Origin of the sequence: Nocardia sp. NPDC019219 (assembly GCF_040632645.1) — a bacterium.
Lineage (GTDB): Bacteria > Actinomycetota > Actinomycetes > Mycobacteriales > Mycobacteriaceae > Nocardia > Nocardia sputorum.
Genome location: NZ_JBEYCG010000001.1, coordinates 169311 through 225948, shown reverse-complemented (window position 1 = coordinate 225948; position 56638 = coordinate 169311). Strand labels below are relative to the sequence as shown.

Genomic DNA, 56638 nt, shown 5'->3' with positions numbered 1-56638 from the left:
ATCACCAGCCGGATGTCGATCGCGGACGCCGTCGAAGCCGCACTGGTCGCCGGCGCGGACAATGCCCTGTGGATCACCACCGACGCGGTTCCGCAGGTGCTCGACCGGCTGGAGCAGGCGGTGTCGGCTGGACGACTGCCGATGGCGCAGGTGGATGCGTCGGTGTTGCGGGTGGCGGCTTACAAGGGTGCGTTGCCGCGCTGCTGAGGCGCGCCGCACGGCGGAGTCGGGCGACTGGTGAGCAAATCGGACCGCCGGAACTTACCTTGGAGTAATATATGAGATTAACCTGTGGTAGGAGTGTGGATGGCGGGCGGTACGAAGCGGCTTCCGCGGGCGGTACGCGAGCAGCAGATGCTCGACGCCGCCGTGGAGGTCTTCTCGCGTAAAGGCTTCCACGACACGTCGATGGACGCGATCGCCGCCGAGGCGAAGATCTCGAAGCCGATGCTGTATCTGTACTACGGTTCCAAGGACGAACTGTTCCGCGCCTGCATCCAGCGGGAGGGGATGCGCTTCATCGAATCCGTCGCACCCGCGGGGAACCCCTTGCTCACGCCGCACGAGCAGGTACGCACCGCGCTGGAGGGCTTCCTCGGCTTCGTCGATCGCAACCGCCGCTCCTGGCAGGTGCTCTACCGGCAGGCCATCGGCCAGCAGGCATTCGCCTCGGAGATCGAGAACGCGCGCGAACGCGTCATCGAGCTGACCGCCAAACTCCTGGAGTCCAGCGCGAAGCACGCCGAGCCGGGCACCAACTTCGACGTCGTCGCGGTCGCCGTGATCGGCGCGGGCGAGGCCATCGCCGACCGGCTGGCCAGCGGGCGGATCGAGGTCGCCGAGGCCGTCGATCTGCTCGACGATCTGGCCTGGCGCGGTCTCGCCGGACGGAAGAAGACCGAGTAGCCCGCCTATTGCCCGAACCGGTTGCTTCCGCGCCGCCCTCCTGCCACAGTGCGTGAGTTCGCACAGCGCGGACCGGCTCCTTCGGCGAGCCGGAGAGAAACGGGGCGGAAGTGTTCGGGTTGCTCAGGCCGTGTGCGCACGGCGCTCAGAAGTATGGAATCGATGCGGCCGAATGGCGGGCGCATCTGTGCGGTTTGTGTCTCGGGCTGCGGGACGGGCACGGTCAGTTCGCCCGCGCCACCACCAACAAGGACGCGCTGGTGCTGAGCATGCTCACCGAGGCGCAGTCCGGTGCTGTGGCCCGCACCACCGCGGCGCCGTGCGCGCTGCGCGGCATGCGCCGCGCGTCGGTGGTCACCGCCGACTCGCCCGGTGTGCAACTCGCCACCACGGCATCGTTGCTATTGGCGGCGGCCAAGATTCGCGATCACGTGGACGACGGTGACGTCTCCGCGCTCGCGCGCGGGCCGCTGGCGAAAGCCGCGACGCGCTGGCACGGCGAGGCTCGCGCCGGCGCGGCGCGGATCGGCCTGGACGTCGAGCCGCTCGTCGCCGCGCTCGACGCGCAGGTCGGCTTGGAGCGGGAGGCGAAAGAGCTTGCCGCCGTGGGGGGCTCGGGTCCGGTCGCGAGATCGGTGCCGGAAGCCCTTGCCGCGTCACCGTATTGGCACGCGGCGATGGCGGAGTCGTCCGATCCGCTGGACCGCTTGACCGCGCCCACTCAGCTGTGCGCGTCGGCGTTCTTCGCCCACACCGCCGTGCTGGCCGACCGTCCGGACAATATCGAGGCGTTGCGTGCGGCGGGGTGGCAGTTCGGCCGGATCGCGCATCTGGCCGACGCGGTCGCCGACTACGACGACGACGCGGCCCACGATCGCTTCAACCCGCTCGCCGCCACGGGCACGACCGTTCCCGAGGCTTACGATCTGCTGCGGCAGTCGAATTCGCGCCTGCGCGCGGCCGTCGCGGCGGCCGAACTCAGCAGCGTGCCCACCGTGCGCTGGATGCTGCTCGACCCACTGACCGCGGTGCTGCGGCGGCTCGGCGGCGGGCTGGGAACGCTTGCCGCGCACACGTGCTCGGTGTCGTCCGAAGGGGCTTCCCGCGCCGGGGTCGCCGTCCACGCGCGCACCGGGCACCGCCCGCCGACCCGGCGGCCGGGAGTGGGCGAATCCCTCGCGCTCATCGTGGGCGGTTACTGCACCGGCTACGCGTGCTGCGCCGACCACACGCAACCGTGCACTGGCGAACGCAAGGACGCGTGGATCAAGAACTGCGACTGCAGCGACTGCGGCGAATGTGATTGCGGCTGCTGCAATTGCGGGGACTGCAACTGCTGCGACTGCGGGTGCGACTGCTGATTCGAAGACGCGCGGCGGCGAGCCGGCCGCGCGGATGTGTGACGGAGGCGGCCCCAGCCGATCCCGCCAAGCACGAAGCCGCACCCGATTCGCGAATCGGGTGCGGCTCCGGTTCCGCTCAGCGCAGGGTCGCCGTCAGATGCGGGTATCCCTTCTTCGGGTGGCGCAGCGCCAGATCCCACCCGCCTTCGGCCTGATCGGCATACAGGTTGACGGTGGAGGGCAGCAGGATCGGCTTTCCGAACTTGACCGAGTAGGTGGTCTGCTCCGGAATGCGGCCCTCGACCGCGCCGAGAACGGTCGCCGCCGACCACATGCCGTGGGCGATCGACCGTGGGAAGCCGAATGCCTTGGCGCCCAGCGCCGACGTATGGATCGGGTTGTGGTCGCCCGACGCGGCCGCGTACCGGGTGATCGTCTTCTGATCCACCCGCAGCGTGCGCAGCGGCGGCGGCGGAACCTCGTCCGGCTTCGGCTCCTGCTTCGGCCCGCCCGACAGCGAGGTGCGCTGCTGGTGCAGGAACGTGGTCACCTGGTGCCAGACCTGCTCCCGGCCCACCTTGATGTCGCTGATCGCGTCCACGAGCAGACCCTTGGGGTGCTCACGCAGATTCTCGATGTGCGTGCGAATGTCCAACGGCTCGCTCACCGAGATCTCCCGGCTGCGCTCGATGACGTTCTGCGCGTGCACCGCGCCCACCGCGACGAACGGGAAGTCCCGCGCCACCACCAGCTGCATGGCCAGTGGGAAGGTGAGGATGAACGGATAGGTCAGCGGGAGCGCGTCGCCGAACCGCAGACCGGTCGCGCGGCAGTAGGCGGCCAGATGTTCCGGATCGACCCGCAGCCCCTCGAGCTGCACCGCCCGGTCCGGCAGCGTCGGCTTGCGCGCCGACAGCAGCGGCACGGCGCCGAGCGCGGCCTTGACGAACAGGCGGCTGTTCTTCGGCGGTTCGGTGAGGCTGATCACCTGGGTCTTCTCCTTGCCTGCCGGAGCCTGGGTCATCATGCTCCGATCAGGCTCTGCCCGCAGACCCGCACGACGTTGCCGGTCACCGCGTTCGACGCCGGGCTCGCGAAGTAGGCGATGGTCTCGGCGACGTCCACGGTCTGGCCGCCCTGCAGCAGCGAACTCATCAGCCGCCCGGCCTCGCGGGTGGCCAACGGGATGGCGGCGGTCATGGCGGTCTCGATGAAACCGGGCGCGACGGCGTTGATGGTGATGTTCTTCTCCGCCAGCTTCGGCGCCTCGGCGTTCACCATGCCGATGACGCCCGCCTTGGAAGCGCCGTAGTTGGTCTGCCCGCGGTTGCCCGCGATGCCCGCGATCGAGGACACGTCGATCACGCGGCCGCCCTCCTTCAGCGCGCCCCTGGCCACCAGGCCCTCGGTGATCCGGTGCGGCGCGGCGAGATTCACGTTGATGACCGCGTTCCACCGGCCCTCGTCCATGTTCGCCAGCAGCTTGTCGCGGGTGATGCCCGCGTTGTGCACGATGATGTCGATGCCGCCGAAACGCTCGGTGGCGAACTCGGCCAGCTTCTCCGCCGCGTCGGGCGCGGTCACGTCGAGCGCGAGCGCGGTGCCGCCCACCTTGTTCGCGGTCTGCGACAGCGCCTCGCCCGCGGCCGGGATGTCGGCGACGATCACCTGGGCGCCGTCCCGGGCGAACACCTCGGCGATGGTCGCGCCGATGCCGCGCGCCGCGCCGGTCACCACCGCGACCTTGCCGTCGAGCGGGCGGTCCCAGTCGGCGGGGGCGCTCGCGTCGTCCTTGCCGACCCGGATGACCTGGCCGTCGACGAACGCTGACTTGGCCGAGAGCAGGAAGCGCAGGGTCGACTCCAGGCCGGTCGCCGTGGCGGACGCCTCCGGGTGCAGGTAGACCAGCTGAGCGGTGGAGCCCCGCAGCAGTTCCTTTGCCACCGAGCGGGTGAAGCCCTCGAGCGCGCGCTGCGCGATCTGCTCGTCCACGCCGGAAGCCAGCTCCGGGGTGGTGCCGATGACCACGATCCGGCCGGACGGGGTGAGGCTGCGCAGGGCGGGCTGGAAGAACTCGAACAGCTGGGAGAGGTCTTCGATGGTGCCGATGCCGGTGGCGTCGAACACCAGGGCGCCGTACTTGGTGCCCTGGCTCAGCGCGTCGGCGAAGGTGTAGTCCGACAGCAGGGCGCGCACCGGCTCGGCGACCCGGCCCTTGCCGCCGATCAGCACCGGCCCGGACAGCGGCGGCTCGCCCTTGACGTAGCGGCGCAGCGTCTCCGGCTTCGGAAGGCCGAGCTTGCCGGCCAGGAACGCGCCAGGCGCGGAGTGTACGAACGATCCATAGAGGTTGGGAGCACCCTTGCTCTTGCTGGCTGCCACTATTCCTACCTTTTCTGAGTTCTGTCTCTCGGGTCTGGGGTATCGCCCCGGCGTGGTCTGCTCGCGCACTTTTGCGGGGGTACGTGTCGACATTAAACTTACTCCAGAGTAAGTTTAATGTAAACAACCGCGACGGGGCGCCGAGCAGCGCGGAATGTCCGCGCTCGACCGGGCCGCCGGGACACCCATCCACGAGACCTTGGAGACTCGAGTGACTAGCAAAGCCCGTTCGGCGAAGAACACCGCCAAGACCGGTAAGACCACCCGTCCGGTCGCGATCGTGGGCGGCAACCGGATTCCGTTCGCTCGCTCCGACAAGGCGTACGCGCACGCCTCCAACCAGGACATGTTCACCGCCGCGCTGGACGGGCTGGTCAGCCGTTTCGGCCTGCAGGGCGAGCGGCTCGGCATGGTCGCGGGCGGCGCGGTGCTCAAGCGGGTCGGCGAGCACGGCCTGATCCGGGAGAGCGTCCTCGGCAGCAAGCTCAGCCCCTACACCCCGGCGCACGACCTGCAGCTGGCCTGCGGCACCGGCCTGCAGGCGATCGTCACCGTCGGCGACGCGATCGCGGCGGGCCGGATCGAAGCGGGCGTGGGCGGCGGCACCGACACCACCTCCGACGCCCCGATCGGCGTGAGCGAGGGCATGCGCGAGTGGATGCTCGACGCCAACCGCGCCAAGACGAACAAGGACCGTCTCAAGCTGGTCGGCCAGCTGCGCCCGAGCATGCTCGGCATCGAGATCCCGCGCAACGCCGAGCCGCGCACCGGCTTGTCCATGGGCGAGCACGCCGCCATCACCGCCAAGGAATTCGGCATCCCGCGCGAAGCCCAGGACGAGCTGGCCTACCTGTCGCACAAGAACATGGCGGCCGCCTACGACCGCGGCTTCTTCGACGACCTGATCACGCCGTTCCTCGGCCTGACCCGCGACGACAACCTGCGGCCGAACTCCTCGATCGAGAAGCTGGCGACGCTGAAGCCGGTCTTCGGGGTCAAGGCGGGCGACGCGACCATGACCGCGGGCAACTCCACCCCGCTGACCGACGGCGCCTCCGCGGTGCTGCTGTCCAGCGAGGAGTGGGCGGCCGAGCGCAACCTGCCGGTGCTGGCCCACCTGGTCGACAGTGAGGTCGCGGCGGTCGACTACATCCACGGCCCCGACGGTCTGCTGATGGCGCCGACCTACGCGGTGCCGCGCCTGCTCGCCCGCAACGGCCTGACCTTGCAGGACTTCGACTACTACGAGATCCACGAGGCCTTCGCCTCGGTGGTGCTGGCCACCCTGGCCGCCTGGGAGTCCGACGCCTACTGCAAGGAGCGCCTGGGTCTCGACGGCGCGCTCGGCTCGATCGATCGCAGCAAGCTGAACGTCAACGGCTCGTCGCTGGCCGCGGGTCACCCGTTCGCCGCCACCGGCGGCCGCATCGTGGCCTCCACCGCGAAGCTGCTGGCGGAGAAGGGCTCCGGCCGCGCGCTGATCTCCATCTGCGCCGCGGGCGGCCAGGGCGTGGTCGCCATCCTCGAGCGCTGAGTCGCGCACGAGGGCGGTCCGGTCGGAATTCCGGCCGGACCACCCTTGTGTTTCCGCCGCCTATTTGCCGGGGAGCTCGATGTGCCCGCCGAAGGCTTTGCGCATCGCCGAGAGCACTTTGTCCGCGTACAGCGCTTCGCCCCGCGAGGAGAAGCGCGCGAACAAGGCGGACGACAACACGGGCACGGGCACACCGGTGTCGATGGCCGCGTCGATCGTCCAGCGGCCCTCGCCCGAGTCGGACACCCGGCCGCTGTAGGAATCCAGGTTCGGATCCGCGTGCAGGGCGGCCGCCGTCAGGTCGAGCAGCCAGGACGCGACCACCGACCCTCGACGCCATACTTCGGTGATCTCGGGCACATCCAGGTCGTACTGGTAGTACTCGGGATGCTCCAGCGGCGTCTCCTCCGCGGAGAATTCGCCGGTGTGCTCGGCCCCATAGTTGGCCCGCCGCAAGATGTTCAACCCTTCGGCGTAGGCGGCCATCGCCCCGTACTCGATGCCGTTGTGCACCATCTTCACGAAGTGGCCCGCCCCCACCGGCCCGCAGTGCAGATAACCCAGCTCGGCCGTGGACGGCTCGCCGGTGCGTCCCGGTGTCCGTTCCGCCGACTCGAGGCCCGGCGCGATGGATTTCAGCAGCGGGTCCAGGTGCTTCACCGGCTCGGACTCGCCGCCGATCATCAGGCAGAAACCGCGAGTCAGGCCGAACACCCCGCCCGAGGTGCCGATGTCGACGTAATGAATGCCCGCGGGCTTCAACCGTTCGGCGCGCGCGAGGTCCTCGTGGTAGCGGCTGTTGCCGCCGTCGATGACGATGTCGCCCGGTTCGAGCAGCTCGGCGACCTGGTCGATCACCGCCCCGGTCGCGCCGGCCGGGATCATCACCCACACCACGCGCGGCGTCTCGAGCATGCCGACGAATTCGGTGAGGTCGGTGCTCCCGCGGAAGCGGTCCCCGAGCTCCGCGCGCAATTCGTCGATGTGCGCGGAGTGACGCTCGTATCCGACGGCGGTGTGTCCGTCCCCGACGACGCGACGCACGATGTTCGCGCCCATCCGGCCGAGGCCGATCATTCCCAGCTGCATGCCATCCATCTCCCTCGTGTATGCGAAGTCTTGCGGCGGGGTCGTCTCGATTCTCCCGCGTGGGATCGGTCACGGTTCGGCGCGCGGATGTAACGCCGCTCGCGGAGACCCGATAAACAGGTCGGCTCCGCGCAGTTGCCAGACCCCCGACCCGGCAACTGCGCGGGCCTCTTTGTGTGGTGTACCCGGTTCCCCGCTCGGAATGTGCGTTATGCCCGAGCTGTGCCGATCGCTGTCGGCGGGGACCACTATGTTGGTGGGGACTCGCATCGGCGCGGGTCCACAATTCAATCGAACGGGGAGGACGGTTCGTGACGAGCCAGCCGAGCACCGGAGGACGCGGCCCACAGCCAGGGGGCGAAGTCGGATGGCGCCAGCTCCTCGGGGCCGAGCGCCCCCAAGGATCGGACCGGTCGGTCGCCTGGAGCGGCGACGAACAGCTCACTCAACCTCTGCAAACTACCCGGCGACGGCCCGCGCCGCCCGCACCCCGCCGTGCGCCCGCGCGTCGCCCGGTCTCCACTCCGCCGCCGAAGCGCTTGGACAGCGCGACCGTGCGCCGGGCGGGTATCGCGGTCGGCGCCGTGCTCGCGGTCGCGGGTCTCGGCTACGTGGTGGACTTGGTGATGTCCTCGGGCGAGGTGCCGCGCGGCACTGTCGTGGCGGGCGTCGAGGTGGGCGGCATGGACACCTCCGCCGCCGATGCGCGGCTGCGTGCCGAACTCGAGCCGAGGGCGGGGCGGGAGCTGCCGCTGCGCATCGGCGACGTGCAGACCCGCATCGTGCCGAGCGCTGCCGGACTGGGCGTGGACTGGGACGCCACCTGGTCGCGGATCGGCTCCCAGCCGCTGAATCCGTTCACCCGGCTCGCTTCCTTCGTCACCACCCGCGACGTGTCGATCGTCAGCGCGATCGACGAACCGGCGCTGGATCGTCAGCTCACCGAGTTGCGGGTGCACGACCGGGCTTCGGTCGACGGCACCGTCACCTTCGACAAGGCCAGACCTGTTGCCGTACCTCCCGTTCCGGGGCGGGTCCTCGACGTCGCCGCCGCGCGTACGGAATTGGCCGACCGGTGGGTCACCGGGACCACGGTGGACCTGCCCGTCGTCCCCGCGCCGTTGCAGGTGCGCCCGGAGGCCGTGGACAAAGCCCTGCGCGAGGTCGCCGAGCCCGCCGTGCGCGCGCCGATCTCGTTCGCGGGCAAGGGCGGCTCGGGCAAACTCGATCCCGAGCAGATCGCGTCCGTCCTCGCCTTCGGCCCGGACGGGCAGGGCGGTCTGGCCGTGTCGGTGAATCAGGACGCCGCGATCGGTCTGCTCGCGCCGCAGCTGGCCGGCACGGAGGTCGAGCCGAAGGACGCGACGTTCGCGGTGTCGGGCGGCAAGCCGTCGGTCGTGCCCGCCGTGGTCGGCGACAAGATCAACTGGCCGAAGACCTTCGAACAGTTCACCGGGCTGCTGGTCGCGCCGGGCGAGCGGACCGCCCAGGTGGTCTACGAGCGGATCGAACCGAAACTGACCACCGAGGCCGCGCAGGGGCTCGGCGTGATCGAGCCCGTCGGCTCGTTCACCACCGGCGGTTTCAGCGGTCCCTCCGGGGTCAACATCCGCACGGTGGCCAAGAAGGTCGACGGCGCGATCGTGAAGCCGGGAGAAACGTTCTCGCTCAACGAGTTCACCGGTCCCCGGGGCACCGCCGAGGGCTACGTCGAATCCGGCATCATCGACCACGGCCGCCCGAGCACGGCGGTCGGCGGCGGCATCAGCCAGTTCGCCACCACCCTCTACAACGCGGCCTATTTCGCCGGCCTCGAGGACGCGGGCCACACCGAGCACAGCTACTACATCTCCCGCTATCCCGCCGCCCGCGAAGCCACCGTGTTCGACGGCGCGATCGACCTGAAGTTCCGCAACAACACCCCCACCGGCATCTACATCGAAACCGTCGCGACCAGCACGGATATCACCGTCCGACTGTGGGGCACCAAGACGGTCGACGTCGAATCCATCACCGGCGAGAAGACCAAACCGACCGAGCCCAACACCATCACCCTGCCCAAGGGCAAGGACTGCATCGCTTCCGAGGGCGCCCCGGGCTTCACCATCTCCGACACCCGCGTCATCACCGACCGCAAAACGGGCCGCGAAGTCTCCCGCAAGACCCGCACGGTGAAGTACGACCCGATCCCGGTCGTGAAGTGCGAGTGAGGACGTAACCTCCGTGAGCGAGAGTCCGCCCTGTCACACGCCGGACGGGCGGACTCTCGCAATTCTCACAGCGGTGTCTTCATCAGCAGCACGTTGTACTGGGTGTGCTGCGTGACCAGGAAATACAGATCGCGGCCGGTCTGGTAGGGGTAGATCATGGGCGCGTACGCGGTGGGGAGGGCGCGGGCGTCGATCAGGACGCGGGGTTCGCTCCACGGCCCTTCCGGCGCGGGGGCGGTGCGCAGGACGACGCTGTTGGCCGGATCCGTGGTCAGCATGACGTACTGGCCGAGGTAGTCGTTCCACATCACCGAGAGCTCGGCGACGCCGCCGACGATCGGTGCCGCGGTCTTGGCGTCGGTGGGCTTCCACTCCTTGCCGTCCCAGTATTCGTAGGCGTCGATATTCGCGATATCGGATTCCTTAGCCCGAGAGACGAAGCCGGGGTTGTTGCGGCCCGCGGGGGTGCCGTAGCGGTAGACGTAGCCGCCCGCTTTCAGGAAGGCGTTCTGCTGGAAGTTCTCGTGGCCGTCGACGTTGGCCCGGCGGGTGTGGGTGAGTTGCGTCCAGGTGGTGCCGCCGTCACCGGAGGCGGCCAGGGTGGCGAAGTTGGTGTTCCACTTCCCGTGGTCGCCCCATTCGCGGACCGACATCAGGCTCATGTACTGCACACCGCCCACCGCGATGCCCGCGGTGGGGATCAGGCTGATCTCGATGCCCGGGATCTTGGGACTCGGCAGCGGGTTCGGGACCACGTCGTCGAAGAGGATGCCCTTGGCCGGGTCGTGCGAAGAACTGCGGAACAACACGTTGCTGGTCCAAGCCCAGATGCTGCCCGCGAGAAGATTGGGGACGCCCAGACCCGCGCTGTCGCCGAAGGCGGTGATCATCCGGCCGTTGCCGTCGTCCCACATGATGCCGAGGTCGGTGCCGAGCACGTTGACGCTCTGCGTGCGATTCGGGCTGTCCATGCCGGTCACCTGGAACACCGCTTCGGTCGGTCCGGGCAGTTGGGGCAGGCCGTGAATGCCGTTGAGGGCCGGGATCGGGATGACGTTGTTCGGGTCGGCTCCGGCGGGCGCGGCCGCGGCCACCGCGAGGACCGCGGCGAGCGCGCCGGTTCGGGCGAGGGCGGACAGCGATCGGCTCATGCTGGGTCATTCTGCCCGCTCGCCGTCGCGCTGTCGCCTACATCCGCGCCCGAGCCTCGGGCGTTCGGCCGATCGTCACCAGCCGGAAAAGCCACCACGGGCGTTCCGGGAGTTCGGGGCTGTAGACCCGCATGCTCATCGTGCGGACCCGGCCCGTGGCGAGCTCGCGCACCCGCAATCGGCGGCGCGGGATGTCCGCGGCGCTGACTTCGGTGGTCCACATGCGGTCCCAATCGGGGGAGCGGCGGCAACGTTCGGCGATCTGCTCGACGCGCTCGCGCGGCGCGAGGGGGGACAGGAAGCGGAAGGCGTCGACGAGCAGGTGCGCCTCCACGGCCCAGTCCACCATCACCCGCCGGGCCGCCGCGTCGAGGAACATCCACTCCAGCACGTTCCCTCGGGCGACCGCACCCGGGAACACGCGCTGATAGGCGGAATTGGCCTCCACCAGATCCTGCGTGGGCATCCGCTGATAGCAGGCCGGGTCGGGAAGGCTGTGCAGGTCGGCCTGGTCGTCCGGAGTCGGCACGTCGGGGCCGGGTCCGTAGGCCGCCGCGAAGAAGCTCGGCTGGGTCAGCGCGACGATGTGCTTGCGGTACCAGATCGGCACCTCGAGCGCGTCGAACAGACGCTGCAGCAGTGGGTGATTCGGCGCTACCGCCCCGGTTTCGATCTGGTCCAGCCCGGCCTCGGTGAGCCCCGCGCGCGCCGCGAGATGGGCGGCGGTCAGCCCCGCGGCGAGGCGTCGTTCGCGCAGATAAGCGCCGATGCCAGTTGCGATGCGCGTCACCTCGGGCACCTCTGCCGACATGTCAAGTGTCGAGCTGTGTGAAGCGGGAGGTTCCTGTTGCCCCCCGGGAGCACGCAATCTACCGGAGAGAATCGGCGCCGAGCGGTGATCGAACGTCACGAAACGACAAATCTAGACGACGACGGCCCGGAGAAGATCTCCGGGCCGTCGTGCCGTATGCGGCTGGCTCGCCGTCGCTCGGCCCGGCCGCTGTCTGCGGACGGACTACCGCGTCATCGAGGCGGGCGGGCGCGCGTCAGAACGCGGCTTCGTCCAGCTCCATGATGTCGTTGTCCAGGTTGGACAGCACCGCGCGGGTGGCGGTCAGCTCCGGCAGGATGTTGCGGGCGAAGAACTGGGCGACCGCGATCTTGCCGTGGTAGAACGCCTCGTCGGCGCCGGTCGCGCCGTTGTCCAGGGCCGCGATGGCGACCTCGGCCTGGCGCAGCAGCTGCCAGCCGATGAGCAGGTCACCGACGGAGAGCAGGAAGCGCACCGAACCCAGGCCGACCTTGTACAGCTCGCTCGGCTGCTCCTGGGCGCCCATCAGGTGGCCGGTGAGCGTGGCGGCCATGGCCTGCACGTCCTCCAGCGCCGTGGCCAGCAGCTTGCGCTCGCCCTTCAGGCGGCCGTTGCCTGCCTCGGCGTCGATGAACTTCTGCACCTGGCCGGCCACGTGGGCCAGCGCGACGCCGCGGTCACGGGCGATCTTGCGGAAGAAGAAGTCCTGCGCCTGGATGGCGGTGGTGCCCTCGTAGAGCGAGTCGATCTTCGCGTCGCGGATGTACTGCTCGATCGGGTAGTCCTGCAGGAAGCCGGAACCGCCCAGCGTCTGCAGCGACTCGGTCAGGTACTGGTAGGCCCGCTCGGATCCGACGCCCTTGACGATCGGCAGCAGCAGGTCGTTGACCCGCGCGGCCAGGTCCGCGTCCGCGCCCGAGACCAGCTGCGCCACATCGGCGTTCTGGTGGGCGGCGGTGTACAGGTACACCGCGCGCAGGCCCTCGGCGTACGCCTTCTGGGTGGCCAGCGAACGACGGACGTCCGGGTGGTGGGTGATGGTCACGCGGGGCGCGGCCTTGTCGGTCATCTTGGTCAGGTCGGCGCCCTGGACCCGCTCCTTGGCGTAGTCCCGCGCGTTCAGGTAACCGGTCGACAGGGTCGCGATGGCCTTGGTGCCCACCATCATGCGGGCGTGCTCGATGACCTCGAACATCTGCGCGATGCCGTTGTGCACCTCGCCGACCAGCCAGCCCTTGGCCGGGATGCCGTGGCCGCCGAAGGTGACCTCACAGGTGGCCGAGACCTTCAGGCCCATCTTGTGCTCGACGTTGGTGACGAAGACGCCGTTGCGCTCGCCCAGCTCACCGGTCTCGTGGTCGAAGTGGAACTTCGGCACGAAGAACAGCGACAGGCCCTTGGTGCCCGGCCCGGCGCCCTCGGGGCGGGCCAGCACCAGGTGCATGATGTTCGGGAACAGGTCGTCGGAGTCGGCGGAGGTGATGAACCGCTTGACGCCCTCGATGTGCCAGGAGCCGTCTTCCTGCTTGATCGCCTTGGTGCGGCCGGCGCCCACGTCGGAACCGGCGTCGGGCTCGGTCAGCACCATGGTGGCGCCCCAGCCCTGCTCGGCGGCGATCTGCGCCCACTTCTTCTGCTCGTCGGTGGCGTTGTTGTAAAAGATGTTCGCGAAGCCGGGGCCTGCGGCGTACATGAAGGCGGCCGGCTGCGCGCCCAGGATCAGCTCGGCGACGGCCCAGTAGGCCGCGCGCGGGATCGGCAGGCCGCCGAGCTCCTCGGCGATGCCCAGCTTGTCCCAGCCGCCGTCCTGCAGGGTGCGGTAGCTCTTCTTGAACGACTCCGGCAGTGTGACCGTGTGGTTCTCGGGGTCGAAGACCGGCGGGTTGCGGTCGGCGTCGGCGAACGACTCACCGAGCGGACCCTCGGCCAGGCGACGCACCTCGTTGAGCATCTCCTTCACGGTGTCCGTGTCGAGATCGCCGTAGGCGCCGCTGTCCAGGATCGACCCGAGGCCGAGAACCTCGAAGAGGTTGAACTCCAGGTCGCGGACGTTGCTCTTGTAGTGACCCATTGTCAGTACTCACTCTCCGTTGAGTTGGTGCGGTCGGTATGGTTGCCGTTCCCGCCCGTTGTTCGCTCCACCGGGGTAGTCGTGCCGGTTTTCCGCATGCTACTCGCGGGTAACTTATGCAACATATTACCGGCCGGTAATGACTGCGCAAAGAGCTGAGCAGGCAATGTGACGCGTTTTACAGTGTTTGATTTGCCGCGCCTTCGCGCGGCGTGTTCGCGGCCCCCTTATGACTCGCGTTCGAGCGACCGCCGCTTGCTCCTTCGTCGCTTACGCGGCGGCCACTCGAACGCGAGCCGGGCCGCGAACGGCGGATGCTCGGTCTCGCTTCGCTCGGAAGACGGGGTCGAGGTGTGCCCGACGTGCAGGCATCCGACCTCGGTACTCGGTATAGGTAGCATCGGGCGCTCTCGAGTCGATCGGTGCTTGCGGTTCTGCTCGGCTGCCGATGGGCGGGATGCGGTGCGGTCGGCCCTTGCGAAAGACGAGCGAGCCGGACTGGTGGTGGTTCCGCCGCACGGTGTGACGGCCAGGGATCTAGAGCCGGACGGCGCGTTTGGGCAGGTCGATAGTCGGCAGCGGCGGTGCGGCTTCGCGGGTGATGTGGAACCGGCGCGGCAGAATGACTTCAATGCTGATCGAGACGAGTGCCGGGCCGGCTGAGGTCGAGCTCGAACAGCCGCGTAGGCCCGCGTTTCTGCTGCTGCTCACGCATGGCGCGGGTGGTGGGGTGGAGGCGAAGGACCTGCTCGCGGTGCGGGATGCCGCGCTGCGGTTGGGGGGCGGGGTCGCGCGGGTGGTGCAGCCGTATCGGGTTGCGGGGCGGCGGGCGCCGGGGTCGGCGGTCAAGCAGGACGAGGCGTGGCTGGAGGTCGTCGCTCAGTTGCGCGGGCGCAAGCGCATTCCGTTGATTCAGGGCGGGCGCAGCAACGGGGCTCGGGTTGCCTGCCGGACGGCGGTCGCGGCACGGGCCCGAGGTGTGCTCGCGCTCTCGTTCCCGTTGCATCCGCCGGGCAAGCCGGAGAACTCGCGCCGGGACGAACTACTCGCTCCCGGCGGCATCGAGGTGGTGGTCGTCAACGGAGCCAACGACCCGTTCGGCATTCCCGATCCCGCCGACGCCGCGGAGGTCCGCGTCATCCCGGGACAACCGCACGCGTTCCGTGCCGGGTTCGACCTGATCGCCGAGACCGTCACCCCCTGGCTGGAGCGCTGGTCCTGAATCCCTACTCGGCCGGGCGGGTGGCGATGACCAATGCGTCGATCGCGTCGCCCGTTTCGGTGGGCCGGTAGACGCGGTCGGCGAGGCGCACGCGCACCTGGCTCGCCGCCGCCAGGGGGCCGAGATCGGCGACGATGTCGTCGGGAGTGAAGAGGATGGCCGGGTCCTGCGGCCCGCCGCAGCCGTCGGTGATGTTGGTGGTGTCGTGGCCGAGCACGAGCAAGGTGCCCTCCGGAGCGAGCAGGCCGGCCGCCTTGCGGACCAGCGCGCGGCGCGGCTGCGCGGGCAGGTGCAGGAAGACCATCAACACCAGCTCGAACGGCCCGGTGATCCCTGCCTCGTCCAGGTCCGTGACGTCGGCGCACTGCCAGGTGATGCGACTGCGGACCGAGCGGGACAGGCGCGAGGCCACGGTGCGGCCCTTGTCGATGCCCACTTGGGAGTAGTCGACGGCGTGCACCTGCCAGCCGTGCGTGGCGAGCCACAGGGCGTTGCGGCCCTCCCCGCACGCCAAGTCGAGCGCGCGGGGGAGCTCCGGCGCCTCGCCCTCGGGTGTGGTCTGCAGGGGCGCACGGCGTTCCAACCCGTAGACGTGCTCCACCACGGTGTTGTTCGGCGGTGCGCCCCAGACCAATTCCGTTTGCGCGTAGCGCTCGTCCCAGTCGGCCGCGTCCATATCTCGAGTCTATTGATCGCGCGGCCCGTACTCCGGGGGTTGCCCGAGTCAGTCCGATACCTGCGAGAGCCAGTGCACCGGCGTGGTCTCGCGCAGGTGGATCAGCACGTCGAACGCGTCGACGAGCGAGGCGAGCCGGATGTTCGCCGTGGCGTCGGCCGCCGGGTCGTAGACGCCGCTGATGGTGCGCAGCTTCGCCGGCCCGGTCAGCCACTCGCGGACCGGTTCCGGCGCCGAGGCGCGCAAGTCCACGTAATAGGCCGGGAGTTCGACCGCACCCAGTGCGGCATCGGCCAAGTCCGGCTGCGGGTCGGGCGCCACGGTCGCGCCGAGATCGCCGTGATGGAAGCCGATACCGACGGACACGTACCCGTCACCCAGCTCAGCGCGCAAATGACTTCCGGTACCGCGGAATTCGACCGAGCCGAGCACGATCGGAAGACCGCTGGTGTGCGCGAGCCCGTCCCAGTAGACGATCTTGGCGCCGGTCGAGCGTCGCCGTTCCAGCACCCTTTCCGCGGCGGGCCGTTCGTCCCGGGCGAATCCTCGGTTGGCGACGCTCTGCCGGTGGAAGTCGAGGATCAGGCGGGCGTGGCCGAGCGCCGTGGTGCGCTCGCTCGTGTCCGGCAACTCCGCGAGCAGCGCGAGGGCATCCTCGGCGTGCTCCACGAACGGGCGGCCGGGGTGGGTGCCATGGTGACGCTGGACATGCTCATCGACCTGGTGTGCGGTGCGGATCGGGGCGAGGTGCGCCTCGATCGCGGCGAACCGGTCGGGAGCTGCCCGGCGCACATAGTCGAGCACCGCGTCGTAGTCGCTCGGCTCGGCATGCGGCGGTTCGACGCCGAAGATGCGCACCGGGTCGTCCGGATGCGCCAGGTTGTACGCGCGGATCCATCGCAACGTGGCCACCGATTCCTCGGTGCGCCATGGCCGCCAGGCGCCGGCGAGCACGGTTTCCGGGTCGCCGGCGCCGTCGGTGACGAACCGGTCCCAGCGCTCGCCGGAGCGCGCGCTGTCCTGAATGGCGAGCGCGCGGAAGCCATGCCGTTCGACCAGTCCGCGAAACAACCGCTCGCGCACCCCGAAGGTCTGCCGGGAGAACCGCGTCGACTCGCCCAGACCGACCACGGTGGCGGCGCCCAGCCGCGCGATCAGTGTGTCGAGATCCGCGCCGGAGGCGTCCGGATCGGAACTGTCGATCGCGACGGCGTTGTCGCGCAGCCAGGCGCGGACGTCGACGGTGGTGTTGAGCATGGTGCCTCCCGGAAATGCGAACGATCCAACGCGGTGCAGCCTCATACATCAACTAATGTTGAGGTCAAGTACCGCGTCGGATCGCCGTTCCGGACTACAGCGTGGTGCGCATCAGCAGGACGTTGTACTGGCTGTGCACCGTCGTGAGGAAGTACAGATCGCGCCCGGTCTGGTAGGGGAAGATCGAGGGTGCGTAGGCGCTGGGCAATTCCCGAGTGTCGATCAATACTTCGGGTTCGCTCCACGGGCCGACCGGCGAGGACGCCCGCCGCATCACCACGGAGTTGAATCGGTCGGTGGTGAGCGAAATGTATTGGCCGAGATAGGCGTTATACATCACCGACAGCTCGCCGACGCCGAACATGATCGGCGCCGCGGCATTCACGTCGTTCTTTCGCCACGCGTGGCCGTCCCAGTATTCGTATTCGGCGAGATTCGCGATATCCTGCGCGCGCACGCGGGCGACGTGGGCGGTGTGATTGCGTCCGGACCGCGTGCCGTATTCATAGATGTATCCGCCGTCCGAGAGGAAGGCGTTCATCTGGAAGTTGGCGTTCCCGCCCTCGTTGTTCCGCCGCGTTTCCGGCAGTTCGGCCCAGGTCTCGCCGTTGTCCCCGGAGACGGCGAGTCCGGAGAAATTGGTGCTCCACTGGCCGACGTCGTCCCAGGTCTTCACCGACATCAAGCTCATGAACTGCACGCCGTCGACCGAGATGCCCGCGGTGGGGATCCGGCTGATCTCCAGGAAGGGAATCTTCGGGCTGGGAATCAAGTCGCGCGCCTGGCCGAATACGTCGCGCACCACGCTGTCGAAGAAGATGCCCTCGGCCGGATCGGTGGTGTGGCTGCGCAGGAGGATATTGCTGCGCCAGGCCCACATGCTGCCCGCGAGCAGATTGGGGAATCCGACGCCCGCGGTGTCGCCGAACGCGGTGAGCATTTCGCCGTGCCCGTTGTCCCACATGATCCCGAGATCGGTGCCGAGGACGTTGTAGGTCTGGGTGTTGTTCGGGCTGGCCATGCCGGTCACCTGGAAGACCGCCTTGGTGCGGCCGAGCAGATTCGGTAATCCGGTCGTGCCATTGAGCACGGGAATCGGATTGATGGCGTTCGGGTTGGCGATGGCGGGGGTAGTCGCCGTGAAGAGCAGGGCCGAGACGCCCGTCAGCGCCGAGAGCAGGAAGGATGCGGTCTTGAGCACTGTCTGTGAGCCCTCCGGTTTCTTCCCGAGAGCGGTGCGAAACACAGACGTCCCGCGATACACAGACCCTTCGCAGCGTGCCTCGCACCACTAGTCGACTGGCTGGCAAATCGTGCAAATGCTAGCAGTGGAACCGGTCGCGAGGAGCCTTCTCCGACAGATTGGCAAATTTGTAGCTATCTTGCTGGGGAGCGGCCGATCGCCTTACGGATGATCAACGGGAATTGGGTCGCGCGCTCGACGGCGAGGGTTCGCCGGGTGGATGCTGCCCACGACTTCTCGAAGAGTCGCTTGGCGGCGGCGACCGCGTGGGGCGACCTCGTCGCGAGGCGGTCGGCGAGCTTCTCGGCCTCGGCGACGGGGTCCGGCGCCAGCTCGGTGACCAAGCCGATCCGTGCGGCGTAGGCCGCGTCCACGGTGTCCGCGGTCATCGCGAGCAGGAGGGCTTTGTCCATGCCGATCAACCTGGACAGCGTCGCCGCGCCGGTCATGTCCGGAACCAGGCCGTGCTTGACCTCCATGACGGAGAACTCCGCGTCGGGAGTGGCGAAACGGACGTCCGCCGCGAGCGCGAGTTGCAGCCCGCCGCCGTAGCAGCGCCCGTGTACGGCGGCGATCACCGGCACGGGCAGGCGGCGCCAAGCCCAGCACGCCTCCTGGAAGGCGTTCGTGCCGCGCCAGGGCAGGGGAACGAAGTTGCGTACGATTGCCAGAGGGTCGCTGGTGGCTGCGGCGACGTCCAGTCCGCTGCTGAAGCTGGGTCCGTTGCCGGACAGAATCACCGCCCGCACATCGCTGCGACGAGCTACCAGCTTCGCGCTGGCAACCAACCCGTTGAGCATGTCGATGGTCAGGCCGTTGTGTTTGTCCGGCCGGTCCAGCGTGACGTACGCGCGATGGTCGTCGAACCGCACGGCGATGTTGGTGCCCATTCCCGAATCTTACTCACGAGTCAGTTGTGCCGCGCGCGCTGTTGCCGGAGGCCGCGGCCTCTGCTCTAATCGGACTCGAGTTACCGTCAATGTTGACGGTTCTGGAGCGGAGGACACATGCTGCCAGCCGGAATGGACCCGAGAACGCCGGTGCTCGTCGGCGCCGGGCAGGTCGTACACCGACCGGGTGAGCCGGGCCTGCCCGGTCCGGTCGAACTCGCCGCCGAGTCGCTGCGCCGGGCGGGCGCCGACAGCGGCGTCGGCGACCGGCTGCTGCGGTCGGCCGATCTGATCGCCGCCGTTGCCCCGGTCAGCCGCCCCTACGGCGACTTGGGCGCGCTCGTCGCGGCCGACCTCGGCGTCACCCCGAGAAGAACCGTGCAGTCGGTGCGTTTCGGCGGTGACGCGCCGCAGCGGCTACTCAACAGCGTCGCCCAGGCCATCGCCGACGGCCGCTCGGACGTCGCCCTGCTCACCGGGGCTGAAGCGGTGTACTCGGGGACGGCGGCCGCGCGGACCGGCACGGCGGTGGACTGGCCCGATCAACCCGAGGACGTGGGCCCCGACGAGATCATCGGCTCCGATCGCGGCCCGAACTCGGATATGGAGACCGCCGCGGGCCTGTGGGGCCCCGTGTATTTCTACGCGCTCATGGAAACGGCGCTGCGCCGCAGACTCGGGTCGAGCGCGGCCGCGCACAACGAGCGGATCGGTGCCTTGTGGTCGCGGCTGTCGGAGATCGCGGCGCGCAATCCGTACGCGTGGCAGCCCACCGCGCAGTCCGCGGCCGACCTCGTGACGCCCGCGCCGGCCAACCGGATGGTGTCGACGCCGTACCCGAAACTGATGGTCGCGAACCTGACCGTCGACCTGGGAGCCGGGCTCATCCTGTGCAGCGCGGCGGCCGCCGACGCCGCCGGTGTGCCACGGGACCACTGGGTGTTCCCGCACGCGGGCGCCACCGCGACCGACGAGTGGTTCGTCTCCGAGCGCGCGGACATGTCCCGCTCGCCCGCCATCGCCGCCGCGGGCAAAGCGGCGCTCGGTGCGGCGGGCATCGCGATAGACGATGTCGCGCACATCGACCTCTACTCGTGCTTCCCGGTCGCGGTGCAGATCGCGGCGGAGGAACTCGGCCTGCCGATCGATGATCCGTCCCGGCCGCTGTCGGTGACCGGTGGCCTGACCTTCGCGGGCGGGCCGGGCAACAACTACACGACGCACTCGATCGCGACGCTGTCCGGCATCCTGCGCGCGGAACCCGACGCCTACGGTCTGGCGACGGCGCTCGGTTGGTACAGCACCAAGCACGGTATCGGTGTGTACTCGGCCAGGCCGCCCGAGCGGCTGTTCCGTGCGATCGAGGCGGAAGTGCCCGCGGCGCGGCGCGAACCGGCGCCCGGGTACACCGGTCCCGCCACGGTCGAGTCCTACACCGTGGCCTACCGCAAAGGCCCCGCGCCCGACCGCGCCGACGAGCCGGAAGCCGTTGTGGTGAGCGCGCTGACGCCCGCGGGGACCCGCATACTGGTTCGGGCGTCGGATGCCGACACCCTCGCGGCGTTCACCGCGGGCGACCCGCTCGGCGCGGACGCCGAGCTCGCCGCGGACACGTTCACCCTGCTCACCGAGAGGAGCGCCCGATGAACGACTCGATCCTGATCGAGCGGCGCGACGCCATCACCGTGCTGACGGTCGACCGTCCCCAGGCGCGCAACGCGATCAACCTGGCCACCGCGCAGGCCATCGAGGCCGCCGTCGACGAGTTCGAAGCCGACGCCGCGGCGCGCGTGCTGGTGCTCACCGGTGCGGGCGGAACCTTCAGCGCGGGAATGGATCTCGTCGCCGCGTCGAAGGGCGAGATGCCGATGACGCAGCGCCGCGGTCCGCTCGGCATCACGGCGAAGCCCCCGGCGAAGCCGATGATCTCCGCGGTCGAGGGCTTCGCGCTGGCCGGTGGATTCGAGCTCGCCCTGGCAGGCGATCTCATCGTCGCGGCACGCGACGCGCAGTTCGGCATTCCCGAGGTCAAGCGCGGCCTGGTGGCCGCGGGCGGTGGCGTGCTGCGCCTGACCCAGCGGCTGCCGCGCAGCATCGTCGCCGAACTCGCGCTCACCGGGGGCCGGATCGGCGCCGAGCGGCTCTATCAGCTGGGCCTGGTCAACCGGGTCACCGATCCGGGCGCGGCACTGTCGGTGGCGCTCGAACTCGCGGCCGAGATCGTCGCCGCCGCACCGCTCGCGGTGGCCGCGAGCAAGCGGATCATCGACGAGTCGCCGGATTGGCCGGTCGCGGAGGCATTCGCGAAGCAGGGCGAGATCGCCCTGCCCGCACTGATTTCCAAGGACGCCGCCGAAGGCGCGCTGGCGTTCGCGCAGAAGCGCGAGCCGCAGTGGCAGGGCCGCTGAGGGGCGGGCCGGGACACGTCCGGCTGCCGCAGGCGCAGCGCAGGGAGCGGATGCGCGCGCGGTTGCTGGACGCGGCGGTGGAAAGTCTGGTGGAAGTCGGTTACGCGGGCACGACCACGCTCGAGGTGCAGAAGCGGGCGGGCGTGCCGCGGGGGACGTTGCAGCACTATTTCCCCACCAGAGCCGACCTGCTCGCCGGCGCCGTCGAGCATGTGGCGCGTCGCCGATTCGACCAGCTGACAAGCGAATTCCAGGCCATTCCGGACGACGCGGACCGGTTGGAGACGGCCGTCGAGCTGACCATGCGGATGCTCAGCGGCCCGTCGTTCTGGGCGGCGCTGGAGATGTGGGTGGGCGCGCGGACCGATCCGGAACTGCGGGCGGCGTTCCTTCCGTTGGAGGTCCGCCTGTTCGAGCTGATGCACACCAGCATTCGCGACAGCTTCCGGCGCGAGTTCCCCGACGACCCCCGGGTGCCGACGATCACCGAGTTCACCATCGAGATCATGACCGGCCAGGCCCTGCGCGTGTTGCTCACCGGTGACATGTCCCGGAACCGGATTCTGCGGTACCGGTGGGGCAACGCCGTGCGCGTCCTGCTCGGCACGGCGGCCGCCGACACCTTGCTCGACCCGCCCGCGGACCGTAACGGGCAGACGCCTACCGCCGACGGGTGATCGTCTCCAGCAGGACCTGTGCGCAGCCCGCCGGGTCGTCGAAGAACGGCGTGTGCCCGCTGCCGTGCAGCGTGACGTGCTCGGCGTCCGGTAGAACGCTGCGCGCCCTGCGGCTCTGGGTCGCGTAGGTGAGCAGGATGTCGCGACTACCCCAGGCGATCGTCACCGGAATGTCGGCGAGCGCACGGATTTCGAGCGGCGGGACGTCGGTGAACGAGGCGATCGCCTCGTCGAATCCGGCCGCGTCCGCCGCGCCGAGTGCGGTGTCCAGCGCCACCTTCGCATCCAGCGCCCATGGTTTGCCGAAGACCAGCGAGAGGAAGACGGTCCGGCCCGCGGCGGTGCCGAGGACGGACGGAAGGGCGGGACGCAGCTTGCGCGCCAGCGCACGCGACTTGCCCAGCGACTGCTGGCACCACACCCGGCCCGCGGTGTCCCAGAACCCGATCGGCGAGTAAGCGGTCACCGAGCGGGCCAGCCCGCGGGCGCCCAGCTCGAGCGTGATCAGCCCGCCCATCGAGTTGCCCGCGAGATGCGGTTGTTCGATGCCCTGCGCCGCGAGGAATTCGGCGAGCGCCTCGGTGAGATTCGGTACCGTGTTGTGCGCGAGGGGGTGCGTCGATCCGCCGAAGCCGGGCAGGTCGACCGCGATCACTTCGTACGACGCGGACAGTGTGTCGATGATCGGCTCCCACACCTGCCATCGGCTTCCGACCCCGTGGACCAGCACGAGCGGCTCGCCCGCGCCGACGCGGTGATGGTGCAACGTCGTCATGCGCCAACCCTAACAGCAGTCACCTGTCGTCAGTTGGGATCGCGGACCGTGTGGCGAGGGCTGGGCGCTGTCGGTAGGATAATTGGTATGGCAACGCGTAAGGTCACCCTTTCGCTGGACGAAGCCGCCTGGTCGTACGCCGAACAGGCGGCGGCTCGCGCGGGAATGTCGCCGTCGGCTTGGATATCGAAGGCCGCGCGACGGGAGGCCGTGCGCACCGGGGTCGGTCCGGTGTCGGACGTGACCGCCGAGGCCGCCGCGGACGCGGCCGAGCTGGCGGCCGCCGAGGAGGAGATGCGTGCGTCGGGGTGAGCTGTGGATCTACAACCCGCATGGTTCGCCGCGTCGCCGAACGGTCGTGCTCATCAGCAGTGACGGCATCAATGAATCACCGCGCCCCTGGCTGATCGCGGCCGAGGTGATCGAGGACGATCCGCAGGACATCCTCGCGGTTCCGGTAGAGGAACACGGCTGGGTGCACGCCGGCAACATCGGGCGCATCTTCCGTGGTTGGCTGGCCGAGCGGGTGGACGTGGTGGACACCGACACCCTGGAGCGGCTCGACACCGCGCTGCGTGCGGCGATGGATCTCTGAATCGAAGCCTTGTGCGGCAACGTGACTCGCGTAGGTCACCGCGGACGACTACCGCTGGACGTCACACGGCATTATGGTGGCCCACGCCACCGACAGTGGTCAATCTAGGAAGAGGAGTCAGGTGCGGATCTGCATGATCGCCGCGGCGCTGATCGCGCTGCCGGTGCTCGCGGCATGCGGCAGTGACGAAGAGACGGCGGCGCCCACGGTGACGCAGGCCGATCTCGCCAAGTCGTTGCAGGACAAGGGCCTCAAGAACAAGGAGCTGGCCGACTGCGCCGCGAAGGTGTTCGTCGGCCAGGGGATCTCGCAGGACGGACTGCGGATCATGATCAGCGACGAGTACGACACCAAGGCTCCCAACCAGGAAACACTGGGCATGAGCAAGGAGGACGCGGACAAGGCGCGCGCTGCCAGCGGTCGCATCGCGAGCGAGTGCATGTCGGCGGCCCAGCCGCGCTGAGAGATCGGCGGTCGCCGTCGCGGTGCGGCGGCCGACGATTCGCGTAGCGAGGCGGTGCGGCAAACCGTACGCTGACGCTACGTCGGCGCGGGTGTCGACCAGAAGCCGAGGATCCGACCGTGTCACAGCCGCCTTTCCCGACATCGCCGAGCTCGGCGGGAGCACCCGCCCCGCAACCGATCACCCCGTCCGGTCGCTGGTTCGCGCTGGGCGGCGCGCTGATCGCCCTCGGCATCATCGGCGGGATCGTGCTCGGTGCCTTCGGTTTCCTGCAGACCTCGGGCCGGATCGATGACTTCCAGCGGGTCAAGGTGCCCGGCTCCGGCGTGGTGAATCTGGCCGAGTCCGGCGGATACACCGTGTACGTCGAGTACTCCGGGGCGTCGTCCCGGAGCACTCCCGGCACGGTCAACCTGCGGGTGCTCGACCCGGACGGCAAGCACGTGGAGTTGCGGAAGTACGACGCGACCATCACCTATTCCTTCGGCGGGCACGAGGGACGGGCGGGCTTCTCGTTCGAGGCCGGAAAGCCGGGCGGCTACCGCGTGACCACAGCCGGTAGCTCAGAGGTGACGGTAGCCGTCGGCCAAGGTCTCGGCTCGTCGTTCGTCGGCGCCCTGCTCGGCGGGCTCGCCTTGGGTTTCGGTGGCGTGGTGCTCGGTGTACTGGTGATCGTGGTGGTGGCGGTCAAGCGACGCGCGAGCAAGCGCGATGCCGCGGCGGGACGGGTTTCGGGTCGCCCGATCGAATACTGAGCTCCGCGCGGACGCGTGTGCGATCCGCCCTCACAGTGCGACGGTGAGCTCGATCAGCGCGGTCGACCCCGCTTCCAACCCCTCCGCGACCCGGACCGCCTTCTTCATCGGCAGCACGTAGGTCGCCCGCGACTTGTCCGGGAACAACGAAGTGGACCAGCGGCTGCCGCCTACGACCACATGCACCCGCACCGCGCCGAACCCGCCGGACCGGTGCGCGTAGCGCTCCTCGATGTCATCGGCCACGTCCTCGGGCAGCGACACAAAATGCCAGGCGGCATCCCCCTTGTGCTCCCACACTTCCGCCGTGAACGAGTACCGCGAACCACTCACGCCGCGACTGTAGCGGTGGGCATGGGGCCTTGGTAAGTCGCCGAAAACGGATTTCCGGGCCGGTCGGGCGGTCCGGGACGGATCACGTCGGGCCAGCATTCCGATCGCGCTGCGTGCAACCCGTGAGCGACCGGGCGGGGTGCGCGATCGTGGGCTGATGACGACCACCGAGGCCCAATCCACTACCGATGCCGAACTGGATGCGATCTTCGGCCCGATCTTCGACCGGATCGCCCAGGGCGCCGTGGCACGGGAAATCGATCGCACCCTGCCCTACCACGAGGTCGGCGAGTTGCGCGCGGCGAAATTCGGCGCGCTGCGCGTTCCGGTCGAGCTCGGCGGATACGGCGTCACCGTCCGGCAGCTGTTCCGCTTGCTCATCGAACTCGCCGCCGCCGAATCGAACTTGCCGCAGGCGCTGCGGGTGCACTTCTCGTTCGTCGAGGACCAACTGCTGGCCGAGCGGGGGCCGGAGCGGGAGCGCTGGTTGCGCGCGGTGGCCGAAGGCATCCTGGTGGGCAACGCGATCACCGAACCGGGCATCGGCGCGGTGGACCGTTACCGCACCACGCTGACCGAGGACGGCGGGCGTTGGCTGCTCAACGGCGTGAAGTACTACAGCACGGGATCGCTGTACGCGGACTACATCCTGGCGGCCGCCGACCGGAACGGTGAGCGGGTGGGGGTCCTGGTGGACGCGAACGCCGAGGGAGTGCGTCAGCACGACGACTGGGACGGCTTCGGTCAGCGGCTGACGGCCAGCGGCACCACGGAATTCACCGACGTGGTGGTGACCGAGGACCGGATCCTCGGTCCCGGCTACGGCGCGCCCGGCCCCACCTACGCGACCTCCTACCTGCAACTGGTCCAGCTCGCGGTGCTCGCGGGCATCGCCAAGCGCGCCGAGCGCGACATCCGGGAATGGGTCGCGGCGCGCACCCGCGGCTACACCCACTCCGCCGCCGATCTGCCGCGGCACGATCCGCTGGTGCAGCAGGTGATCGGGCGCCTTTCGGCGGCCGCGTTCGCCGCCGAAGCCAGTGTGCTCGCCGTCGCCGACGTGCTCGACGGGGTGCTGGCGAGCGGCGCGAAGGACGAGAGCGCCTTGGTCGCCGCCGAACTCGCGGCGGCTCGGGCGCAGCTCGCCGTCATCGATCTGGTGCTGCCCGCGACGTCGCTGCTGTTCGAGGTGGGCGGCGCTTCGGTGGTGTCCGAACAGCTGCGGTTGGATCGGCACTGGCGCAACGCCCGCACCATCTCGGTGCACAATCCGGCGATCCAGAAAGCGCGCGCGATCGGTGATCATCTGCTCAACGGCGCCGATCTGCCGTTCGCGTGGAGCGCGGGCGAACGCACTCCGGCCGCGGGAGCCGCGCGGTGACCCGCCGGATCCGGTTCAACGCCTTCGACATGAACTGTGTCGCCCATCAGTCACCCGGGCTGTGGCGGCATCCGGACGACCAGTCGCATCGCTACAAGGAACTCGGCTATTGGACCGAGCTGGCGAAGCTGCTGGAGCGCGGCCGCTTCGACGGCATCTTCATCGCCGACGTGCTGGGCACCTACGACGTCTACGGCGGCAACGACGTCGCCGCGCTGCGGCAAGGCGCGCAGATCCCGGTGGCCGACCCGCTGCTGCTGGTCTCCGCCATGGCCGCGGTGACCGAGCATCTCGGGTTCGGCATCACCACCGGCACCGGATTCGAGCATCCCTACCCGTTCGCCCGGCGGCTGTCGACGCTCGACCATCTCACCAACGGCAGGTTGGGCTGGAACGTGGTGACCGGCTACCTGCCCTCGGCAGCGCGCAATTTCGGCGCGGCCGACCAACTCGACCACGACGAGCGCTACAACCAGGCCGACGAGTACCTGGAAGTGCTCTACAAGCTGTGGGAAGGCTCGTGGGAGGACGACGCGGTGGTCCGCGACGCGGCCGCGGGCGTCTACGTGGACCCGGCCAAGGTGCACCACATCGGTCATCGCGGCACGCACTACACCGTGCCGGGCATCCACCTGTCGGAGCCGTCGCCGCAACGGACGCCGGTGATCTACCAGGCGGGCGCGTCGCCGCGCGGCGTGCGGTTCGCGGCCGAGAACGCCGAGGCCATCTTCATCGCCGGTCCGTCGAAACGGGTTCTCGCGCAGACCCTTTCCCGCATCAGAGACGCGCTGGAGGCGGCGGGCCGCGCCCGTGACGCGGCGCGCGTCTACGCGCTCGCGACGATCGTCACCGACGCGACCGACGATGCGGCGCGGCGCAAGCACGAGGAGTACCTGTCCTACGCGAGCGTCGAGGGCGGGCTGGTGTTCATGTCCGGCTGGATGGGCATCGATCTGTCCCGCTACGACCTCGACGACCCGATCGGCCAAGTCGAGAGCAACGCGATCCAGTCGGCGGTGGCGGCGTTCCAGGAATTCGACGACGACGGGCGGGAATGGACCGTCCGCGACATCGGCAAGTGGGCCGGTATCGGCGGCATGGGCCCGGTGTTCGTCGGTTCCGGGGAGACGGTCGCCGACCTCCTCCAAAAGTGGGCCGCCGAGACCGACTTGGACGGCTTCAACCTGGCTTACGCGATCACACCCGGAACGTTCGAAGACATCGTTCGCCACGTGGTCCCGGTGCTGACGGCCCGAGGCGCGTATGCCGAGGAGTACGCGCCCGGCACACTGCGCAACGCGCTGTTCGGCGCGGGTGACCGGTTGCCCGCCGACCACCGGGGGGCGAGCTACCGGCTGGGCGGTGCGGGATCGACGGCTCTGCCGGACACCGTCTCGCGGCCGGGAGCGACGGTCGAGGCGAACTAACGTGCTCGGACGGCGCCGGAGCCCTCGTGGTCCGGCGCCCTCCGGTATTCGGGTCCGCGAATCAGATCGTGGCGAGGAATATCTCGGCTGTCGCCTCCAGCCCCGCCCGATCGATTTCGTCGAAGCGCTCGGGCAGCGGACTATCGAGATCGAATACTCCGATCAGCACATCATCCCGGACCAGCGGGACGACTATTTCCGAACGTGTGTCGGCGTCGCACGCGATGTGCCCGTCGAATGCGTGTACGTCGGGCACGAGTTGGGTGGCCCTGGTCTGCGCCGCGGTGCCGCACACACCTTTCCCCAACGCGATGCGCACACACGCCGGTTTGCCTTGGAATGGGCCGACGACGAGTTCCCGGCCGTCATAGAAATAGAAACCCACCCAATTCACATCGGGCAGCGCGTGGAAGACCAAGGCGGCGAGATTGGCGGCGTTGGCGATGCGGTCGGTTTCGCCCGCCACCAGCGCTTCGGCCTGGGCGGCGAGCTGCCGGTACTGCTCGGCGCGGTCTCCGGTCAGGTCGGCGACGACGAACGACATGGCCCGAATGGTACGCGTTGGGAATTCGCTGTCTGCCCATTGATTCTCGATGATCGCAACACTCCGCGAGCACCGGGCGACCATCGCATCATCCCTGCATGACTTCGCAGCAATCCGTTTCCCGTTCCACTCGTTCGGCCGCGGTTATCGGTGCCGGACAGACCGGCGTCACTGCGGCGCTAGGACTCCTCGACGCCGGTTTCGACGTCACCCTCTACAGCGAGCGCGATCAGCGCGCTTTGCGCGACGACGTGCCCGCCACCGGCACCGCCCTCGAATTCGGTGAGACCCAGCAGGCCGAGGCCGCGCTCGGATTGGACAGCTACACCGCGCGGGCGCCCCGGCACACCGGCTTGAGCGTGCGCATCGCCGGACCCGGCCCCGACCGTCCCGAATTGATCCAATTCGACGGTCATTTCGACGGATACGTCGGCGTCGCGGTGGACACCCGGCTCAAGGCCGACGAGCGACTGACCGCGTTCCTCGAGCGCGGCGGCCGATTCGTGGTCGAGCCGGTGACGCCGGAGACACTCGACGGCATCGCCGCCGCCAGCGACCTCACGTTGGTCGCGACCGGACGTGGCGGGCTTTCGGGCCTGTTCCCCGTCGACGCGCAGCGCACCCCTTACGACGCGCCGCAGCGCTCGCTGCTCACCGTCGTCGTGACCGGACTCGGCCACGACGAGAACGTCTTCGCCCATCGCAGCGTCGCGGGCGGCGCGCACAGCGGTTTCTCCATCCTCGCTGACCAGGGTGAGGGGTGGTGGGGCCCGTACCTGCACAAGGACGCGGGGCCGAGCTGGGCGTTCCTCGGCTGGGCGCGTCCCGGCAGCGATTGGGAGAAGCGTTTCGCCGCGGCGGACTCCGCGGAGTCGGCGCACCGGATCGTGCAGGATCTCTACCGCGACTACATCGACTGGGACCTGCCGGAGGTGCTGGCCACCAAGACCATCCCCGAGGATCCGCACTCGTGGTTGAAGGGCGCGGTGCGCCCGGTGGTGCGGTCCGGTGTCGGGCGCACCGCGGGCGGGCATGTGGTCGCCGCACTGGGCGACACCGCCATCGCCTACGACCCGATCGCCGGGCAGGGCGCGCAGAGCGGCCTCATCCAGGCGCAGCGGTTGGTCGCGGCGGCCGCTGTGCACGAAGGACCGTTCGACGAGGCGTGGATCGCGAAGCAATACGCCGCGTTCCTGGCCGCGCGCGCCGACGCCGCCAACAAGGTCACCAGGCTGTTTCTCAGCGATCCCGAGCTGGCCGAGGTCGGCAACGCGTTCTTCGCCGCGGCGGCCGTCGACCCGGCGTTCGCTTCGGCGCTGGTCGGTTTGCTGCACCGGCCGCAGCCGTTCCTGCCGGTCGACTCGCCGGAAGCGGTCGACGAGTTCATCACGCGGGTCACCGGCGAGGACGCCGCCGCGTTGCTCGGCCGTTTCGCCCCCGCGGGCGAATTCGCCAGGTCGACCTACTCGCCTGCCCTCGCCGACGCCTGATCCGAATCGCACAGATTCAAAACCTCGTCCCTATCGGGTGCCGGTGCTGGAGTGGAAGGAGCGCCGGACGCACGCGTGGCGTCCGGCCTCCGATCCGACGGCTACCCCCGGAAACCATGGAGCAGCTATGACCACGGAGCAGATCGCCGAGCAGATCCGATTCGCCTACTGGGTGCCCAACGTCAGCGGGGGACTGGTCACCAGCGACATCGAACAGCGCACCGGCTGGGATTTCGAGTACAACAAGAAGCTCGCGCAGACCGCGGAGAACAACGGCTTCGACTACGCGCTGTCCCAGGTGCGCTACACCGCCTCCTACGGCGCCGAGTACCAGCACGAATCGACCTCGTTCAGCCTCGCGCTGCTCGGCGCGACCGAACGGCTGAAGGTCATCGCGGCGGTGCATCCCGGGCTGTGGCACCCTGCGGTGCTGGCGAAGTTCGGTGCCACCGCCGACCACCTGTCCAATGGCCGGTTCGCCATCAACGTCGTGTCCGGCTGGTTCGCCGGCGAATTCACCGCGCTCGGCGAGCCGTGGCTCGAGCACGACGAGCGCTACCGCCGCAGCGCGGAATTCCTCGAGGTGATCCGCAAGATCTGGACCGAGGACAACGTGAACTACGGCGGCGATTTCTACCGCATCCGGGACTTCACCTTGAAGCCGAAGCCGCTGAACAGCCCCGAGCGGCCGAATCCCGAACTCTTCCAAGGCGGCAACTCGACCGCAGCCCGGCGCAACGGCGGCCGCTACGCCGACTGGTACTTCTCCAACGGCAAGGACTTCGACGGCGTCACCGAACAGCTGGACGACCTGCGCGCCGTCGCCCGCGCCCACGACCGCGAGGTGAAATTCGGGCTCAACGGCTTCATCATCGCCCGCGACACCGAGAAGGAAGCCCGCGACACCCTGCGCGAGATCATCGAGAAGGCGAACAAGCCCGCGGTGGAAGGTTTCCGCGACGCGGTGCAGCAGGCGGGCGCGTCCACCCAGGACCGCAAGGGCATGTGGGCCGACTCCACCTTCGAAGACCTGGTGCAGTACAACGACGGTTTCCGCACCCAGCTGATCGGCACGCCGGAGCAGGTGGCCGAGCGGATCGTCGCCTACAAGCAGCTCGGCGTCGACCTGATCCTCGGCGGCTTCCTGCACTTCCAGGAGGAGATCGAGTACTTCGGCGCGAAGGTACTCCCGCTGGTACGCGAGCTGGAAGCCGCGCAGCGGCCCGTCGCGGCGGTGAACTGATGACCGCGGTCGCCGCCGATCGCATCCTGTCGGCGGCACAGGCGTTCGCGGTCGCGCAGCGGCTCGCGGCCGACTTCGCGTCGGGGGCCGCGGAGCGCGACCGGGATCGTGTGCTGCCGTACCCGGAGGTCGATCGGCTGGCGGCCAGCGGTTTGCTCGCGGTCACCGTCCCGGCGGCCTACGGCGGCGCGGACCTGCCGCCGAGCGTGGTCGCGGAAGTGACGCGGATTCTGGCCACGGCCGACCCCAATATCGCGCAGATCCCGCACAGCCACTTCGTCTACGTGAACCTGCTGCGGCTTGCGGGTACGGCGCAGCAGCAGAAGCGGTATTTCGGACGGGTGCTCGACGGTGGGCGCATCGCCAACGCGCAATCCGAGCGGGGCGGCGCGACCGTCGCCGATATCTCGACCACGTTGCGGCCGGTCGGCGACCGATTCCGGGTGGACGGCGTGAAGTACTACTGCACCGGGTCGCTGTTCGCCCACCTGTTCGCGGTGCTGACCAGGCTGGACGATCCCGAGGGACGCAGCGGCCTCGAGCCCGGGGAGTACATCGCCTACCTGCCCGCGAACACTCCCGGCGTGCAGGTCGTGGACGACTGGAACGGGCTGGGGCAGCGCACCACCGGCAGCGGAACGGTGTCCTTCGACGAGGTGCTCGTCGAGCGTGACCAGGTGATTCCTCGCTCCGGCGCGGTGCGCGCGCCCACCGGCTACGGCGCTTTCGCGCAGTTGCTGCACGCCGCCATCGACACCGGCATCGCCCGGGGAGCCCTCACCGCGGCAACGGAATTCGTGCGTACGAAGAGTCGTCCGTGGTTCGAGGCGGGAGTGGCGAACGCGGTCGACGACCCGTTGTTGATCCAGCGCTTCGGTGAACTGTCCGTCGCGGTGACCGCCGCGGAGGCCACGCTCTCGTCGGCCGGATGGACGTTGGACGCGGCCATCAGGATCGACCAGAGCGCCGCGAACGTCGCCCAGGCGTCGCTGGCCGTCGCGACCGCCAAGGTCCTCGCCGACCGCGCCGCCAACGACGTGTCCGCCGCACTGTTCGAGGTGGCCGGAACGCGCAGCGCGGCAGCGGATCTCAATCTGCACCACTTCTGGCGCAACGCGCGCACGCACACTTTGCACGATCCGGTGCGCTGGAAGTACCAGCACATCGGCCGGGCCTTGCTGCACGACGCCGCGCCTCCGCTCCACGGGGTGATCTGAAAGGAGACGAAATGACAGTCACTGTCGTCGTCGGAAATCCGAAGCCCGCCTCACGCACGCTCACCGCGGCCACCTTGGTGGCGCGGGGACTGCGGCCGGAGGTGGAGCCCACCGTGATCGATCTGGTCGAGTTCGGTCCCGCCCTGCTCAGCTGGGGTGACCCGGCCGTGGCCGATGCGGTGCGCGCCGTGGCCGGATCCGAACTCGTCGTCTTCGCCAGCCCCACCTTCAAGGCCACCTACACCGGGTTGCTGAAGCTGTTCCTCGAACAGTTCGAAGGGGGGACCGGCCTGGAAGGCGTGCTCGCGGTCCCGGTGATGCTCGGCGCCGGACCGGCGCACGCGCTGGCGCCGGATCTGTTGTTGAAGCCCGTGCTCGTCGAAATCGGGGCCACCGCCGCGTTGCCCGGGCTCTACCTGTCCGATCGCACATTCGCCGAGGACGGCGTCATCGACCGGTACAGTGGTCGATGGCGTTCGGTCGCCCAGGCACTGGCCCACAGCTCGAAGGCTGCGAATCATGCATGACCTGTTCGAATTCCCCGCCGACGGAGCCGGTCTGCGTCGCGCGTTCGCCAACTTCCCCAGCGGCGTGGTCGCGGTGTGCGCCGAGATCGACGGCGTCCCGCACGGTCTGGCGGTGAGCACGTTCGTTCCCGTCTCGCTGGATCCGCCGCTGGTCTCGTTCTGTGTGCAGAACTCCTCGGCCACCTGGCCCAAGCTCGCCGCCGCGAGCCACCTCGGTCTCAGCCTGCTCGGCACCGACCAGCAGGCCGCCGCCCGCTCCCTCGGCGCCCGCGACGGCGACCGCTTCCGCGACATCCAACTGCACCGAGGTTCCGGCGACGCCGTGTTCATCGACGGGGCGTCCGCCTGGATCGAGGGCGTCCAAGAGGCCCATGTCCCCGCGGGCGACCACGCCGTCGTCATCCTCCGCATCCACCGCATCGCCACCCGCACCGACGTGGACCCACTCGTCTTCCACGGCAGCAAGTTCCGCCGGTTGCATGCCGAACCGGCGAACGGGGCGGCCTGACGGGGTTCAGCCGCCAGAACGCGGTGCGGTTCGCCCGGTCGTGCAGGGGTCGGGTACTTCGGCGCCGGCCCCTCGCCTGACCGGGACTAACCGCGCGACGCGAGCCGCTGGTTGACCAGCTGATTGAGTGAAACGTTCATCTCGGTGGCTTCCCGTACCAGCCTGGCGTGCAGCTCAGTGGAAATACGCACCATGAACTTCCCGCTGTAGCTGCGCTCCGAGAGTGGGCGCGGCACGACTTCGTTGTTGACCGCCATGTCCTTGATGGTGTCGCGGACGAGTTCGCCGATGCCCCGGAGAGCCTCGTCCTGCGTCGGAGCCAGCCACGAGAGCGAGGGAAACTCCGCGCACAGACCGACGTACTCCTGGTCTTCGGACGACCAGAGGACGCGGTACGCGTAGTGCGTATAGTCCGGTAGGTGGTGCAGGTCGGACATCAGGCATCCTCCTTTGCTTCTATCTCGAGCAGCTTGTCTATCGCTGCGAGCACTTGCCTGACTTGGTAGGACTTGGCATTCCCGTCCCGTCCCTTTTGGATATTTACACGTGGGTCACCTGCCCAAGGCATCTTGAAGACGGCATGGCTGCTGCCTTCTTGGCGTGGGAGCCCGAAGTGATCGCAGCAGACGTTGTAGAGATCCTGGTAGCTCACGTTGGTTTGTGATTCCCGCATCTTCGCCAGGAGCTTCTCACGCTTACCCACTGACCAATGGTACTACCTGTAGTACCGATTTGTGCAAGAGTGGCATTGTGACCGGTCCTGCCGCAGCCGATGGGCCACTTTGCCGCTTGCGCGCCGAAACGGGCCTCAGCGGTGCCTGCCCGAGGGTTCGGCTTACCGGGCAGCGCTGTGGGAGACTCGGATGTCTCCTACGGAAAGGTCCGGCCATGACACTCGGGATGGTTCTCGGTGATTTCCCGCGCACTTCGGCGCGGGCGTAGAGACGACCTACTGACTCCTGTGCGCTGGCCGCACAGGTCTTTCGCGACCCCGCGTCGAAGTGCTCGTCGTGCCCTTTGCACGTTCGATCACGAGGAGTACGCGGTGTCCACCGTTTCCTGGACCGAGGACAAGACCTGCCGGACAGCCCGCTGGCATTCCGAAAATGGCACGCTGCCACCCTATTCCATCGTGGTGGTGAGCGACTCGACGACCGCTGACGCGGCTTGTCGATCGGCGCGAGCAGGAACCGGCCTGCTGTGGCGCGGGGATTTCCACAATGCGCGGCAGCTGCTGCGAGCGATGGGACGGCGGGTCGAGCGGAAGGCTCCGCTGGGTGACGATCCGGCCGAAGCGTTCCGGCGGTATCGCGCGTCGCGTCGTCGGCGCGCGGAACTGCTCGGCAAGTTGCTCGTGTTGCTGGAAGACGACTATTCGCTGGCGTTGCGTCGCGCTCCCGATGTGCGGCGCGCGTGCACCGGGGCGTACGGCGCGCCGCGCGGGCGCATGGTGGTCGCGCTCACCGAGTTGCTCGGCGTGCTGGGTGCGGCGCAATGGCGGGAGAAAGGCGTGTACGTGCCCGCACTCGGGGAGCGCATCCATCCGCACTACGGCGTGTTCTCCCCGGTCCGCGGCGAGTACGTCGATCTGGTCGCGTCCGCGCCGCTACCCGCACGAGCGGAGACAGCCTTCGATCTCGGCACGGGCACCGGCGTGCTCGCCGCGATCCTGGGCCGCCGTGGATTCCGGCGAATCACCGCCACGGACAACAATCCTCGCGCGCTGACCTGTGCCCGCGCCAACCTCGATCGGCTGGGCCTGTCATCTGTCGCCGTGCGAGGGCCGGCTCTCTTCCCGGACGGCGAGGCCGACCTCGTGGTGTGCAATCCGCCCTGGCTCCCCGGCACGCCTACCTCGGCGCTCGAAAGCGGCGTCTACGACGAGAACTCGTCCATGCTGCACGCCTTCCTCTCCGGCCTGCCCGCCCACTTGCGCCCGGGCGGCGAAGGCTGGCTGATCCTCTCCGACCTGCCCGAACACCTGGGCCTGCGCCCCCACGGCGACATACTCGCCCGCATCACCGCCGCAGGGCTCCACATCACCGGCCGACTTTCGACCCACCCCACCCACCACCGAGCCCACAACCCAACCTCACCCCTCCACAACGCCCGTACCCGCGAGACCACCTCCCTCTACCGCCTGACCCCTCGTTGAGCGCACATGGCGGAGAGGACTACTCGCGATTCGCCTCGCCCATGTGCCACTCGATGATGTGCTCAGTGCGGGGGGCTCGAGGAACAGCAGGTCGTGGTGGCGACGAAAATGTCGGTCGCATGGTCGGCCTTCTCCTCGGGAGTCGGCTGCGCTCGGTCCGAGCCGTCAGCTCGTGAAAGGTTCGAGGACGAAACGGCCCCACGCGATGAATACCGCCACCGCGAGATACACCGAGTTCAGCACCACGAACTTGTACTCCCCGAGCCGGCCGTGCGTGATCATCGCGCCGACCATGAGCCCCACCCAGCAGACGGCCGTGACCGGCACCATCACCGGGGCGATGTCGAGCACGGCGGGCAGGATCAGACCGGCCGCCGCCAGGATCTGTAGAACCCCCAGGCCCTTGACGAACCCGTCGCCCGCGGCCGCGGTCCATTCCCCGCCAGGCGACGCGGCAAGCTTTTCCCGGGGAACGAATGCCTTGGTGATACCGCCGAAAAGGGCGAGCGCGGCCAACAGTGCCGTAGCGATCCACAGCGCGATGTTCATCGGAATCTCCTCCGTCTCTAACGTGTCGGCATCCAGACACCGCGCGAACGAACACTGTGACAACCCAGTGACCTAGATCACTCGCCAGGCGAAGGTGGGCAACCTCGTCGAGTGGCACATAACGGAGAGGTCTACTCGGATTCGCCTCGCCCATGTGCCACTCGACTGGTGGGCTGCCTACCTATGCCGTGAGGCGTCCGGCCGGCTCCTCCCTGCCGCGATGAGGGTGTGCCAGGCAACCTGCTTTCGGTGGCACACGGCGATATCGCAGTTCCGATGCCGCTGCATTGTCAGGTGCGCCTCTTGCACGGCCTGGATATCGCGCGAGCGACCCGCGGCCCGTGGTCTCTCGCCCGTGCGCTGTTCGGCGGCACGAATGGCTTCGTGGTCGGGGGGAACCTGCCACCACAACGAGGCCGCGACTGCTGGGACCATCACCGGGAGTGCGGCGCCGAGGCCGATCCCGAAAGTGACCCACCCGTTCACTCGGCATCCCCTTCATACAGGTCCAGTGCTGGCGATCCGCGCTCGTGGTTCGGACGAATACCTCGGTTCGTTGCGGGAGTGGTCGTCCTCCGCGCGGGAGTTCTCCGCGCCGGAGGGGTAGCCGCTTTCAGGCGAGCGTGAGCACGGCGCGGTCGGTCCAGCGATACCGGCGGCCGTCGCGGCGCAGCTCGACGAGGTCGACCTCGCTGACGCGCACGGTGACCGGTGGCAGATCCCGCAGCGCGGCCACGTCGGCGATCAGCGCCGCGGAGGCCCGGGGTCGGTTGAGGTAGCCGATCCCGACATGCGGCCGGAAGTCGGTCGTCTCGGGGAGGCGACTTGTCGGCCGGTGTGCGGCGGTCGCCGTACGAAGCGCGTGGTGCAAGCCCAGCAGGTTGTGCCACGGGGCGACCGAGAACCGCAGCGCACTAGCGGATCCGGTCAGCGGCCCGACCTCGACCTCGAACGGTGCGATATCAGCCAGCCGAGCACGTGCGGCATCCGCGATACCCGCGAGCTGTTCATCGGACACTTCGCCGACCTTGCCGACACTCAGGAGTGTCATGTGCAGAGCGTCGAGGGGCACCAGGTCGATCCCATCATCGGCGAGAGTCTTCTGACACCGCTCGGCGAGATCGGTCAGCGCGGGATCATCGAAAGTGAGATACCAGTAGTAACCGGACTGACCGGGCGCCCATGACTTCAAGGTCCAGTGGTCGTGCAGGTTCCCGAGTTGCCGGAACGCAACCCAGTCGTTGGACCGAATGGCCGCCGCATCGGACGTCGATGCCGGCCGCAGCAACGGGAATGGGCGCTTGGTAGGAACCACGCGGTGAGTGTACGGACGTGCGACCTACCTGTCCGGCAATGAATCCACACCTCCCTGGCCCGGACCGACTGATCGCGTGCCGCCGCGTCGAGTGGCACATCACGGAGAGGTCTGCTCGGGATCGCCTCAACCATGTGCCACTCGATGGCGAGTGCAGCCGGGCGGTTTGGCCGGGCAGCAGAAAGGCCCTGGGGCGGCGGGTGCCGATCCAGGGCCTTCGGTGGAGCCGATGACGGGAATCGAACCCGCGCTGTCTGCTTGGGAAGCAGAAGTTCTACCATTGAACTACATCGGCAGAGGCAGATGTGCCAACCGAGACTGTAGCAGAAGCCGCGCGCGGGGTGGGAAAAGTACAGCTAGGTAGACGAAGCCCCGGCTCTGCCAGGCCCCGTGCTGGAAAGGTCGTCGCGAGACGTTGCCGCGCCCCGGCCGACGGGTATCAAGTACCGATACACCGTCAAACAGAGGATGAGCCACAGCGCGCCGAAGCACCAACCGCCGAGGACGTCGGTGGTCCAGTGGACGCCGAGGTAGATACGGGACAAGCCGACCGCGAGGACGAACAGCGCGGCGGCGATGGCGGTGCAGGCGCGGAGGGCGGGGCCGTGCACGCTGGGCAGCGCGACCACCAGGACTATGCCGACCACGACGAACGAGCCCATGCTGTGCCCGGAGGGATACGCCTGGTTGGAGACGCTGATCAGGTGGTCCTCGACGGGCGGGCGGTCCCGATCGGTCAGGCGCTTGCCGCCGCGAACGAGTAAGCCGCCGCCGAGCCCGGTGATCGCGACGAGCGCCGCCGATGTCCAGCGCCGCCGCCAGGTCAGCACCAGGCAGGTCGCGGTGGCCAGGGCGGTCATGGCGAGCGTTCCGCCCAGGACGCTGATCACCACCGCGGTCGGTGTCAGCGCGTCGATACGGTGCGCGACGGCCCAGTCGGCGATGCCGCGATCGACTCCGCCGGGGCCGCGATCCCCGACGACTCCTGCGGTGAGAGCTGCGGCGCACACCACCAGCAATGCGGTGAGCACCCCGAGAGCGTTGCGAATGCGAGGGGAGGTCACCCATTCCACGTTGCCATCTCCGACGCTGGAAGGTAACCCGAGCCGTTCCCAGCTGGGACGACACCACGCCGACGACTCGACCATCGTCGGCAAGCTCGGAGCCATCGGTCTAGGCGTGCGTCGATGGACCGGCGTCGCCGGACGGCAGCGATGCGCGATGAGGCGGTCGTGCCGCACGCGGGTCACGGCAGTGGCGTCCATGCCGCCTTTGTGCCGTTGTGGGCGAGCAGTGCTCGACGGCCCGCTGCGTCCAGCTGGTCGTGTCGAGCGTCTGCCGGGCCGCCGCCGCGGCAGCGCCGGGTCCGAGCAGCGGCCGCCGCCGACTCAGAACTTGCTGTAACCGCCGTCGATCAAGAGTGTGTCGCCGGTGTGGTAGGCGCTGGTGGGGCTGGCGAGGTAGACGGCGACGGATTCGAAATCGCTCGGCAGGCCCCAGCGGCGAACCGGGATCCTCGGGTGGACGCGTTCGCGGAAACGGTCCCAGGCGAAGGCCCCTTCGGTCATCGGCGTCTCGACCCAGCCGGGCAGCACCGAGTTCGCGCGGATGCCGTGCTTGGCCAGCTCCACCGCGATCGAGTTGACCATGGCGATCAGCCCCGCCTTGCTGGCCGCGTAGGACTGCCCGCGCGGAACGCCCTGGTGCGCGGCGAGGCTGGCGGTGGCGACCAGGCTGCCGCCCTCGCCTTGGGCGAGCATCACCTTGGCCGCTTCGCGCAGGGTCACGAACGCGGCGTCGAGGTTGAGGGAGGTGACTCGGCGGAATTCCGCGAGATCGGTCTCCACGAACGGGATGAAACCCTGACTGACACCGGCGTTCACGAAGCAGGAGTCGATGCGGCCGAGTTCGGCGGCCGCACGGTCCATGGTGTCGATCACCTGCTGCTCCTCGCCGACATCGCAGCTCAGCGCCAGTACGCGCCCGCCGAACTCGCGCAATTCGATGGCGGCGGCCTCGTTGCGTTCGCTGTTGCGGCCGACGACGCAGACATCGGCCCCGGCCTTCGCGAGCCCACGGGCGAATCCGAGACCGATGCCGGAGTTGCCTCCGGTGACGACGGCGACGTGGCCGGTGAGGTCGAACAGCGAGCCCTCGGTCATGGTGTATCCCTTCGATCGCGGGCGGCGCCGCCCGAATGAATGCGAGGATATCGCTCTCTCCATATCACTGTGCGGCGGAGGAGTCCGGGCGAGCAGGCGCTACGCTCGTCGCGTGCTGCTTTCCGATCGTGACATCCGCGCGGAGATCGCCGCTGGGCGTCTCGGGGTCGAGCCGCTGCTGGAGAACCTCATTCAGCCGTCGAGCATCGATGTGCGCCTGGACCGGATGTTCCGGGTGTTCAACAACACCCGCTACACCCACATCGATCCCGCGCAGCGGCAGGACGAACTCACCAGCGTGGTCGAGCCGGCCGAAGGCGAGCCGTTCGTCCTGCACCCCGGCGAGTTCGTGCTGGGCTCCACCCTCGAAGTGTGCACCTTGCCGGACGACCTGGCCGGACGGTTGGAGGGCAAGTCCAGCCTGGGCCGGTTAGGTCTGCTGACCCACTCGACGGCGGGCTTCATCGATCCCGGCTTCAGCGGGCACATCACGCTCGAGCTCTCGAACGTGGCCAATCTGCCGATCACGCTGTGGCCCGGCATGAAGATCGGCCAGTTGTGCCTGCTCAGGCTGACCAGCCCGGCCGAGCACCCCTACGGCAGCGCCGTGGCGGGCTCCAAGTACCAGGGCCAGCGCGGACCGACTCCGTCGCGGTCCTACCTCAACTTCCCGATTCCGGCCGCCGCGATCGACGCCGCCGAATCACGCTGACGTCGCCGGGTCCGCTTCGTCGACTGGAGAAGCGGACCCGGCGGACGGCAGCGGGGATCTGACCGCGGAGGTGATCAGTCCCCGCCGCCCGCTCCCACCGCGAGCGCCGTAGTGAGGATGACGGACAGCGGCGGAAGCGTGTCACCGCGGCTCGGCGGGCTGACCCAGAAGCACCCTTCCCGGGTCCAGCGACCGAGGCCGGTCGGCAACATCACGGCGCTGCCGACGGCGGGCAGGCCGATATCCAGCCGATTGAGTGCCTCGAGCACCTGTGGTCCCGGTCGACTGTCGGGCTCGGCGAGGAAACTCCATCGGATCTGCCTGGCCAACATGGGACCCCTCGTTCCCTGCTGTTCCAGTGCGGCGCGCACCATTTCGGCACGCGCGGTAGGCAGGTGGACGACGCAAACGCGGCCGGTGACCGGCAGCATGGCGAAACCGCCACGCTCGGTGACCGGCAGTCCGAACTCGTGCCGATAGAACGCCACCCAATCGTCCACGGTTCTGAGTTTCTCGACATTCACGGCGAACTCCTTGCCTTCCGACTCAATGGTCCCGGCTCGCCCCGTGATTCGGTATCGCCCGCGTGCCCGCTTTCCGCTGCCCTTCCGCTGCCTTTGATACGGACCACATTTCACCTGTGGCCCTGCTCACAAACCGCTCGTACTCTGGAAGGGGTTCGTTCGGAAGGGATGGCACCGTGGTCAGGCATTGGTCAGGCAAAGAGGCCCGCGCCCTTCGCGATGCCAAGCGGATGAGCATCAGGGAATTCGCGGCCCATTTGGGTGTGCACGAACGCTTGGTGTCGAAGTGGGAAGCCGGGGGCGTCCGGGTTCATCCACGACCGATCAACCAGGCCGCGCTGGACACCTCACTGGCCAGGTCCGACGACGTGGTGCGGGCCCGGTTCGCGGCCTTGATCGATCAGCCCTCGAGCGATCGAGCCGTCCCGCCGGGATTCGACGCGCGCGCCGACGCCTCGGCCCGCGTTCATTATTCGAGCGACGCCGACCTTTTGGCTCTCATAGACGCCGGTGCGATGAGAGGTGTTGCGTTAGCAGCGATTTCGGAGAGGGATCTGATCATGGCGGCTGCCCACGAGGCCAGCGAGCACGCCGGCAAGGCCGAGAGCACCAATGTCGGTGCGAGCACTTTGGAACAGCTCGACGCGGATGTCGTGCGCATCGCGAACGATTACGTGCGTATTCCGCCGGTGCCGATGATGGTGGAAATGGTGCGGGTGCGCCGCCGGGTGTATCGGTTGCTGGAAGGCCATCAGCGGCCCGCCGACACGGGGCATCTGTATCTCTTGGCGGGCACGCTCTCGGGCCTGCTCGCCAACGCCAGCACCGATCTGGGCTACTACGACGCGGCGGGCGAGCAGGTCCGAGCCGCCTGGGCCTACGCGGAACTGTGCGGGCACAACGGCCTTCGCGCCTGGACGCGCGGCATGCACGCGCTGATCGAGTATTGGTCGCAGCGCCCCCGCCGGGCGGTCCAGTTGGCCCAGAGCGGGCAGGAGTTCGCCGAGTCCGCGACCGCGCAGGTGCGCCTGCTCAACATCGAGGCGCGCATCTGGTCGGCGCTGGGCAGCGGCGCGGACACCGATCGCTGTGTGCGGGCGGCCGACGACGCCCGCGAGATCGCCGCGACCGACACGCTGCACGACGAAGTGGGCGGCGTCTTCGGCTTCAACGACGCCAAGGCCAACTACTACGCCGGGGCCACCTACATCCACCTCGGTCGGGCGGAGCCCGCGCTCGGGGCCACGCAGCGGGCCATCGAGTTGTACTCCAACGGGCCCTCCGAACAGCGCTCCTATGGCGCGGAGGCCCTGGCCAGGGTCGATTGCGCGGTCGCCCACCTGATCAACGGCAGCCTGGACGGCGCGTCCGAGGCGCTGCAACCGGTGCTCGGGCTCGACGAGGACAAGCGCATCGCGCAACTGGAGGAGCGGCTGACCGGTGTGCGCAGGCGGATCGCGGCTTCGGCCTTCCGCGACGCGGTCGAGGCGCGCCGGCTGGACGAGCGGATCGAGGAATTCTGCGGTTCCACCGCGGCCAAGAGCATCCCGCCGGGCACGGCTCACTGAGTGACGCGTCACATCCGGCCGGGACGTGGCCGCCGTCGCGGGCGGGAAGGCCCCGGACGGGTGCGGACAGGCGGTTTATCCAGTTGCGACGGATGGCACCATGGGACGGGTGAGTCCTCATCATCCGCACCGCCCCCCGCGTGTTCTGGAGCAGTCCACGAAGCTGCAGAACGTCGTCTACGAGATCCGTGGACCGGTACACGCGCACGCGGCACGGCTGGAGGCGGAGGGTCACCGCATCCTCAAGCTCAATATCGGCAACCCCGCCCCGTTCGGGTTCGAGGCCCCGGACGTGATCATGCGCGACATCATCGCGGCGCTGCCGTACGCCCAGGGCTACTCCGAATCCAAGGGCATCCTCTCGGCACGGCGCGCGATCGTGACCCGCTACGAGCTCGTGCCCGGATTCCCCGAACTCGACGTGGACGGCGTCTACCTCGGCAACGGCGTCTCCGAGCTGATCACCATCACCATGCAGGCCCTGCTGGACAACGGCGACGAAGTGCTGATCCCGGCCCCGGACTACCCGCTGTGGACCGCCATGACCAGCCTGGCCGGCGGCACTCCCGTGCACTATCTCTGTGACGAGGCCAACGGCTGGCAGCCCGATATCGCCGACATCGAATCGAAGATCACCGACAAGACCAAAGCGCTGCTGGTGATCAACCCGAACAACCCCACCGGCGCGGTGTACTCCGCCGAAGTGCTCCAGCAGATCGCCGACCTCGCGCGCAAGCATCAGCTGTTGCTGCTCGCCGACGAGATCTACGACAAGATCCTCTACGACGACGCCAAGCACATCTCGCTGGCCACCGTGGCGCCCGACCTGCTGTGCCTGACCTTCAACGGGTTGTCCAAGGCCTACCGGGTGGCCGGGTATCGCTCGGGCTGGCTGGCGATCACCGGCCCGAAGGAGCACGCGGCCGGGTTCCTGGAGGGCATCGACCTGCTCGCTTCCTCGCGGTTGTGCCCGAACGTGCCCGCGCAGCACGCGATTCAGGTCGCCCTCGGCGGTCATCAGAGCATCGAGGATCTGATTCTGCCCGGCGGCAGGTTGCTCGAACAACGCGACGTCGCCTGGGAGCGGTTGAACACGATTCCCGGAGTGTCGTGTGTGAAGCCGAAGGGCGCGCTGTACGCGTTCCCGAAGCTGGATCCGAACGTGTACGAGATCTACGACGACTCGAAGCTGATCCTGGATCTGCTGCTGCAGGAGAAGATCCTCATGGTGCAGGGCACCGGCTTCAACTGGCCGCACCACGACCATCTCCGGATCGTCACGCTGCCGTGGGCCCGGGATCTCGCGGTCGCGATCGAACGCTTCGGCAACTTCCTCGCCAGCTATCGCCAATAGTGGGAAGGATGGCGGTGGACAATATAATCGCCCCGCTTCCGGCCTGGAAACAAACCTGAACTACGGATATCTGTCGGGTTTGGCGACTAGCTAGCGCAAAAGAAGTACTTTTGTGTACAGTGGTCCTCGGCACTCAGGTGCCCGGTCGGATTGCCTACCCCCCCTGGGCATATCCGGCCTCGGGTTAGGCCGCCTACCCCCCTGGGCCGCCTGCCCTGCGGGCGGCGGAGACATCCCCCTGCTCTCCGCCGCCCCCTCTAATCCCATTTCTTTTGCGATCGGATCGCTCTGACCGTGTATTCGCAGTGTTCGGCAACCGCCGCCGCCGGTCTTGAAAATGAAATCCTTTAGGCTCGCTCCGGGCAGAACCACATCTGACAGGTAGGAGCGCGGTGAGCGACCACCACCATCACCACGATCATTCGGGACCGATCGCGATCGGCGCGACCGCGGCGCGCGTGGTCATCGGGCTACTCACCGTGATCGGGGTCGGCGTCGTCATCGGCGCGATCGCGCTGTGGCCCAGCAAGCAGCACATCGACATCCCGCTGCCGATGCAGAACGCGGGCGGCGGCGCGGTGCAGACCGAAGCGGGCACCGTGGTGCTGCAGGACGTCGGACCGTGCGGCAGCCCATCGCTGGGCAAGGTATTCGTCGACCAACCCGAGCCGCCACGCAGCACCGCCTACACCTGTCAGCGCAGCCTGATCGCGATCGAATCCGGGCCGCACAAGGGCAACCGCACATTGCTGGAGATCGCCCCCGGGCCAGGGCAGCCCGACCTGCACGCCGGTGACGAACTCCGCCTGGTCCGCCAGACCGATCCGAGCGGGACGCCGCTGTACTCGTTCGAGGACTACTCGCGCGGGCTGCCGCTCACGCTGATCGTCGTGGCTTTCGTGGTGGTGATCATCGCGGTGGCGCGCTGGCGCGGCGTCCGCGCGCTGCTGGGCCTGGTGTTCGCCTTCGCGGTCCTCGTGTTGTTCCTGCTGCCCGCGCTGCTGGACGGCAAACCGGCCATCCCGGTCGCCCTGGTCGCGGGCTCGCTGATCCTCTACGCGGTGCTGTATCTGGCGCACGGGGTGAACCTGCGCACCAGTTCGGCGCTGCTCGGCACGCTGACCTCGATGCTGCTGGCCGCCGCGCTGTCCTGGCTCACGATCGAGATCACCGATCTCACCGGGCTTTCGGAGGAACAGAACACGAACGTCGCGACCTACCTCGAGCACGTCAGCATCACCGGCCTGCTGCTGGCCGGGTTCATCATCGGTTCGCTGGGTGTGCTCAACGACGTCACGATCACCCAGGCGTCGGCCGCGTTCGAGCTGGCCGCCCTCGACGAATCGGCCTCGCGCCGCGAGGTTTTCGCCGCTGCCATGCGTGTGGGGCGCGACCACATCGCCAGTACCGTCTACACCCTGGTGTTGGCCTACGCCGGTGGAGCGCTGCCGCTGCTGCTGCTGTTCAGCGTGGCGGGACGGTCCATCCGCGACGTGCTGACCGGTGACGCGGTGGCCATCGAGATCGCGCGCTCGTCGGTCGGCGGGATCGCGCTGGCCCTCTCGGTGCCGTTGACCACCGGCATCGCGGTGCTGCTGGCCCGGCCCTTCACGACCAAGGAACCCAGCCCGCCCCCGCCGCCGCGCCGAGCCCGGCACGCCAGGGTCTGAGCTGCACCCGACTACCGCGCGGCCCCGGCCAGGTCAGCGTCGGCGTTCGCCCTGGCCACCCGGCGTGGATCCTGGCAGGTCAGGCTTGAATCGCATGCCTTAGGTCGTGTGCAGGCAGGCTATGTCAGCGGCTGACGGTATGTGGCGCCACTTCGTTCGTATGAAGCCCGGCACATCAAGTCTGGAACTGCGCTTGCTCGCGCTCGCGTGGACCCGCCCGCGCGGTTCGGCCTGCCGTCTCGTCACGAGTTGTGCGGCGTGGTCGGCTCCGCGCTCGCGCGGAGCCCCTCGGCGCGTTCGCCCTGAGCTACCCGGTCTCGCGCGGCGCCAAGGCGCGTTGAGCGAGGGCTACGCGCGTGGAGCCCGATGCTTCGGGAACGCCGGGAGTTGTGCGGTGCTGTCGCCGGGCTCAGCGTGGTGGCGGCGGGGGGAAGGGGAAGACCTCAGGCGGGATCGTGGGGACCACGATCGGCGGTAGGCCCGGCACCACAATGGTGTTCGGGCCGGGCGTCGGCGCCGCCTCGCTGGTGGTCTGCCGCCGGTTCGGCGGCGGCGCGGCGACCGATTCGTGCGCGGGCGATTCCGTGGTACCCGGCGCGACCGCGATCTGCGGATCCAAACTGGTCGTGCGCGGTGCGGTGGTCGGGGACAGCGACGGCGAGCCCTCGCTGGTGTGCGAATCCCGTTCCAGTACCTGAGGTCCGTAGCCGAGGCCGAGCCCGATCGCGGCGACGACGGCCAGCGCGCTCACCGTCAACACGGCGCCGCTGATCTCGCGTTTGCCACGCTGGGCCGGGGCCGACAACCAGGCGGGCGACAGCTCGTCGTCCAGCGCCGCGGTCGCGGCGGGCGTCTCCTTGCGAACCGGTCTGGCCAGCAGCGCGGCGCCGCGTGCCATCACGGTCTCCGGACTGTCCGGCACGATGACGGGCACGCCCATCCAGCGTTCGAGCACCTTGGCCACCAGCGGGATCCGCGCGCAACCGCCGATGGCCAGTACGCCGTGCACCGGGCGGTCGGAGCGCACGATCACGTCGCGCGCCATCCGCGCCGACGATTCGATGGCCAGCATGATCAGCGATTCGAAATTCTCCTGCGCGAGCAGGACCAAGCCCTGCTCGCTGGGCAGCGCCACCGCGGTATTGCTGGTCAGCTGCTCCTTCGCCTCCCGGCACAGCGCGTCCAGCGCGGCCAGGCCCGCGGCGTTCGGCGGATGCGCGATACGTCCCGAGGCGATCTGCTGCTCTCGGATCAGCGAGTCGAGATAGTCGCCGCTGATGTCGCTGGTGCGCTCGCTGTGCCGCACCTCGCGCGTCTGGGTGTCGACCACGCTCACCGTCAGGCCCGAGCTGCCCAGGTCGTAGACGACCAGCGAGGAGATGCCCCGGATATCGCCGGTGGCCTGCGCGAATTCGAGTGCCGCCGCGATCTCCGGCACGAGTTCGTAATTGGTGAGCTGCTGGCGCGCCATGGCGGCGCGGATAGCGCGGGCGTGCTGCTCACTGCGGTAGGCGATCGCTGTGGCGCCGATTCCCGGCGTGGCTTCCAGGGTGACCCCGATGGCCTCGGCCGCCAGCTCTTCCACGCTTTGGTCCAGGACCGGGATGGTCTGCAGATCGAAGGAATGCGGCGAGACATGCCCGTGGGGGTTACCGGCGTGCGGCCGCGCCATACGGACAGCGCCGGCCCCCACCGAAACTCCCAGTACCGAACTCATCAGCTGCCCATCTCGTTTCACACTTCACGACATGCGAGCCTGCGCCGTCCGTCGGCGGAGACCCGCTGGACGGACCCTACCGCCGGCGATCAGCTGTGCTTAAGGCAGGACTGGTCGTCTGTCTGGCAGTAGCCCGCCTCGCCCCGCAACTCTACGGTGTGCCGAGTCCCGCGTACACCCATCCGGCTGCTCTCCAGGTGGCACGATTGAGACAGTTGCGGCCGTCGATGATCGAGCGGGCCCGCACCACACCGTCCAGGTCCTGCGGCCGCAGGGCGGTGAATTCGTCCCACTCGGTGAGCACGAGCACCACGTCGGCACGCTCGCACGCCTCGGCGACGGAAGTCGCGTAATTCAGGGTGGGGAACACTCGGCGCGAGTTCTCCAGGGCCTTGGGGTCATAGACGGTCACCACGGCCCCGTGCAGCTGGATCATGCCGGCCACGTTCAACGCCGGCGAGTCGCGGACGTCGTCGGACTCCGGTTTGAACGCCGCGCCGAGCACCGCGACGTTCGCTCCCAGCAGTGAGCCGCCGCAGGCGCGGGCGGCCATGTCGACCACCTTCGTCCGGCGGCGCATGTTGATGTTGTCCACCTCGCGTAGGAAGGCGACGGCGTGGTCGGCGCCGAGTTCGCCGGAGCGGGCCATGAACGCGCGGATGTCCTTCGGCAGACACCCGCCGCCGAAACCCAGGCCCGCGTTCAGGAATCGGCGGCCGATGCGCGCGTCGTAGCCGAGCGCGTCGGCCAGCATGGTCACGTCGGCGCCGGTCGCCTCGCACACCTCCGACACCGCGTTGATGAACGAGATCTTCGTGGCCAGAAAGGCGTTGGCGGAGACTTTCACCAATTCGGCTGTGGCCAGGTCGGTCAGCAGGAACGGGACCTCGGCGGCGAGGAGATCGGCGTAGATCTCGCGCACCAGATCCTCGACCCATCCGGCGGCGGCTCGCTCCGGGTCGACGCCGAGGACCAGCCGGTCCGGGCGCAAGGTGTCCTTGACCGCGAACCCCTCCCGCAGGAATTCCGGGTTCCACGCCACCTCGACGTCGGTGGAACTCAGGCCGCGAGCGCGGGCTCCGAGCGCGGCGGCCGTGCCGACCGGGACGGTCGACTTGCCGATGATCACCGAGGGACGTTGCAGCAGTGGAGCGAGCGTATCCACCACCGCGTGCACGTATTTCAGGTCGGCGGCGTACTCGCCCTTCTTCTGCGGGGTGCCCACGCCGAGGAAATGCACCTCCGCGTGCGCGGCCGCCTCGGCGTAGGAGGTGGTGAACCGCAAGCGGCCCGCGTCGAGGTTGCGACGCAGCACACCCTCCAGGCCCGGTTCGTAGAACGGCACAACTCCGTCGGACAGCTTCGCGACCTTGCCCGGGTCCACGTCCACTCCGATGACGTCGTGCCCGAGTTCGGCCATGCACGCCGCGTGCGTGGCCCCGAGATACCCGGTTCCGAAGACTGTGCATCGCATGATCGATTGGTAAGCCCCTCCGGTGGCCACGCCACGTCAGCGAGGCAAGGGTCCGGGCAACAGCAGATGTACATGCGGCGACATCGGTGATCGCGGTGCCGTGACCTGGCCTGACGGTCGCTAGCATCGACGTGGTGCGACGTCGTCGGTGGGTGTGGAGCGGGCTCGGCGCCGGCGTGGCGGTGGTCGTCGCGACGGTCGCGCTGTGGCCGGTCTATGTGCGCCCGCGAACCGACCCGCCCGCGCCGGCGGACGCCGTTCTCGTCCTGGGCGGGGCGCACGACGGCCGCGAGCAACTGGGTCTGCGCTTGGCGCGCGAGGGGTACGCGCCTCGTGTGGTGTTCTCCGATCCCTATGCGAACAGTGCGATGCTGAACCGTATCTGCCACGGCGGCTACAGCTTCGAGGTCCTGTGCTTCGACCCGTCTCCACGCACCACCCGCGGCGAGGGCCGCGAACTCGCCCGACTGGCCCGCGCCCACAATTGGCGGCGCGTCATCGTCGTCACCTTCACTCCGCACATCTCCCGAGCCCGCTACATCTTGCAGAAGTGCTGGAACGGAGAACTTCTCTTCGTCGACCCCGAACCAGACCTCTCCATCCCCCGCTGGGCCTACGACTACGCCTACCAATCCGTGGGCTACTCGAAGGCCATCTTCGAGGACTGCTGAACCGCCCGCAGGTCTTCGGGAGGTATATCGGCACGCCCGCGCGAACGAGATCGGCGAACCAGTTCCTGCTGACCACTCCGGTGGCGGCAGCTCGGCAGAAGTGACCCGGTGGCCGGGGCCGTGATATGGGCCCTGCTGCCCAGCTGGGTCGGTCATACCTGGTAGACAATGTGCGGGCGGATGACTTCACTTTGACTCTGTGAAAGAAGTACCCGTACATTCTGTCGCGTGATGGCGGGACGGCCGCCATGGAAGCAACGGTGCACACCCCTCCGGGAGGGCAGATGGATTACGACTGGTCAGCGGAGGATCTGGCGTTTCGCGACGAGGTGCGCGCATTCCTCGACGCGAAGCTGACGCCGGAATTGCGGCGGGCCGGGCGCTCGGCGACAAGCGTGTATCCCGACCACGAGGCGAGCATGGAATGGCAGCGGATCCTGCACGAGCGCGGCTGGGCGGCGCCCGCCTGGCCGGTGGAGCACGGCGGATGCGACTGGAGCCTGACCCAGCACTACATCTACCAGCGGGAATCCGCGCTGGCCGGCGCGCCGGCGCTCTCGCCGATGGGCATCAGGATGGTGGCGCCCGCGATCATCGCGTTCGGCACCGAGGAGCAGAAGGCGTTCTACCTGCCGCGCATCCTCACCGGCGAAGTCTTCTTCTGCCAGGGATACTCCGAGCCCGAGGCCGGATCGGACCTGGCGGCGCTGTCCATGGCCGCCGTCGACGACGGCGAGGATTTCGTGTGCACCGGCAGCAAGATCTGGACCACCCACGCCACCGAGGCGAACTGGATCTTCTGCCTCGTGCGCACCTCGCGCACCGGGAAGAAGCAGCAGGGCATCACGTTCCTGCTGATCGACATGACCGCGCCGGGCATCGAGGTCCGGCCGCTGGTGATGACCTCCGGTGAGCAGGTGCAGAACCAGGTCTTCTTCGACAACGTGCGGGTGCCCAAGAGCAATGTGCTCGGCCGGATCGACGACGGGTGGACCGTCGCGAAATACCTGCTGGTGCACGAGCGCGGCGGAGCGGCGGCGCCGTGGCTGCAGGTCATGGCCGAGGACATCGCCGCCAACGCGGCGCAGCAGCCCGGCCCGGACGGCAACCCGCTGATCGATGACCGCGCGTTCGCGGCGAAGCTGGCGGACCTGCGCATCCGCACCGAGGTGCTGGAGATCCTGGAATACCGCACCATCTCCGCGATGGCGCAGGGCAAGAGCCCGGGCCCGGCGTCCTCCATACTCAAGATTCTCGGCACCGAACTCAGCCAGAAGCTCACCGAACTGGCGCTGGAGGCCGCCGGGCCGCGTGGTCGCGTGTACCAGCCGCACGCCACCAAGCCTGGCGGCCCGATCGCCCAGTTCACGCCGCCCGCCGACGGCTACCACAGTGGCGCGGACTGGCAGGCCGTCGCGCCGCTGAAGTACTTCAACGACCGAGCGGGCTCGATCTACGCGGGCAGCAACGAAATTCAGCGAAACATCCTCGCCAAAGCAGCATTGGGGCTCTGATGGACTTCACGCTTACCGACGAGCAGGAAATGCTCCGCTCCGCGATCGCCGGCTACCTCGGCGCCCGCTACGACCTGGAGAAGAGCCGCATCGCGGCGAAATCGGAGGTCGGCTGGCAGCCCGCCGTCTGGCGCGGCTTCGCCGACGAGCTGGGCATTCTCGGCGCGACCCTGCCCGAGCGGGTGGACGGCACGGGCGGCGGGCCCGTCGAGCTCATGGTGATCGCCGAGGAACTCGGCCGCGCCCTGGTGGTCGAGCCGTTCGTGGACACGGTGGTGATCGGCGCCGGATTGCTCGACCGTTCCGGCGGCGAACAGGCCGACGCCGTGCTGCGCCGGATCGTGTCCGGTGACGCGCGCGTCGCGTTCGCCGCGCTGGAACCGACTTCGGGGCATGCCCTGTACGACGTGACGACCACCGCCCGCCGTGACGGCGACGCCTGGGTCCTCGACGGCGCGAAAATCGTGGTGACCGGCGCCCCGCTGGCCACCGACCTGCTGATCACCGCACGCACGTCCGGCGAGCGGCGCGACAAGGCGGGGATCTCGTTGTTCCGGCTCGAATTCGACGCGGGTGATCCGCCTCCAGGCGTCGAGGTGCACACCTACCGCACCATCGACGACCGCACCGCCGCCGACCTGGTGTTCACCGGCCTGCGGCTGCCCACCGACGCCCTGCTCGGCGCTGAGTCGGACGGCTGGACCGTCATCGAGCCGACCATCGCGGAGGCGACCGCGGCGATCTGCGCCGAGGCGGTCGGCTGCATGCGCAAAGTGCTCGCCGACACCATCGACTACGCCAAGCAGCGCGAGCAGTTCGGTCAGCCGATCGGCAGCTTCCAGGCGCTACAGCACCGCATGGTCGATATGTACATCGAGCTCGAACAGGCCATCGCGGCGGTCCATCTCGCCATCCACTCGCTGCGCGCCCCCGCCGCGGACCGCGCCCGCGCCGTCTCGGCGGCGAAGGTCACCGTGGCCAGGGCGGCCCGGTTCATCGGACAGAATGCCGTGCAACTGCACGGCGCGATGGGCATGACCGAGGAACTGGCCATCGGCCACTACTTCAAGCGGCTCACCGTGGTCGAACACGAATTCGGCTCCACCGATGAACATCTCGCTCGCTATGCGGCGCTGACCAGGCCGTAATCGCGCGACGACGCGCGGGGGGCACTGCCGACCCCCGCGCGTCGGCGCCCACGCAGCCAGCAGGTGCAGGCATGGCAGTGCCCTCGTCTATGGACTGGCGACCGGTCTGACCCGTCTCGCCGGACGCAACATGGCCGGACGGAAGTCGGCCCGATTGTGGGATTGGACGCCTCCGGTGATCGGCGAGTAGCGCTCGCCTGCGTCGGCGGGCTGTGCCGATCGCGGGATACGGCGCGAACGAAAGAGCCCGGGTACTCCTCGAGTACCCGGGCTCTCTCCGATATCCAGCTCAGCTCTTGCGGCCCGGCGCCTTCGCGCCGGCCTTGAAGCCGAGACCGCCGGGCTTGGCGGTGGGCGGCGCGGCTTCGGGTGCGCCGTTGCCGTTCGCGCCGTTGGACGGCTCCGGTTCGGCGGCGGGTTCGGGCCGCGCGGCGGAAGTTTCCGCGACGGGAGCCTGCTCCGCGGGAGCCTGCTCCGCGGGAGCCGGTTCGGCGGGAGCCGCGTCCTTCGGGGCAGCTGCCGCCTTGCCGGGGGCCTTGGGACCGGGCCGCTTGAAGCCGGACTTCATGGCCAGACCCTTGGCGGGCACCGTCGGCTTGGTCTCGGTCGGGCCGGTTTCGGCCGTTTCCGTAACCGTTTCGGCCGACTTCGCCTCGGTCGGTTCCGCAGCCGCTTCGGCGGGCGCGGCCTCGGCCGCAGGGGCGGACGCCGGAGCCTTCGCGCCGGGCGCCTTGGCCGCGCCCTTCATGGCGAGACCACCGCCGGGCGCCTTCGCGCCGCCCTTCATGCCCAGCCCCTTGACCGGCTTGGCCGCGGAAGCTTCGGTGGTGGACGTCTCGGCCGGGGCTTCGGCGGCGGGGGCCGCGGCGGCCTTGGCGCCGGGCGCCTTCGCCGGACCCTTCATCGCGAGACCCTTGACCGGAGCGGCGGGAGCCGACGTGGCCTCGGTCTCCGCCGGTTCGGCGGCGGGTGCCTTGGCGCCGGGCGCCTTGGCCGCGCCCTTCATCCCGAGACCGCCGCCGGGTGCCTTGGCCGGGCCCTTCATGGCCAGACCGCCGCCGCCGGGCGCTTTCGCCGGGCCCTTCATGGCCAGACCGCCGCCGGTCGGCGCGGCCTTGGCCGATGCGGGAGCTTCGGCGGCCGGGACGGGTTCGGGCTCCGGCTCGGGTTCCGCCTCGGGCGCCTTCGGCTCTTGGATGACGGTCAGGTTCTCGGTCAGCACCGCGGGCTCGACGCGCTCGATGGCGTCCAGCATCAGCTGGGCGACGTCCACCACCTCGACGCCTTCGCCCTCGCCCTTCTCCTGGCGCGCGGTGACGCCGTCGGTGAGCATCACGCGGCAGAACGGGCAGCCGGTCGCGATCTTCGCCGGGGAGGTGGTCAACGCCTCGTCCACGCGGTCGATGTTGACGCGCTTGCCGAGCTGCTCTTCCATCCACATCCGAGCGCCACCGGCGCCACAGCACATGGACCGCTCGCCGTGCCGGGGCATCTCGACCAGATTCGAACCCGACGCGGCCATCAGCTCACGCGGCGCGTTGTAGATCTTGTTGTGCCTGCCCAGGTAGCAGGGGTCGTGGTAGGTGACGTTCTGCGACACCGAGGCCACCGGGATCAGTTGCTTCTGCCGCACCAGGCGGTTGAGCAGCTGGGTGTGGTGCACGACCTCATAGGTGCCGCCGACCTGCGGGTACTCGTTGTTCAGCGCGTTGAAGCAGTGCGCGCAGGTGACGACGATCTTCTTCTTGCGATCCTCCACGCCCTCGAACACCGAGTTCAGCAGCTCGATGTTCTGCTGGGCCAGCTGCTGGAACAGGAACTCGTTGCCCGCGCGGCGAGCGGAGTCACCGGTGCAGGTCTCCTCCGCGCCGAGCACCATGAACTTCACGCCCGCGGTGGCCAGCAACTCGGCGACCGCCTTGGTGGTCTTCTTGGCGCGGTCCTCGTAGGCGCCCGCGCACCCGACCCAGAACAGGTACTCGTAGCCGTCGAAGCTGTCGGCGTCCTGACCGAACACCGGGATCTGGAAATCGAGCTCGTTGATCCAGTTCAGCCGGTCCTTGGCGTTCTGGCCCCAGGGGTTGCCCTTGTTCTCCAGGTTCTTGAACAGACCGGCGAGCTCGGAGGGGAACTCCGACTCGATCAGCACCTGGTAGCGGCGCATGTCGATGATGTGGTCGACGTGCTCGATGTCCACCGGGCACTGCTCGACGCACGCGCCACAGGTGGTGCAGCTCCACAGCACCTCGGGATCGATGATGCCGTTGACCTCCGCGCCGCCGACCAGCGGCCGCTCGGCCTCGGCCTTCGCCGCTTCGGAGATCTTGGCCAGCTTCGCCTCGTTCGGGTTGCCCTCGGCGTCGACCAGGCCGACCTCGTCGCCGCCCATGTCCTTGCGGCCGCCGGCCAGCAGGTAGGGGGCCTTCGCGTAGCCGTGGTCGCGCAGCGACATGATCAGCAGCTTGGGCGACAGCGGCTTGCCGGTGTTCCAGGCGGGGCACTGCGACTGGCAGCGACCGCACTCGGTGCAGGTGGTGAAGTCCAGCCAGCCCTTCCAGGAGAAGTCCTCGATCCGGCCCGCGCCGAAGGTGTCGGTGTCCGGGTCGGCGGTCTCCATGTCGACCGGCTTGCCCTTCGACATCATCGGCTTGGCCGGGCCCAGCGCGACGCCGCCGTCTTCCTCACGCTTGAAGTAGATGTTGAAGAACGCCGAGAAGCGGTGCCAAGCCACGCCCCAGGTGACGTTGCGGCCTACGTAGTACAGGAACGCCATGCCGGACATCAGCTTCACGAAGGCGAACAGCGCCACCATGGTGGTATTCGCGGGCAGCAGCTTGGCCACCTGCATGGTGAAGAAGTCGGTGGCCGGGTCGGAGTGGCCGTAGGCGGCGATCTTGCCCGCCTTCACGAAGATCATGCCCAGGCCCTCGAGCAGGACGATCGCCTCGATGACGTAGGCCGGGCCGAACTTGGAACCGCTGAAGCGGGACAGGCGCTCCGGCACCCGGGGGTGGTTGAGCTGGCGCAGGACGATCAGCGTCAGGATGCCGACCACGGTGCCGATGCCGAGGATCTCGTCCCACAAGTGGTAGATCGCCAGGTTGCCGATGATCGGCCAGTGGAACGCCGGGTCGAAGGTCTGCCCGTACGCCTCGAACCACAGCATGGCGCCGCCGATGAAGCCGATCATCACCAGCCAGTGCGCCCAGCCGACGGTGCGGAATTTGTTCATGCGCGTATGCGCGAGGAATTCCACGATCATCTGCTTGAAACGCGGGAAGAAGGGCCGCCAGCGGTCCGGCGCGGGCTGTCCGATCATGATGGCGCGGACGATATTGCGGACGCCGCCGATGAACGACGCCCAACACAGGAGGCTGAGCGCCGCCCCAATCGTGCCCAGCGTCACTGTCAGGGCATTCATGTCGCGACCTTTCTTTAGAGGCACCTCGAGCGCGGCCGCGTTGTGCTACCGCGTCGGTTGGCTCGTATCCTAACTGGCAGTAAGTTACCCGTCAGTAACAACCATGTCCATCGTACGATCGGCTTTTGGGCTATAGCCCCATATGCTGGGGCTTGACCCATTATTTACCTGTGATCAATGTCACAGTAATTTCCGCCGATCCCGCTGCTGGTCCGTTGTTCACCACCGTAAACGTCGAACCATCCCGTCCAGTCGGTAAGGATTGGCTTAGTCCCCATGCCTGATAAGGGATCTCGCTTAAAACGCGCCGTTCTATTAGGCTCACGACGTTCTGATCACTGCGACCGTCTTCACACTGCTCGGGGAGGATCCGGAGCCGACCACCCGGATGTGCTGGATAGAGCTCTCGCGTGCTGAAGAGCAGCGGTGACGTACGACCTGATGATGGATTGGAAACTGAATGAAACTCCGCAGAACCACCGCGGCGGCCGCGATGGTCATCGGTGCGATGACCATCGGACTGGGAACCGCCCATGCCGATGCCGAACCGGCCGCTGACCCCATCCGGTACTCGGTCAAGCTGGTGGAAAAGACCGTCGTGACGACGCTCAAGGGGGGAACCTTCGAGCTGGCCAAGTCGTCCGAGGACGTCAAGGAAGACGACGTCTACCGGATCAAGGACTCGCAGGGCAACGCGGTCCTCACGCTGCCGATCGCCTTCAAGGTCGCCGACACGGTCGTCCCGGTGAAGCCGGTCGTGAAGGACGACAACACGGTGCTCGAGCTGACGCCTGAGCAGGGCGTCAACGTGAACGTGCCCAAGGACAAGCCGCTCAACGGGGTCAACGTCGTCGCGCAGCCGATCGCCTCGCCGATCGAGAACCAGCGGGCGCAGAACGAGTTCGCCAGCCAGTTCGGCATCGCGACCGCCGTCGGCGGCTTCCTCGGCACCGCCATCGGCGTCATCGGTGGCGCCGTGATCGGTTGCATCCTCGGTCTGCCGTTCCTGGGTGTCGGCTGCATCCCGGCCGCGATCGCGGGCGCGGGCATCGGTGGCATCCTCGGCACGGTGGCCATCGGCGGCCCGGCGTTGCTCGTCGCGGGCATCGACCTGGTGAACACGCTGCAGGCGCCGGACGGCACCACGAAGTGGGCGGACAAGCCGGCGAACTGAGCCTCCGGCTCCACGCTCCGTCACATCCTCGGCGGCCCGCTCTCTTCGGAGGGCGGGCCGCCGGTCGTTTATCCGGCCAAATCGAGCAGGCCGCGCACGACGACCTCACCCAGCTCCTCGCCCAGCCTGCCGAACGAGCGCTCGACCATGTCGAACGTGCCGTCCTCGCGGACCACCAGCACCGTGCTCGCTCTGGTGCCGTGCACGGTGTGCGCGATGAACCTGGCCGAGAGCGCCCGCTCCATCTCGTGCGGCACCCCGGTCCGCGGCAGCAGATAGTCGGGGGCCTCGGTGCGGTCGGCCAGCACCTCGAAGTAACGGTCCACCGCGCCGGGCTCGGTGTGCACCACATCGCGCAACTCGGTCACGCCCGCCCGTATCT

General features: G+C 68.7%; 53 protein-coding genes and 1 tRNA gene (2 of these 54 only partly in view). 29 read left to right on the top strand and 25 right to left on the bottom strand.

Going from position 1 to position 56638, the window contains the following annotated elements; genetic code table 11:
• From ABZ552_RS01070 to ABZ552_RS01060, 3 genes are all read left to right on the top strand, one after another.
• Positions 1-207, top strand: partial view of a glycoside hydrolase family 3 N-terminal domain-containing protein gene (locus ABZ552_RS01070; protein ID WP_281876230.1) — the end only. Its footprint begins 954 nt before the window's first position; the window shows 207 of its 1161 coding nt (coding positions 955-1161); its start codon lies off the left edge, out of view; its stop codon occupies positions 205-207.
• Between the two features lie 99 nt (positions 208-306).
• Positions 307-906, top strand: coding sequence for a TetR/AcrR family transcriptional regulator (locus tag ABZ552_RS01065; RefSeq protein WP_039802917.1), 600 nt, complete (start codon positions 307-309; stop codon positions 904-906).
• 110 nt (positions 907-1016) lie between these two features.
• On the top strand, positions 1017-2267 hold the full coding sequence (locus ABZ552_RS01060) for a DUF5685 family protein (protein ID WP_357435120.1): 1251 nt from the start codon (positions 1017-1019) through the stop codon (positions 2265-2267).
• Positions 2268-2385: 118 nt separating this feature from the next.
• Here ABZ552_RS01060 and ABZ552_RS01055 read toward each other — a convergent pair whose 3' ends face one another.
• Positions 2386-3276: a MaoC/PaaZ C-terminal domain-containing protein gene (locus ABZ552_RS01055; protein WP_281916335.1), complete on the bottom strand. Its 891-nt coding sequence runs from the start codon at positions 3274-3276 to the stop codon at positions 2386-2388.
• Positions 3273-4631 carry a 3-oxoacyl-ACP reductase gene (locus ABZ552_RS01050; RefSeq protein WP_159846233.1) on the bottom strand — a complete coding sequence of 453 codons (1359 nt, stop codon included), beginning with the start codon at positions 4629-4631 and terminating at the stop codon, positions 3273-3275. The genes ABZ552_RS01055 and ABZ552_RS01050 overlap by 4 nt, the downstream gene beginning before the upstream one ends.
• Before the next feature lie 211 nt (positions 4632-4842).
• On the opposite strand from ABZ552_RS01050, the gene ABZ552_RS01045 reads away from it, so the two are divergent.
• On the top strand, positions 4843-6165 hold the full coding sequence (locus ABZ552_RS01045) for an acetyl-CoA C-acetyltransferase (RefSeq protein ID WP_281876226.1): 1323 nt from the start codon (positions 4843-4845) through the stop codon (positions 6163-6165).
• Between the two features lie 60 nt (positions 6166-6225).
• On the opposite strand, the gene gnd is transcribed toward ABZ552_RS01045, so the two are convergent.
• Positions 6226-7254 (bottom strand): phosphogluconate dehydrogenase (NAD(+)-dependent, decarboxylating), encoded by a 1029-nt coding sequence (gene gnd, locus ABZ552_RS01040; protein WP_281881197.1) that lies wholly within the window; start codon positions 7252-7254, stop codon positions 6226-6228.
• Positions 7255-7793: 539 nt separating this feature from the next.
• Here gnd and ABZ552_RS01035 point away from each other — a divergent pair.
• The gene (locus tag ABZ552_RS01035; protein WP_357435117.1) at positions 7794-9464 is read left to right on the top strand and encodes a VanW family protein; all 1671 of its coding nucleotides are present in this window, start codon (positions 7794-7796) and stop codon (positions 9462-9464) included.
• Positions 9465-9529: 65 nt separating this feature from the next.
• Here the strand turns inward: ABZ552_RS01035 and ABZ552_RS01030 are convergent, their stop codons facing one another.
• The 3 genes from ABZ552_RS01030 to ABZ552_RS01020 all read right to left on the bottom strand — a co-directional run bounded on the left by ABZ552_RS01030 (position 9530) and on the right by ABZ552_RS01020 (position 13497).
• Entirely contained in the window at positions 9530-10615 is a 1086-nt protein-coding gene (locus ABZ552_RS01030; RefSeq protein ID WP_357435115.1) for a DUF4185 domain-containing protein, read from the bottom strand.
• A 37-nt stretch (positions 10616-10652) separates the two neighbouring features.
• Positions 10653-11405, bottom strand: coding sequence for a helix-turn-helix domain-containing protein (locus tag ABZ552_RS01025; RefSeq protein WP_281876223.1), 753 nt, complete (start codon positions 11403-11405; stop codon positions 10653-10655).
• A 256-nt stretch (positions 11406-11661) separates the two neighbouring features.
• Positions 11662-13497: an acyl-CoA dehydrogenase gene (locus tag ABZ552_RS01020; RefSeq protein ID WP_281916339.1), complete on the bottom strand. Its 1836-nt coding sequence runs from the start codon at positions 13495-13497 to the stop codon at positions 11662-11664.
• Positions 13498-14128: 631 nt separating this feature from the next.
• On the opposite strand from ABZ552_RS01020, the gene ABZ552_RS01015 reads away from it, so the two are divergent.
• Positions 14129-14719 (top strand): alpha/beta family hydrolase, encoded by a 591-nt coding sequence (locus ABZ552_RS01015; protein WP_281916340.1) that lies wholly within the window; start codon positions 14129-14131, stop codon positions 14717-14719.
• 4 nt (positions 14720-14723) lie between these two features.
• Here the strand turns inward: ABZ552_RS01015 and ABZ552_RS01010 are convergent, their stop codons facing one another.
• The 4 genes from ABZ552_RS01010 to ABZ552_RS00995 form a co-directional block, all read right to left on the bottom strand.
• Positions 14724-15395, bottom strand: a complete 672-nt coding sequence (locus tag ABZ552_RS01010) for a class I SAM-dependent methyltransferase (protein ID WP_281876220.1) — start codon at positions 15393-15395, stop codon at positions 14724-14726.
• A gap of 48 nt (positions 15396-15443) precedes the next feature.
• On the bottom strand, positions 15444-16652 hold the full coding sequence (locus ABZ552_RS01005) for an erythromycin esterase family protein (protein ID WP_357435112.1): 1209 nt from the start codon (positions 16650-16652) through the stop codon (positions 15444-15446).
• Positions 16653-16746: 94 nt separating this feature from the next.
• Positions 16747-17820, bottom strand: coding sequence for a DUF4185 domain-containing protein (locus ABZ552_RS01000; protein ID WP_281881196.1), 1074 nt, complete (start codon positions 17818-17820; stop codon positions 16747-16749).
• A gap of 209 nt (positions 17821-18029) precedes the next feature.
• Positions 18030-18785, bottom strand: a complete 756-nt coding sequence (locus tag ABZ552_RS00995; RefSeq protein ID WP_281876216.1) for a crotonase/enoyl-CoA hydratase family protein — start codon at positions 18783-18785, stop codon at positions 18030-18032.
• Between the two features lie 117 nt (positions 18786-18902).
• On the opposite strand from ABZ552_RS00995, the gene ABZ552_RS00990 reads away from it, so the two are divergent.
• From ABZ552_RS00990 to ABZ552_RS00980, 3 genes are read left to right on the top strand one after another with little or no spacing between them, the layout of a single operon-like run.
• Positions 18903-20432 (top strand): acetyl-CoA acetyltransferase, encoded by a 1530-nt coding sequence (locus ABZ552_RS00990; RefSeq protein ID WP_281916344.1) that lies wholly within the window; start codon positions 18903-18905, stop codon positions 20430-20432.
• On the top strand, positions 20429-21193 hold the full coding sequence (locus tag ABZ552_RS00985) for a crotonase/enoyl-CoA hydratase family protein (protein WP_281916345.1): 765 nt from the start codon (positions 20429-20431) through the stop codon (positions 21191-21193). The genes ABZ552_RS00990 and ABZ552_RS00985 overlap by 4 nt, the downstream gene beginning before the upstream one ends.
• Positions 21178-21870: a TetR/AcrR family transcriptional regulator gene (locus ABZ552_RS00980; RefSeq protein WP_357435110.1), complete on the top strand. Its 693-nt coding sequence runs from the start codon at positions 21178-21180 to the stop codon at positions 21868-21870. The genes ABZ552_RS00985 and ABZ552_RS00980 overlap by 16 nt, the downstream gene beginning before the upstream one ends.
• Here ABZ552_RS00980 and ABZ552_RS00975 read toward each other — a convergent pair.
• A complete protein-coding gene (locus tag ABZ552_RS00975; protein ID WP_281916346.1) occupies positions 21854-22645 on the bottom strand; it encodes an alpha/beta hydrolase in 792 nt (263 codons plus the stop codon). The two genes, ABZ552_RS00980 and ABZ552_RS00975, sit on opposite strands and share 17 nt — an antisense overlap.
• 87 nt (positions 22646-22732) lie before the next feature.
• On the opposite strand from ABZ552_RS00975, the gene ABZ552_RS00970 reads away from it, so the two are divergent.
• The 4 genes from ABZ552_RS00970 to ABZ552_RS00955 all read left to right on the top strand — a co-directional run bounded on the left by ABZ552_RS00970 (position 22733) and on the right by ABZ552_RS00955 (position 24458).
• Positions 22733-22957: a hypothetical protein gene (locus ABZ552_RS00970; protein WP_159846189.1), complete on the top strand. Its 225-nt coding sequence runs from the start codon at positions 22733-22735 to the stop codon at positions 22955-22957.
• Positions 22944-23240, top strand: coding sequence for a hypothetical protein (locus ABZ552_RS00965; protein WP_281876209.1), 297 nt, complete (start codon positions 22944-22946; stop codon positions 23238-23240). The genes ABZ552_RS00970 and ABZ552_RS00965 overlap by 14 nt, the downstream gene beginning before the upstream one ends.
• A gap of 133 nt (positions 23241-23373) precedes the next feature.
• Complete coding sequence (locus ABZ552_RS00960; RefSeq protein ID WP_281876206.1) at positions 23374-23703, top strand: hypothetical protein; 330 nt, start codon at positions 23374-23376, stop codon at positions 23701-23703.
• Positions 23704-23822: 119 nt separating this feature from the next.
• The gene (locus ABZ552_RS00955; protein WP_281876205.1) at positions 23823-24458 is read left to right on the top strand and encodes a hypothetical protein; all 636 of its coding nucleotides are present in this window, start codon (positions 23823-23825) and stop codon (positions 24456-24458) included.
• Positions 24459-24488: 30 nt separating this feature from the next.
• Here the strand turns inward: ABZ552_RS00955 and ABZ552_RS00950 are convergent, their stop codons facing one another.
• Positions 24489-24791, bottom strand: a complete 303-nt coding sequence (locus ABZ552_RS00950) for a DUF1905 domain-containing protein (protein WP_281876203.1) — start codon at positions 24789-24791, stop codon at positions 24489-24491.
• A 157-nt stretch (positions 24792-24948) separates the two neighbouring features.
• Between ABZ552_RS00950 and ABZ552_RS00945 the strand changes: the two genes are divergently transcribed.
• Both ABZ552_RS00945 and ABZ552_RS00940 read left to right on the top strand, forming a co-directional pair.
• Positions 24949-26172: an acyl-CoA dehydrogenase family protein gene (locus ABZ552_RS00945; RefSeq protein ID WP_357435106.1), complete on the top strand. Its 1224-nt coding sequence runs from the start codon at positions 24949-24951 to the stop codon at positions 26170-26172.
• Complete coding sequence (locus tag ABZ552_RS00940; RefSeq protein WP_357435104.1) at positions 26169-27599, top strand: LLM class flavin-dependent oxidoreductase; 1431 nt, start codon at positions 26169-26171, stop codon at positions 27597-27599. The genes ABZ552_RS00945 and ABZ552_RS00940 overlap by 4 nt, the downstream gene beginning before the upstream one ends.
• 61 nt (positions 27600-27660) lie before the next feature.
• Here ABZ552_RS00940 and ABZ552_RS00935 read toward each other — a convergent pair whose 3' ends face one another.
• Complete coding sequence (locus tag ABZ552_RS00935) at positions 27661-28143, bottom strand: GAF domain-containing protein (protein WP_357435102.1); 483 nt, start codon at positions 28141-28143, stop codon at positions 27661-27663.
• A 98-nt stretch (positions 28144-28241) separates the two neighbouring features.
• Here ABZ552_RS00935 and ABZ552_RS00930 point away from each other — a divergent pair, with 98 nt between their 5' ends.
• The 5 genes from ABZ552_RS00930 (at position 28242) to ABZ552_RS00910 (ending at position 33128) form a co-directional block, all read left to right on the top strand.
• A complete protein-coding gene (locus ABZ552_RS00930; RefSeq protein WP_357435101.1) occupies positions 28242-29633 on the top strand; it encodes a styrene monooxygenase/indole monooxygenase family protein in 1392 nt (463 codons plus the stop codon).
• A gap of 127 nt (positions 29634-29760) precedes the next feature.
• On the top strand, positions 29761-30876 hold the full coding sequence (gene sfnG, locus ABZ552_RS00925; protein ID WP_357435099.1) for a dimethylsulfone monooxygenase SfnG: 1116 nt from the start codon (positions 29761-29763) through the stop codon (positions 30874-30876).
• Positions 30876-32093: an SfnB family sulfur acquisition oxidoreductase gene (locus tag ABZ552_RS00920; protein ID WP_357435097.1), complete on the top strand. Its 1218-nt coding sequence runs from the start codon at positions 30876-30878 to the stop codon at positions 32091-32093. Before sfnG ends, ABZ552_RS00920 begins: the two co-directional genes overlap by 1 nt.
• Before the next feature lie 11 nt (positions 32094-32104).
• A complete protein-coding gene (locus tag ABZ552_RS00915; RefSeq protein WP_357435095.1) occupies positions 32105-32620 on the top strand; it encodes an NAD(P)H-dependent oxidoreductase in 516 nt (171 codons plus the stop codon).
• On the top strand, positions 32613-33128 hold the full coding sequence (locus ABZ552_RS00910) for a flavin reductase family protein (RefSeq protein WP_281876193.1): 516 nt from the start codon (positions 32613-32615) through the stop codon (positions 33126-33128). The genes ABZ552_RS00915 and ABZ552_RS00910 overlap by 8 nt, the downstream gene beginning before the upstream one ends.
• A gap of 86 nt (positions 33129-33214) precedes the next feature.
• Here ABZ552_RS00910 and ABZ552_RS00905 read toward each other — a convergent pair whose 3' ends face one another.
• Both ABZ552_RS00905 and ABZ552_RS00900 read right to left on the bottom strand, forming a co-directional pair.
• Positions 33215-33565: a type II toxin-antitoxin system HicB family antitoxin gene (locus ABZ552_RS00905; RefSeq protein WP_281876190.1), complete on the bottom strand. Its 351-nt coding sequence runs from the start codon at positions 33563-33565 to the stop codon at positions 33215-33217.
• Positions 33565-33831 carry a toxin HicA gene (locus tag ABZ552_RS00900; protein WP_281876189.1) on the bottom strand — a complete coding sequence of 89 codons (267 nt, stop codon included), beginning with the start codon at positions 33829-33831 and terminating at the stop codon, positions 33565-33567. Before ABZ552_RS00900 ends, ABZ552_RS00905 begins: the two co-directional genes overlap by 1 nt.
• Positions 33832-34173: 342 nt before the next feature.
• On the opposite strand from ABZ552_RS00900, the gene ABZ552_RS00895 reads away from it, so the two are divergent.
• The gene (locus ABZ552_RS00895) at positions 34174-35283 is read left to right on the top strand and encodes a class I SAM-dependent methyltransferase (protein WP_281876188.1); all 1110 of its coding nucleotides are present in this window, start codon (positions 34174-34176) and stop codon (positions 35281-35283) included.
• 165 nt (positions 35284-35448) lie between these two features.
• Here ABZ552_RS00895 and ABZ552_RS00890 read toward each other — a convergent pair whose 3' ends face one another.
• The 5 genes from ABZ552_RS00890 to ABZ552_RS00870 form a co-directional block, all read right to left on the bottom strand.
• Positions 35449-35832 carry a DoxX family protein gene (locus tag ABZ552_RS00890; protein WP_281876186.1) on the bottom strand — a complete coding sequence of 128 codons (384 nt, stop codon included), beginning with the start codon at positions 35830-35832 and terminating at the stop codon, positions 35449-35451.
• A gap of 613 nt (positions 35833-36445) precedes the next feature.
• On the bottom strand, positions 36446-37147 hold the full coding sequence (locus ABZ552_RS00885; RefSeq protein WP_281876185.1) for a 2'-5' RNA ligase family protein: 702 nt from the start codon (positions 37145-37147) through the stop codon (positions 36446-36448).
• 221 nt (positions 37148-37368) lie between these two features.
• A tRNA-Gly gene (locus ABZ552_RS00880) sits at positions 37369-37442 on the bottom strand.
• Between the two features lie 61 nt (positions 37443-37503).
• Positions 37504-38211 (bottom strand): phosphatase PAP2 family protein, encoded by a 708-nt coding sequence (locus tag ABZ552_RS00875; protein ID WP_281876184.1) that lies wholly within the window; start codon positions 38209-38211, stop codon positions 37504-37506.
• Between the two features lie 324 nt (positions 38212-38535).
• Positions 38536-39309, bottom strand: a complete 774-nt coding sequence (locus tag ABZ552_RS00870) for an SDR family oxidoreductase (protein ID WP_281876183.1) — start codon at positions 39307-39309, stop codon at positions 38536-38538.
• Between the two features lie 112 nt (positions 39310-39421).
• Here ABZ552_RS00870 and dcd point away from each other — a divergent pair, with 112 nt between their 5' ends.
• Positions 39422-40021: a dCTP deaminase gene (gene dcd / locus ABZ552_RS00865; RefSeq protein WP_281876181.1), complete on the top strand. Its 600-nt coding sequence runs from the start codon at positions 39422-39424 to the stop codon at positions 40019-40021.
• A gap of 74 nt (positions 40022-40095) precedes the next feature.
• Here dcd and ABZ552_RS00860 read toward each other — a convergent pair whose 3' ends face one another.
• Complete coding sequence (locus tag ABZ552_RS00860) at positions 40096-40545, bottom strand: hypothetical protein (RefSeq protein ID WP_281876180.1); 450 nt, start codon at positions 40543-40545, stop codon at positions 40096-40098.
• 230 nt (positions 40546-40775) lie between these two features.
• Here ABZ552_RS00860 and ABZ552_RS00855 point away from each other — a divergent pair, with 230 nt between their 5' ends.
• From ABZ552_RS00855 to ABZ552_RS00845, 3 genes are all read left to right on the top strand, one after another.
• Positions 40776-42113, top strand: a complete 1338-nt coding sequence (locus ABZ552_RS00855) for an XRE family transcriptional regulator (protein ID WP_281876179.1) — start codon at positions 40776-40778, stop codon at positions 42111-42113.
• Between the two features lie 100 nt (positions 42114-42213).
• Positions 42214-43467 (top strand): pyridoxal phosphate-dependent aminotransferase, encoded by a 1254-nt coding sequence (locus tag ABZ552_RS00850; protein ID WP_281876177.1) that lies wholly within the window; start codon positions 42214-42216, stop codon positions 43465-43467.
• A gap of 392 nt (positions 43468-43859) precedes the next feature.
• Positions 43860-45137: a YibE/F family protein gene (locus tag ABZ552_RS00845; RefSeq protein ID WP_281876175.1), complete on the top strand. Its 1278-nt coding sequence runs from the start codon at positions 43860-43862 to the stop codon at positions 45135-45137.
• A 409-nt stretch (positions 45138-45546) separates the two neighbouring features.
• Here ABZ552_RS00845 and ABZ552_RS00840 read toward each other — a convergent pair whose 3' ends face one another.
• On the bottom strand, positions 45547-46854 hold the full coding sequence (locus ABZ552_RS00840) for an Hsp70 family protein (RefSeq protein ID WP_281876173.1): 1308 nt from the start codon (positions 46852-46854) through the stop codon (positions 45547-45549).
• Positions 46855-47005: 151 nt separating this feature from the next.
• Complete coding sequence (locus ABZ552_RS00835) at positions 47006-48328, bottom strand: UDP-glucose/GDP-mannose dehydrogenase family protein (protein ID WP_281876172.1); 1323 nt, start codon at positions 48326-48328, stop codon at positions 47006-47008.
• Between the two features lie 134 nt (positions 48329-48462).
• On the opposite strand from ABZ552_RS00835, the gene ABZ552_RS00830 reads away from it, so the two are divergent.
• The 3 genes from ABZ552_RS00830 to ABZ552_RS00820 all read left to right on the top strand — a co-directional run bounded on the left by ABZ552_RS00830 (position 48463) and on the right by ABZ552_RS00820 (position 51661).
• Entirely contained in the window at positions 48463-48999 is a 537-nt protein-coding gene (locus ABZ552_RS00830) for a YdcF family protein (RefSeq protein WP_281876171.1), read from the top strand.
• Between the two features lie 284 nt (positions 49000-49283).
• A complete protein-coding gene (locus ABZ552_RS00825; RefSeq protein ID WP_281876169.1) occupies positions 49284-50513 on the top strand; it encodes an acyl-CoA dehydrogenase family protein in 1230 nt (409 codons plus the stop codon).
• Positions 50513-51661 carry an acyl-CoA dehydrogenase family protein gene (locus ABZ552_RS00820; protein WP_281876167.1) on the top strand — a complete coding sequence of 383 codons (1149 nt, stop codon included), beginning with the start codon at positions 50513-50515 and terminating at the stop codon, positions 51659-51661. The genes ABZ552_RS00825 and ABZ552_RS00820 overlap by 1 nt, the downstream gene beginning before the upstream one ends.
• A gap of 289 nt (positions 51662-51950) precedes the next feature.
• Here the strand turns inward: ABZ552_RS00820 and ABZ552_RS00815 are convergent, their stop codons facing one another.
• Positions 51951-55082: a (Fe-S)-binding protein gene (locus ABZ552_RS00815; protein ID WP_281916360.1), complete on the bottom strand. Its 3132-nt coding sequence runs from the start codon at positions 55080-55082 to the stop codon at positions 51951-51953.
• 460 nt (positions 55083-55542) lie between these two features.
• Here ABZ552_RS00815 and ABZ552_RS00810 point away from each other — a divergent pair, with 460 nt between their 5' ends.
• On the top strand, positions 55543-56256 hold the full coding sequence (locus ABZ552_RS00810; protein ID WP_281876161.1) for a hypothetical protein: 714 nt from the start codon (positions 55543-55545) through the stop codon (positions 56254-56256).
• 68 nt (positions 56257-56324) lie between these two features.
• Here ABZ552_RS00810 and ABZ552_RS00805 read toward each other — a convergent pair whose 3' ends face one another.
• Positions 56325-56638 carry the 3' end of an NRDE family protein gene (locus tag ABZ552_RS00805; RefSeq protein WP_357435086.1) on the bottom strand. It continues 574 nt past the right edge of the window, so the window shows 314 of its 888 coding nt (coding positions 575-888); its start codon lies off the right edge, out of view; it ends in the stop codon at positions 56325-56327.

What these genes read in the sequence shown, in the direction of transcription:
- ABZ552_RS00820 (WP_281876167.1), top strand. Translation starts at nt 50,513, where the DNA reads ATGGACTTCACGCTTACCGACGAGCAGGAAATGCTCCGCTCCGCGATC.
- gnd (WP_281881197.1), bottom strand. Translation starts at nt 7,254, where the DNA reads ATGCAGCTGGGAATGATCGGCCTCGGCCGGATGGGCGCGAACATCGTG.
- ABZ552_RS01005 (WP_357435112.1), bottom strand. Translation starts at nt 16,652, where the DNA reads ATGCTCAACACCACCGTCGACGTCCGCGCCTGGCTGCGCGACAACGCC.
- ABZ552_RS00890 (WP_281876186.1), bottom strand. Translation starts at nt 35,832, where the DNA reads ATGAACATCGCGCTGTGGATCGCTACGGCACTGTTGGCCGCGCTCGCC.
- ABZ552_RS00985 (WP_281916345.1), top strand. Translation starts at nt 20,429, where the DNA reads ATGAACGACTCGATCCTGATCGAGCGGCGCGACGCCATCACCGTGCTG.
- ABZ552_RS00815 (WP_281916360.1), bottom strand. Translation starts at nt 55,082, where the DNA reads ATGAATGCCCTGACAGTGACGCTGGGCACGATTGGGGCGGCGCTCAGC.
- ABZ552_RS00975 (WP_281916346.1), bottom strand. Translation starts at nt 22,645, where the DNA reads ATGACGACGTTGCACCATCACCGCGTCGGCGCGGGCGAGCCGCTCGTG.
- ABZ552_RS00835 (WP_281876172.1), bottom strand. Translation starts at nt 48,328, where the DNA reads ATGCGATGCACAGTCTTCGGAACCGGGTATCTCGGGGCCACGCACGCG.
- ABZ552_RS00915 (WP_357435095.1), top strand. Translation starts at nt 32,105, where the DNA reads ATGACAGTCACTGTCGTCGTCGGAAATCCGAAGCCCGCCTCACGCACG.
- ABZ552_RS00995 (WP_281876216.1), bottom strand. Translation starts at nt 18,785, where the DNA reads ATGGGCACCAACATCGCCGTGCGGTTCGACGACCATCGCGCGTACGTC.
- ABZ552_RS01015 (WP_281916340.1), top strand. Translation starts at nt 14,129, where the DNA reads ATGCTGATCGAGACGAGTGCCGGGCCGGCTGAGGTCGAGCTCGAACAG.
- ABZ552_RS00850 (WP_281876177.1), top strand. Translation starts at nt 42,214, where the DNA reads ATGGGACGGGTGAGTCCTCATCATCCGCACCGCCCCCCGCGTGTTCTG.
- ABZ552_RS00810 (WP_281876161.1), top strand. Translation starts at nt 55,543, where the DNA reads ATGAAACTCCGCAGAACCACCGCGGCGGCCGCGATGGTCATCGGTGCG.
- sfnG (WP_357435099.1), top strand. Translation starts at nt 29,761, where the DNA reads ATGACCACGGAGCAGATCGCCGAGCAGATCCGATTCGCCTACTGGGTG.
- ABZ552_RS00910 (WP_281876193.1), top strand. Translation starts at nt 32,613, where the DNA reads ATGCATGACCTGTTCGAATTCCCCGCCGACGGAGCCGGTCTGCGTCGC.
- ABZ552_RS00920 (WP_357435097.1), top strand. Translation starts at nt 30,876, where the DNA reads ATGACCGCGGTCGCCGCCGATCGCATCCTGTCGGCGGCACAGGCGTTC.
- ABZ552_RS01065 (WP_039802917.1), top strand. Translation starts at nt 307, where the DNA reads ATGGCGGGCGGTACGAAGCGGCTTCCGCGGGCGGTACGCGAGCAGCAG.
- ABZ552_RS01020 (WP_281916339.1), bottom strand. Translation starts at nt 13,497, where the DNA reads ATGGGTCACTACAAGAGCAACGTCCGCGACCTGGAGTTCAACCTCTTC.
- ABZ552_RS00930 (WP_357435101.1), top strand. Translation starts at nt 28,242, where the DNA reads ATGACTTCGCAGCAATCCGTTTCCCGTTCCACTCGTTCGGCCGCGGTT.
- ABZ552_RS00905 (WP_281876190.1), bottom strand. Translation starts at nt 33,565, where the DNA reads ATGTCCGACCTGCACCACCTACCGGACTATACGCACTACGCGTACCGC.
- ABZ552_RS00970 (WP_159846189.1), top strand. Translation starts at nt 22,733, where the DNA reads ATGGCAACGCGTAAGGTCACCCTTTCGCTGGACGAAGCCGCCTGGTCG.
- ABZ552_RS00855 (WP_281876179.1), top strand. Translation starts at nt 40,776, where the DNA reads ATGAGCATCAGGGAATTCGCGGCCCATTTGGGTGTGCACGAACGCTTG.
- ABZ552_RS01055 (WP_281916335.1), bottom strand. Translation starts at nt 3,276, where the DNA reads ATGATGACCCAGGCTCCGGCAGGCAAGGAGAAGACCCAGGTGATCAGC.
- ABZ552_RS00840 (WP_281876173.1), bottom strand. Translation starts at nt 46,854, where the DNA reads ATGAGTTCGGTACTGGGAGTTTCGGTGGGGGCCGGCGCTGTCCGTATG.
- ABZ552_RS01030 (WP_357435115.1), bottom strand. Translation starts at nt 10,615, where the DNA reads ATGAGCCGATCGCTGTCCGCCCTCGCCCGAACCGGCGCGCTCGCCGCG.
- ABZ552_RS00990 (WP_281916344.1), top strand. Translation starts at nt 18,903, where the DNA reads ATGCTGCCAGCCGGAATGGACCCGAGAACGCCGGTGCTCGTCGGCGCC.
- ABZ552_RS00945 (WP_357435106.1), top strand. Translation starts at nt 24,949, where the DNA reads ATGACGACCACCGAGGCCCAATCCACTACCGATGCCGAACTGGATGCG.
- ABZ552_RS00870 (WP_281876183.1), bottom strand. Translation starts at nt 39,309, where the DNA reads ATGACCGAGGGCTCGCTGTTCGACCTCACCGGCCACGTCGCCGTCGTC.
- ABZ552_RS00825 (WP_281876169.1), top strand. Translation starts at nt 49,284, where the DNA reads ATGGATTACGACTGGTCAGCGGAGGATCTGGCGTTTCGCGACGAGGTG.
- ABZ552_RS01010 (WP_281876220.1), bottom strand. Translation starts at nt 15,395, where the DNA reads ATGGACGCGGCCGACTGGGACGAGCGCTACGCGCAAACGGAATTGGTC.
- ABZ552_RS00935 (WP_357435102.1), bottom strand. Translation starts at nt 28,143, where the DNA reads ATGTCGTTCGTCGTCGCCGACCTGACCGGAGACCGCGCCGAGCAGTAC.
- ABZ552_RS00960 (WP_281876206.1), top strand. Translation starts at nt 23,374, where the DNA reads ATGATCGCCGCGGCGCTGATCGCGCTGCCGGTGCTCGCGGCATGCGGC.